This is a genomic window from Bacillus sp. TE9106W, assembly GCF_054062215.1.
The window spans coordinates 1-57,671 of the sequence record NZ_JBSSFA010000006.1 but is presented as its reverse complement, the minus strand read 5'-3'; the positions used below and the strand labels follow the sequence as shown (position 1 = coordinate 57,671).

The following is a 57,671-nucleotide window of genomic DNA, read 5'->3' as shown; positions in this document are numbered from 1 at the left end:
TGCACCTATCATATTTTTACCTAACGGATGATTGATTGCTACTTTCCCACCTACCGCGCTATCGTGAGCTAATAAAGTCGTCGGAACTTGAACAAAGCGAATTCCACGCATAAACGACGCAGCAACAAAACCAGCTAAATCTCCAATCATCCCACCTCCAAGTGCAACAATTAAAGAATTTCTATCTAATTTATTTTCAAGAGCTGACGTATGAGCCGCATAGAAATTTTCAAAGGACTTCTCTTTTTCACCACTCGGTACAACGAATGAAAATACTTTTTGATCTATTTGCAACGCGTCTACAGCTGTCTGTAAATGTAAAGATGCAACAGCTTCATCTGAAATGATCATAATATTTGATACAGATGGCTGCATGTTTTGAACGATTGTTGTCAAATGTGACAACGATTCTCTTCCTACATATACATCATATTCTTTTGATTTCGTTTGAATATGTATGTTTCCCATTAAAATCCCCTCGCATATTCATTATGTTTCTCAATATTTTCACGAATAAGGTCCATACGATCTAATCCGAATTGTTCTATTAAAGCTGTCGCTAACTCCCAAGCTACAACCGCTTCTGCAACGACACTAGCTGCTGGAACAGCACAACTATCTGAACGTTCAATACTTGCTGTAAAAGGCTCTTTCGTATCAATATCGACACTTTGAAGAGGTTTATATAGTGTAGGTATCGGTTTCATCACTCCGCGCACAACAATTGGCATTCCAGTCGTCATACCGCCTTCTAAACCACCCGCGTTATTTGTTCTTCGTGTATATCCATGCTCTTCATCCCACAAAATTTCATCATGAACTTCGCTACCCGGTCTATGTGCTGCTTCAAAACCAATTCCAATCTCGACCCCTTTAAAGGCATTAATGCTCATTATTGCGGCTGCTAATTTTGCATCTAGTTTTCGATCATAATGCACATAGCTGCCTACTCCAATTGGCATTCCTTCCACAATTACTTCCACGATGCCACCGATTGAATCACCATTTGATTTCGCATCATCAATTGCTTTTATCATTTGATTACCAGCTTCTTCATCTAAACAGCGCACAGGTGATGCTTCTGTAATACTTTTTAATTCTTCAATTGAACGATACGTAGTCTCTTTAGCCTGTACACCGCCAATTTCAATTACATGGCCCGCTACTGTAATACCAAGTTCCGCTAACACTTTTTTAGCAACCGCACCAGCAGCAACACGCACTGTCGTTTCGCGAGCTGAAGAACGTTCCAGTACATTTCTCATATCTCTATGACCATATTTAATCGCACCATTTAAATCAGCATGTCCAGGTCTTGGTTTTGTTACTTTCCTTTTCATTTCTTTTTCTTCTTTTTCCGTTAACGGCTCCGCACCCATAATTTTTATCCAATGTGCAAAATCACGGTTTTCAACAACAAGTGCAATTGGAGAACCTAATGTCTCTCCATGCCTAACACCACTTACAATTTGCACTTGATCTACTTCAATTTGCATGCGTCTACCACGCCCATATCCCTTTTGCCTTCTAGCTAACTCTTCATTTATATCATCCGCTACTAATGGTAGTCCGGCTGGAACACCTTCTATAATCGTTGTAAGTTGTGGACCATGAGATTCACCAGCTGTAATATATCGCATACGTTATTCCTCTTTTCGCATATGTATTTATCTCGCTATATTAAGCAATAATTTTATCTTTCATTACTCTAAAAATATGAAAGAGTTATTCATACATCAGCCATTCGCTTATTCTCCGATAGGCCTTTACTTTACATATCAATATATCATAACAGCTCTAACTTCGTAACTAATAGAAATAAAAAAAGTGCAAGAAGAATACCCCTATTCTCCTTGCACTTTCTACTATTATCACAGTGATTAAAGCGTTTACAAATTATTTCAAAATAATTAGTAAATCCATTCATTCATTAATTTTGAATAGTCAACTAATTCTTCTTCCTTAAAGAAAATACCAATCTCGCGCTCTGCACTTTCTAACGAATCAGAACCATGGATAATGTTTTTCGCAACAGTTACACCGAAATCTCCACGAATTGTTCCAGGAGCGGCTTCATGTGGTCTTGTTTTACCCATCATGTTACGAGCTGTATCTACTACACCTTCACCTTGCCATACCATTGCGAATACAGGACCAGATGTAATAAAGTCTACTAATTCACCAAAGAAAGGTTTTTCTGTGTGCTCAGCATAGTGTTGTCCAGCGATTTCTGGAGTGACTTGCATTAATTTTGCACCAACTAATTGAAAGCCCTTCTTCTCAAAACGAGCTACAATTTCCCCAATGAAGGCACGTTGTACACCGTCTGGTTTAACCATTAGAAATGTTTTTTCCATAAAAAATCTCTCCACTTCTGAATTATGTATGTAATTGTATATCCCCACACACATATTAACACCCTTATCACAATTGTGCAATAGTTTTGAAATAGAGAGATTATTTTATTTTTTAGAAAAAACACTAAAATTTTCGTTTTCCAATATACTTTGCTACATTTTGTAATGCATACTTCGCTTGTCCACGTGGGAGTGGTTTTATCATTTCTAATGCTTTATGTAAATAACGTTCACTAAACGCAAATGCTTTATCAATAGCAGCACTATTCTTTACAGCTTCAATAATTTCTTTCATTTCGTCCGCTGTTGTATTTTCATGTACAGATCTGATTTTCTTACAAAGGATTGGATCTTCCATAGCATATAGGGCAGGAAGCGTAATGTTTCCTTGCAATAAATCACCACCAGCAGGTTTTCCAAGTTTCTCTTCTGTAGAAACGAAGTCTAAAATGTCATCAATAATTTGATACGACATCCCTACGAAATAGCCATACCAAAACAGACGACTTACCGTATCACGATTAGCGCCAGCAGCAATCGCTCCTAGTTGGCAACTTGCAGCAATTAATAAAGCGGTTTTTCGCTTTATTCTTCTTAAATATGTTCTTAAATTTTGGTCATAGTTATACTTATCTTTAATTTGTTCGATTTCACCTTTACAAACTTCTAAAATGGTATGCGATAGCGCCTGATGCGCCTCTGGAATTTCAATATTCGTTATACATTCAAGAGACTTAGCGAATAAATAGTCCCCTGTATACATTGCAATACGATCTCCCCATTTCGCATTCACAGTTGCACTACCACGTCGTAAAAACGCAGCATCAATAACATCATCGTGAACAAGAGAAGCCATATGAATAAGTTCTAACGCAACAGCTACATGCTTAATTGCATCTAACTTATAATCTCCAAATTTCCCCGCAAGCAACACAAATACAGGACGAATTCGCTTCCCACCAGCTTCAATAAGTTGTAATGCCGCCTCTTCTACTAATGGCTGTTCAGAAGCAACTGTCTTTTTTAATTCTTTTTCTATCACATTAATATCCGATCGTAAAAAAGAGTACATAAGTTGTAACTTCATATTGTTCACCTTAACCTAAAACTTCTTTTTTCTATTTTGATTCTGGTTTCATGCCTAAATGCATCGCTGCTACCCCAAAAGTAAATGGCTTCACTTGCACACGTTCAAGTCCAGCTTTTTCGAACATATTAGCCAATTCTTTCATACCTGGGAATGTACTAGCAGATTCTTGTAGCCATGAATATTCTTTATAACTTTTCGCAAATAACTTTCCAAATAACGGCATGATATATTTAAAGTATAAAATATAACCTTGTCGAAAACCAATCATTGTTGGTTGAGATGTTTCTAAACAAATTACTTTTCCACCTGGTTTTACTACACGCGTCATTTCTTTTAATACGTGCATATAATCCGGTACATTACGTAAACCAAATCCAATCGTTACATAATCAAACGTGTTATCTTCAAATGGAAGTTCCATTGCATTCCCGTGCAGAAGTTCTACTTGTTTTAATTGTAACGCCTCTACCTTTTGCTTACCAACAGATAACATATTTTCACTGAAGTCTAAACCAACAACCTTGCCCTGTTCACCCACCGCTCCAGCTAGCGCAATTGTCCAGTCCGCTGTCCCGCAGCATACATCAAGCGCTTTACTACCTGGTTTTACATCCATAATGCGCATCGTCTCTTTGCGCCACGCTTTATGTCTTTGAAAACTAATTACAGAATTCATCACATCGTATTTATCAGAGATTTTCTCAAATACATCATGTACTCTTTCTTCTTTTGATTGTTGCATGCTCGTACCTTCTTCCAATGTAAAATTGCTTATGTCTTCGATTTATCTCTTAACACAGAGTTTATTTCGCTTATATCTGTGTGATTTTCTAAAAATTGATTTTCTTTCTTTCCAAGTTTCATCATCCATCCATTCATAACTGTTTCTGCATCTGCTTTATCGTTCACAATCCCTTGAACAGCTTGAAAAACAGGTGAATGTTGTTTATTAACATGTAGTTCACATTCTTTTTGGAGACGATTTTTTCCTAGTACATACGTTATAAACGGCTTCCAATGCGATAAATGAAAATGATCACATGTTTTTTGCAACAGTGCAGACTCAATCATTACTACACTTTCCATTATGTCATCCACCGTTTTATGCGCTTTTTGATATAACATTATTTTGTGTTCATTAATTTCTTTAATTCCTTCAGCAAGCGCACGAATTAAAACAATATCACGATTCATAGACAATAAGTAATAATATAACCCGCTATAGTAATCACCAGCAAGCACTGTTAACTGGCGACGCTTATGCGATTCATTTGCTTCTTCCCCTGCTTTATTTGATACTCTTTCATGTGTATCAAGCGCAATTTGCACAAGCATAATCGTCACTACATAATGCTCAATTTGTTCTATATGTAAATTTGCACCTTTTAAAGCACCATATAACAATGCGATTTTCTCTTCATCAATAAATGGTTCTTCAATATAGTTTATAAAATAAGGATGGCGTAATTTCACCATCAATTTCTCTCTTATACCCGCATACCCTCCGTAGATGTCACACACAAAAATCACCCTTGTTTTCTAATTCATAAAACTTATTATAACACATACACTCTATTTTCTATAACCAAAACTTGGCTACTCTTTCCAAACTTCTACCGAACTATATAACCTCTTCTATTCTTTTAAGTAATCTTTCTATTCTCACTGCGCCTCGCTAAAACTATATCATTTATTTACAAAAAAAAAAAAAGAAAAGCAGTTTCCCACTTTTCTTTACTTCGTTTTAATAAAAGATAAAATTTCACTACGTGCTGCAGCATCATTTTCTAGCACACCACGTACTGCTGTTGTTACTGTTTTTGCACCTGGCTTTTTCACACCGCGCATCGTCATACACATATGTTCCGCTTCTACTACTACCATTACACCATGCGGCTCTAGTACTTCCATAATAGAGTTCGCTACTGTTGATGTAATACGTTCTTGCAGTTGTGGACGACGTGCAATTGTATCTACAGTACGAGCTAATTTACTTAACCCTGTCACTTTTCCGCCTTGCGGAATATATGCAACGTGAGCAACTCCATAGAATGGAACTAAATGATGCTCACACATCGAATAAAACGGTATATCTTTTACTAGTACAAGCTCCTCATGATCTTCTCCGAACACTTTTTGTAAATGTTCTTTCGGATCTTCATGCATACCTGAGAACACTTCTGCGTACATTTTCGCAACACGCTTTGGTGTATCAAATACTCCCTCTCGATTAGGGTCATCTCCAATTGCCTCTAAAATAAGGCGTACTGCATGTTCAATTTGTTCTAAATTAACTTTTGCCATCCGCTAGCCCTCCCGAAAACCTAAAAGTGATACGAACACATTCTAGCATATTTATGTTTTTAAAAGCAAAAAGAAGAGTTTCCAAAAAGGAAACTCTTCTTCCCTGTTAATATGTAAGGATTATTTAACCGCATCTTTTAATGCTTTACCAGGTTTGAATGCAGGTACTTTACTTGCAGCGATTTCAATCTCCTCACCTGTTTGTGGGTTACGACCTTTACGAGCCGCACGCTCACGAACTTCGAAGTTACCGAATCCGATCAGTTGTACTTTATCACCTTGTTTTAAAGCTTCTAAGATAGAATCAAAAACAGCGTCTACTGCTTTTGTTGCGTCCTTTTTAGAAAGGGAACTTGCTTCTGCAACAGCATTGATTAAATCTGTCTTGTTCATGCCATTCACCTCCTCCCAAAGATAAGACTGTATAATGATCATAAAATGAGTCTTACTTTCATTTGTAGGCAATTTTTGCAAATTCTATACTACAAAGATGTAGATAAATCATTATCAACGCCTATATTATACGATTCTCCTTTATAATTCAATATTTTTAAGGAAATTGTTACTCTTAAAATGTGAAAATCTGATGAAACTTGACAATTTACAACAATATATTAGATAATGACTGTTTATTTTCCTATTCTATATGTGAAAATTAAAAAAATCCCTCTACGATGAGAGGGATTTTTTCTTATAATATAATCGCAATTAATCCGCCAGATCCTTCATTAATAATTCTTTCTAGCGTTTCTTTTAATTTATATCTCGCATTTTCTGGCATTAAAGATAGTTTCGCTTGAATGCCTTCCCGAACAATAGAGCTCAGCGAACGTCCAAATATATCTGAATTCCAAATTGATAATGGGTCATCTTCAAAATCTTGCATTAAGTAACGAACTAGTTCTTCACTTTGTTTTTCCGTACCAATGATTGGCTCAAACGTGGACTCCACATCAACTTTAATCATATGAATAGATGGGGCTACAGCTTTTAATTTCACACCAAATCTTGAACCGTGACGAATAATTTCTGGCTCATCTAAGCTCATGTCAGCTAACGCAGGCGCCGCTACACCATATCCTGTTTGTTTGACCATACGCAGGGCATCCGCCACTTGATCATATTCTATTTTCGCATGAGATAAATCGAGCATAAGCTTCAATAAATGATCTTTCCCTCGAATTTCTACCCCTACTACTTCTTTTAAAATTTGATCATACAATTCATCTGGTGCATATAAATCAATCTCTGCTACACCTTGCCCCATATCAATGCCAGCTAAGCTCGCTCGATCAATAAATTCATACTGACTAAACTGCCATACGACACGGTCTACATCACGAAGACGTTTTATATCCTTGACAGTCTCTTGAACGGCTTCTTGATAACTTTGACGTAACCAATGTCCTTCATTTAGCACCATTACCCAGCTCGGAAGGTTCACATTTACTTCTAAAACAGGGAACTCAAATAACGCCTCTCGAAGCACATTGTACACATCTGTCTCTCTTAAACTTTCAACACTCATCGCAATGACTGGGATATCATATTCTTCAGATAAACTTTGGCGCAATTGCTCTGTATCTGGATGATACGGCTGTACAGTGTTGATGATCATAATGAAAGGTTTTCCGACTTCTTTTAACTCATTTACTACGCGTTCCTCTGCCTCTATATAATCTCTTCTTGGGATTTCACCAATCGTTCCATCTGTTGTAATTACAACACCAATTGTTGAATGTTCTTGAATTACTTTACGTGTTCCGATTTCTGCAGCTTCATGGAATGGAATAGGTTCTTCATACCAAGGAGTATTAATCATGCGCGGGCCATTCTCATCTTCATAGCCTTTTGCTCCTGGAACTGTATATCCGACACAATCTACTAATCGAATATTCACTTCAAGACCTTCATCTACTTCGATAGAAACCGCTTGGTTTGGAACAAATTTCGGTTCCGTCGTCATAATTGTACGGCCAGCAGCACTTTGAGGTAGTTCATCCTGCGCCCTTTGACGGTCAGACTCATTTTCAATATTAGGAATAACTACAAGTTCCATAAATTTTTTAATGAATGTTGATTTCCCTGTTCGAACAGCTCCTACAACTCCAAAATAAATATCACCGCCTGTGCGTTCCGCAATATCTTTAAAAATATCTACCTTTTCCAAGTGATTCCCTCCCTCAATATTTTTGGGAATAATTCCACGTTTATAGTCAACTAATACCTTCTCTAACGTTGCCTATAATATCTGATATAATATAATGGTATTCTAGAAGTTCGGACAATATATCATATAATTTTGTCCAATTTCATATGACTATTAAAAAATACCTTTTGTTTGCATCGCAAGTTGTGTAACATAAAAAACCTTTCTTCTAGAACTTATTCACTAAAAGAAAGGTTCATGACTTATGATTTTAAAAAAATTGGTTCTCCATTCTTTACCGTATACGGTAAAGAATACGCAGGTACAAACGGAGAATCTTTCGAAAGTATATTTCGAATATCTTCCCCCTCCTTAAATTGCCCTTCATTTTTTTTCAACGCTTCATATAAGTCGATTCTATAATCAACATAAATTTCTCCCTTCTCATTAATTACAAAAGGAAGACCTTTACCAGAATACGGACTTGTCACTTGCGGTACATCTTTATATCCAAGTTTTTTGAAATCTAATTCATACACACCATCTGAAATTACCTTTTTAAAAGGTGGATATTGATGTTCATCTCGATACATCCTAAGCTTTAATGATAATTCCTGAATTTGTTCAGCCATCCTAACATCAATTAGCTTTACTGTCGGGTTTGTTTCAACGTCTATTAATACGTATTGATATACTCCCCCGCTTTCATAGGCATTCCCTGGTGCTTCTTGTATGTAACGCGGAGAAACCTTTTGAAAATCGATTGGATATTTCTGGTAAATAGGCGTATTCATATCCCGCGTCTTAATTGGCAATATCCCATCATTTTGCTCCTGAAATGTCACAACAGCTTTTTGAACGACTTGTAGCTGATCTTCATAAGGAACAGCATTTTGTTTCATATTTTCTTTCGGATACAGACACCCTGTTAAAATGCTCATACAACAAAATATTAAAATAATATGGACTTTTTTCACTAGTAATCACCTTTTCATACTAATATAACTTACTCCGTATGTAACATTTCCAAGACCATCCTCTTTACTGCTGTACAGGTCCACTAAATACAACAAGAAAAATAACAATTCCTGACACAACCATAAGGGTGTAGGCTACCAATGCTGTAATCCCTTTCAAAAATTTATTCTTTATTTTATATCTGCTTAGCAAAATAAAACTTACTGCAAAAAACATAAATCCAATTGCCCCTAAAGCAAACCACATTTTTATAAGCCCTTCCGACATATACACACCCCTTTTTATTAATCTATTTTTATACTATTTTAACAAATTAAAATCTTTAAACAAATACAAAAAGAACATTTTACTACAAATTGCGAATATGTAACTTTAATTAATAGGTTTTTCAGCATTTTCCACCAATCTAGATACAAATAAAACCGAAGCGAGTGTATCTCTCGCTTCGGTTGACCAAATATGCCCAAAACAGCTCTATTCCCATACTTTCATGGCTATCATATGCAATCTACAAACTCTTTGTTTCTCATATTTTATTTTTTAAACATTTTGCTTAACGAGCCAAAATCTGCTGGCATATTATTGTTAATAATCGCTTTAACAATTTGATCCTCTTGTTCTTTCGGCACTTCACGTCCTGCCATAAGAGCCACTTGATGAATCAATTGACGAAGCACAGTCTCATCACGTAAATTCGCATTTTGTACCGATGATGCTAATTTAAAAATATCTTCTTTATTCACTTTCACTTCTTTTTCAATGTTATTAAAAATGTTGTTATCCATTCTTTTCACCCTCTCCTCAAGTTACTCTTCATCCTATGCAAAAATAAAAAAATGGTGAAAAGACCCAAAAAAATAAAAAGCGACAGAAGTACAAATGTACTTCTGTCGCTTTTCTTTAAAGTAAGTCAGGTATAGCTTCCACTTCGTGTTTTCGAACACGCCCCATTAATGAGCCTACTGCATCTTTTACATTATTCCCATTGAATAGCACATCATATAAAGCAGCTGTAATCGGCATTTCTACTTCCATTTTTTCTGCCAATTCATGAGCAGCTTTCGTTGTTCTTACACCTTCGACAACCATACCCATACTTTCTAACACTTCTTCTAAAGAGTGTCCTTTTCCAAGCATATTTCCAGCGCGCCAATTTCGGCTATGAACACTTGTACAAGTTACAATTAAGTCACCCATACCAGTTAGTCCAGCAAACGTTAACGGATTTCCGCCCATTTTTCTTCCTAAACGAGCAATTTCCGTTAAACCACGTGTCATCAATGCCGCTTTTGCATTATCACCTAATCCAAGACCATCAGTTATTCCAGCAGCTAATGCGATAATATTTTTTAACGCACCACCAAGTTCAACTCCAACGATATCCGGATTTGTGTATACACGGAAGTAACTATTCATAAACAAATCTTGTACTTCCTCAGCCGCTTCCATACGCTTTGCTGCAGACGTAACAGTTGTCGCTTGACGCAACCCTACTTCTTCAGCATGACTCGGTCCAGACAGTACAACAACATCTTTAATCAAGTCCTCTGGAATTTCTTCCTCAATCACTTCCGAAATACGTTTTGACGTACCAGGTTCAATTCCTTTACTTGCATGAATCCAAGTAGTCGGGCCTGCTACATATTTCTTCATATCTTGCAGTACTTCTCTATACGCTTTCGTTGGTACTACAAGCAGTACTATATTTACATCTACTAATGCTTCTTCTAAAGAAGAGTAGGCTACGATTGTGCTTGGCAATGTAATTCCTGGGAGATATCGACTATTCTCATGTTTTGTATTAATCTCATCCATAAGTTCAGAACGATTTCCCCAAATACGTACATCATGCCCATTGTCAGCTAATACCATCGCTAACGCTGTTCCCCAGCTACCTGCTCCAACTACTGTGATTTTTGTCATAAAATCACATCCTCTCCATTAGTCTCTTGCTCTAGCGATAATGTGAATCGGTGTTCCTACAAAGCCGAATGATTCACGTAAACGATTTTTTAAGAAGCGCTCATATGAGAAGTGCAATAGTTCTGGATCGTTTACAAACACAACAAATGTTGGTGGTTTTACCGCAACTTGTGTTGCATAGAAAATCTTCAGACGACTACCGTTATGCGTTGGCGTTGGATTCATCGCTACCGCATCCATAATTACATCATTTAATACATTCGTTTGAATACGGATACTATGGCTTTCATTTACCTCATCGATAACCGGTATTAACGTTTGTGTACGTTTTCTCGTTTTTGCAGATAAGAATACAATCGGTGCGTACTCTAAAAATTGGAAATGAGCACGGATGTTTTCTTCAAATGCTTTCATTGTTTTCTCATCTTTTTTCACTGCGTCCCATTTGTTTACAACAATCACGACAGCTCGTCCTGAATCATGAGCGTATCCAGCGATTTTTTTATCTTGTTCAATAATTCCTTCTTCACCGTCTAAAACGACTAAAACAACGTCAGAACGTTCAATCGCTCTTAGTGCACGAAGTACACTATACTTTTCTGTACTTTCATACACTTTCCCTTTTTTACGCATACCAGCTGTATCGATAATTACATAATCTTTTCCATCTTTACTATATGGTGTATCGACAGCATCACGAGTTGTTCCTGCTACATTACTAACAATTACACGCTCTTGACCAAGAAGAGCATTTACAAGTGATGATTTCCCTACATTTGGACGGCCAATTAAAGAGAAACGAATTGTATCTTCATCATATCCGTCTTCTTCAATCTTTGGAAAATGCTGTGCAGCTTCGTCTAATAAGTCACCTAATCCTAATCCGTGTGTACCTGAAATTGGGAATGGCTCGCCAAATCCTAATGCATAGAAATCATAAATGTCACTGCGCATTTCCGGATTGTCCACTTTATTTACTGCCAGTACAACTGGTTTATTTGAACGATATAATATTTTTGCAACTTCTTCATCCGCTGCTGTTACACCGTCACGACCATTTGTCATAAAAATGATAACATCCGCTTCATCAATTGCTACTTCAGCTTGTTGACGAATTTGTGTCAAAAATGGCTCGTCTCCAATATCAATTCCACCTGTATCAATAATGTTAAATTCATGATTTAACCATTCTCCAGCGCTATAAATACGATCGCGCGTTACACCTGGAATATCTTCTACGATTGAAACTCTCTCTCCAACAATTCTATTGAAAATAGTAGATTTCCCTACGTTCGGGCGGCCTACTATTGCTATTACTGGTTTCGGCATATACTTTCATCCTTTCAACTTGCTTCTGTTTATTATGTAAAAAACCCTTCTTTGTGCAAGAAGGGATTTGCATTCCAGAATATTTCTCAGCGTATCAAAACACCTCACATTATAACACACGTTGCTAATGTTTCACAATAATATATACATTCTCTTGTAAGCGATGCGCAATGCCATCTAGAATTGCCTCTAAATTATTTGCAACAAATTCTAATTCCTCTGTCGATTCACAAGTAAATAGAGGGGCACCACCAGCAAACTTCTCCGGGGTCGTTGTAATAACTGCAAGAATTACACTTTCTAACATCATCTCTTATCTCCCCTTCCTTTCGGGGCTTCTGATGACATATGAACAGCACTTTCTAACGTCGGCACGTTCCCTATGACACCTATCGCTTTCTCCGCATCTTGATCTTGTGGCAAGACAAAGATTCCAACCCTACCATCCTCTAAATCACGCTTTGCTAACGGTACAAGTGCCGGCGTACCAGAATCTCTATAAATCCCTAAAGCAACAGAAACATCATGTAAAATAGCCTGTCGTTGTCCTAAGTTGGAGATTGTCACCATCGCATCAATTGATTTTGGCCTTAAAATAAAACCCATTCCATACTTCATAATTTCCTCTTGTCTTGCTGGCAATCCAATATTCATAATGTAAATATTATCAATATATAGCCCCGCTCCTTCAAAACGAAGTGGAACATGCTCGATATCAACAAGATCATGTAACCTCTTACCAGACATTAATGTTTTCGCGATAAAAAATGCGATTATGGCCATAATTACTCCGGCAATCCATGAACGAAATCCTATATACGCAAACGTCGTTGCAAACGACGTTAACATCGCCAAATAGTTGCGACTTTCAAAAACTAATGCAATTCCTTCAATATATGTATTCCCACGCGGTACAAGCTCATATCCATCTAATTGTTGAAGTGTATTCCTTTCCATGTTACGCACATCACGAAACTGTGTCGCTGCTAGCGTAAGAAACGTAATGGCAGAAAAATCTTTTTTCAAAATGGATGGAATCGCGATTGCTCCTAAAGCCGCTGCAATTAATCCCATCGCAATGTGAATAATTTTCCCATGGAGCCTCGTCGGATATTGCCGCGTATCTGTCCGGAGCATTAACACTCTCGTTACTGTCCCCGCTATTACGCCACATAAAATGGCCGGTGTATATTCAATCATGTATTACCCTCGCCTTTCTTTTACGTGTTTTTCTCTTGAACTGTTCCGTATATACTGATGCTTTCGCAATCCAAAACAAAATTGCCATAAAAAATGTAGAAACGGCGACGCTATCAAAAAATGCTAAACTTCCGTAATCATAAGGAAAATGCAGTTTCCGAAAAATAATTGTCACAAACAATTCTCCCTGTAACATTCCTATATAAAGAGAACATAATCGTAGTATGCGATCCTCATGTAATAAAACGGCGGCATACACAAGAGCACTACTTAACAAAAATAACCTGTCCACCACAATCCAAATTGGATCATATACTTCTAACAAATGAAAACTTGTATATAACATTGCAATAATAAGTGCCGAAAGTAAGCTATATAATTTTTTCCAAATAGAATATAGTGTGATTCCTACAAAAGCAACAACAGAAAGTAAAAGTGCATTTATTGATACCGTGAATGAAGCAATCGTTACATGTAACGGAGAGCAAATAATAAAAATCAATATACAAGCGCTTATCTTCCACCGAATAGAGTCCTTTTTCATAAAAAAAGTTACGACAATCCACCCTATCCAAGCTACAAAATAAAAAGTACTCCCTTCCATCATTTCACCTCCTATGTTTTCCATTATGGGAACTTTTTATGAAAGTTAATCCACTTTCTTCACGCATAGTTTTTTCCGATAACAGCAACACTTTTAATAAGGAGGTGCTATTCATTATGGGTAAAGATCGTCAAGAAAGAAAACTAAGAGAATCACGCCGCGTTGAATCTGACCGCGACCAATCACTACAATATCCGGGTGCAACTGGACTGGATACACCAGAGCAAGCTCGTAAGCAGAATCAGCACTAATGGATACAAAAAGACGGTTTCGATATTGTACGAAACCGTCTTTTACATATTCCTCATAATTTTTACTTATATCAAAATAATATTTCACATAAGAATCTTTCTACAAATTATTTTTATTCCTCTCTCTTTTCCTTTGGCAAAATTAAACCTTCTTCAATAACTCAGTAGTAAACTATCCACATTCTCAGTCGCAACTTTTACAATATAATATTTTTATATACAAATAATAAAATTTTTATAGAATATCAACTTCATCCCTAACCTTATATTACTAAAACGAATAGAATACAAAAAAACCAACCAAACGGTTGATTTTTTATCTTCTACTATAATGCGTCGTATCAATGCCACGCTGCGTTAACCAATGATACGTTTCGCCCTTTATAACAAGAGGTACGGACTGTAACTCTTCTATCGTCTTCGCACCGAGAGCTGTCATAATAAATTTCAAGTCTGCATGTAATAGATCAATTTCATCCACTAACTTCTCGATACCATCTTGCATTAAAATTCGTAAAAAATAGCCAGCGAATGCAGTTGTATTCGCCCCTAATGCGATTGCTTTCGCTACGTCAAGCGCTGTTTGTATACCCCCAGATGCAATAAAAGAGAGGTTATTATTTGTAGAGGTTGCTTCAATAATCGAGGTAGCTGTTTGTATGCCCCAGTTATTAAAATAAGAAAGCATTCGCTGTCTTCTTTCATTTTCAACAGCAGCAAAATTCGTACCACCTTGTCCGCCAATATCAATTGCCGTTACACCCACGCTCGCTAACTGTTGCATTGTTTCCTTACTCATCCCAAATCCAACTTCTTTTACAATGACAGGAACTTTACTATTTAAAACAATTTTCTCAATACGCTGAAGTACACCAGTAAAGTCACGGTCTCCTTCTGGCATCGTTAACTCTTGTATGACATTTAAATGAATTTGTAGCGCATTCGCTTCAACCATATCAACAGCACGCTCTGCCTGTTCAACAGTTGCCTCACTACCTAAATTAGCAAAGAAAATACCATTTGGATTTACCTTTCTAATAATCTTATAAGAAGCAGCCTCACTTTCATCTTTTAACGCTGCCATTTGCGAACCTACAGCCATAGCAAGGTTATGTTGTTTTGCTACATATGCTAATTGCTCATTAATATGTAATGTTTTCTCTCCTCCACCACCAGTCATCGCATTGATAAAAATCGGCGAACTTAGTGAAAGTTCGCCGATTTTTGTTTCACATGTTATTGTTTCATAACTTGAATTTGGCAAGCTTTGATGCACAAAATCAATATCATGAAAGCCATGCGTACGAGACTGACCAGTAGAAAGAGCGTATTCAATATGATCTAATTTACGTTTTGCCCTTACCACTTGTACCCCTCTTTATTTCTTTAATTTTTTCAGTTGTTCACCAATAATATCACTTAATTGGAAAGTAGCAGAATCAGCATTTGGTTCATACTGACTGTAATCTTCAGTTACATTATTTTCCTCAAGCGCTTCTTTTATACTTAAAGAAATACGTTTTTCTGCTACATGCACTTCAAGCACTTTCACTTTTACTTCTTGTCCCATTTCCAATACTTCATTTGGATTCTTCACATGACGATTTGCAATTTGAGATACATGCACAAGACCTTCAACGCCCGGTAAAATTTCAACGAATGCACCGAATGTAACAAGACGCTTTACTACTCCTTCACGAATATCTCCAGCTTTTACTTCGCCACCAATATTTTCCCAAGGTCCCGGTTGAGCTGCTTTAATTGATAAAGAAATACGTTGTGTGTCAGCATCAACAGATAATACCTTTACTTTTACCTTTTGACCTTGCTCTAATACTTCAGAAGGTTGCTCTACACGTTCGTGCGAAATTTGTGAAATATGAACTAAACCGTCCACGCCCCCAACGTTAACGAAAGCGCCGAAGTCAGTTAGTCGTTGCACTGTTCCTTCAACAACGTCTCCTTCTTTTAATGAAGAAATCGCTTCTTTCTTCTTAGAATCTAGTTCTAATTCTACTACCGCTTTATGCGAAAGGATTACACGATTTTTTTCGCGGTCTAATTCAACAATTTTCACGGCTAACGTTTTGCCTTTATAGTCAGTAAAATCTTCTACATAATGTACTTCTACAAGTGAAGCCGGGATAAAACCACGAACACCAAGGTCCACAACTAATCCACCATTCACGATATCTTTTACAGTAACATCAAATACATGACCAGAATTAAATTTCTCTTGTAATTCTACCCATGCTTTTTCTGCATCAACAGCACGTTTAGATAATACAAGATCATTCTCTTCTAATTTAATAACCTTTAATTCTAGTGTTTGATCTAATTCTACAACATCGCTTGCTTTTTCAATATGAACGTTAGCTAACTCACTAATTGGAATTACGCCATCTGTTTTGTATCCAACGTTTACAAGCACTTGTTTCTCTTCAACTTTCGTTACAGAACCTGTAACAACGTCACCAACTTGTAATTCTTTTGAATCCATAACTTCTTCATTCATTTTCTCTACCATGGAAATACCTCCCTACAGAATTGACAAAGCATTTTTTATGTATATACGAAATGAAAACAATTGTTTTCATTTGCATGTTTAAGAATTTATCATCACATACTTAAGCTTCATACATTTCACTAGAAAATATATTAAACCTATATAAATAGTATACAGCAAAATCATGTTGAAGAAAGTATGTTTTGAAATATAATAGCTAATATATTCTGACAGTTTTATTCCTCTTTAACTAACTTCTTATAAATCCGGTCATTTGTCAAGGAAAGAGACTCACAATTCACGTATCCTTTACATTTTTATATAAACAAAAAAGAAAGAGGCTACCCCCTTTCTTTATTTCGCAAACACTCCCGAAACAATACCCATAATTTTTTGGACAACTTCTTCAATTGATAAAGAAGTTGTATCTAATTCCAATGCATCATCAGCTTTTTTTAGAGGAGAAACTTCGCGTTCTGAATCTAATTTATCACGCTGAGCAATTTCTTCTTTTAACTGCTCTAAATTAGAATCGAAACCTTTATTCATATTTTCTAAATGTCTTCTTTCTGCTCTTTCTTCAACAGAAGCAAGCATAAAGATCTTCACTTCAGCATCCGGTAACACATGTGTACCAATATCACGACCATCCATTACAACGCCGCCTTTTTCCGCTAACTCTTGTTGACGGCGTACCATTTCTTCACGAACAAGGCGATGTTTCGCCACAATAGATACTCGATTCGTTACCTCAGGTGTACGAATTACTTCAGAAACATCTTGTCCATTTAAAAATACAAGTTGTGTATTTTCTCCTTGCTGAAACTCGATTTTCACATTCTTTACAACTTCCATTAGCTGCTCTTCATTTTCAATATCCACTTTTTGCTCAAGGGCTGCGTATGTAATCGTACGATACATTGCGCCTGTATCAATATAAACGTAAGAAAGCTTCTTCGCTACAACTTTCGCAACTGTACTTTTTCCAGCAGCTGCTGGACCATCTATAGCAATTGAAATTCTTTTATCCATCGTAACACCTCATTTTTTCACTTATAAAACAAAACGAAAAGCAGGTATTCTCCTGCTTCTTCTCATTTGCTTCACGCCATTAAATCCTCAATTATTGTAGCATAATCCTTCATAGAAGAAAATGAAAACTACCTATTCACCTGTAAGATTTTCGTTTTGTTTTTTACCATAACACCTTCATAATAAACAATTTTAGATAAATATTTCACCGATGATTTATGTATAAATAATAATTGTACAACACAAAGACAAATAAATTGTATTATTAATATACGAATAAAAATTCTCTCCATCTTTTTCACCGTAATTGCTCCCTCTTATACTATATTTTTACATTTCATTTTGTTATTTTATACATCGTACATATAGCAGTTCATTTTATTGTCATTTTCGAGGCATACTTTTATACATTTCCATTGTCGAATTTACTCAAAACATGTTATGTTCTAAATGTATTTTTTACTTGAAAGGGGTATAAGCATTGAAAAGAATCCTAGTTTTACACACAGGTGGAACAATTGCAATGGAGGAAGATAAAGAAACTGGGGTCGTACAACCAGGTGAAAAAAATCCTCTTTTAAAATTCATTCCTGATTTAGAAGGCGATGTTGATTTAATCGTTGAAGATGTGTTCCATCTACCATCTCCTCATATGACACCAAGCGAAATGTTACAATTACAAGTCATCATTGATGAAAGAGTAAAACAAGACAACATTCATGGCGTAGTCATTACGCATGGTACGGATACATTAGAAGAAACAGCCTATTTCTTAGATTTAACAGTACAAGCAACTATTCCGATCGTTGTAACAGGTGCAATGCGATCTAGTAATGAATTAGGTGCTGATGGTCTATATAACTTCTTATCAGCTGTAAAAGTCGCTAGCAGTAGTGAAGCCGCAGAAAAAGGTGTTTTAGTCGTATTAAACGACGAAATTCATTGCGCTACAAACGTAACGAAAACACATACAAGCAATGTAGCAACATTCCAAAGTCCACAGTATGGACCAATTGGTATGGTAACAAAGCGCGGCGTTGTATTCCACCATGCTTTAGTACATCATGAAACATATTCAGTAAATAAAATTTCTAAAAATGTAGTCGTTCTAAAAGCGTACGCTGGTATGGACGATACATTGTTAGCAGCAATTGAAAATCTTCCAGTAGACGGGATTGTTATTGAAGCACTTGGACAAGGTAATTTACCTCCAAGAACACTTCCTAGTCTAGAACGATTAATAAACAAAGGAATTCCTGTCGTATTAGTTTCTCGCTGTTTCAACGGCATCGTTCAAGATGTATATTCATATGAAGGTGGCGGCAAACAATTAAAAGATATGGGTATCGTATTCACATACGGTTTAAACGCTCAAAAAGCACGTATTAAATTATTAGTTGCATTAGAGAATACAACTTCTCATGAATCAATCCAAAACATGTTTATGCATGATTAAAAAAGAAGCTGTCGAAGTTTATTTCGACAGCTTCTTTTTACATTTCTCTTGTTGCGATGGTTTGCGCAATTGCATCTCCATGAAATCGACCGTTCTCAATAAATATTTCATTTGCATTATTTCCAGCAGCAATTACACCTGCAATGAAAATATTTGCAGCGTTCGTTTCCATCGTATCCTCTGCATAAATTGGACGTCCTGTCGCTTCATCAATCCGAACACCCATCTTTGTTAAGAAGCTATGATCAGGATGGTAACCAGTCATCGCAAATACAAAATCATTTTGGATTGTATTTACCTCGCCATCAACTGTATACGTTAATGTATGTTCAGTAATTTCTTTCACATGGGCCCCGAAATGCATGTGAATTGTACCATTTCGGACTAACGCCTCAAACTCTGGCAAAATCCACGGCTTTATGCTTGGTGAATACTCACTTCCGCGATATAGTACCGTTACACGCGCACCAGCTTTAACAAGCTCTAACGCGGCATCTACACTCGAGTTTTTCCCACCTATAACCACTACATCTCGATCAAAATAAGGATGTCCTTCTTTAAAATAGTGAGCTACCTTCTTCAATTCCTCACCTGGAACGTTCATATAATTTGGATTGTCATAATATCCAGTTGCTACAACAATATATTTCGCTATATATATTTCTTTACTTCCGTCACGCTTTGTCGTTTCAACCTGAAAAACTTCTCCATCTTTTTGAACTTTCTCCACTCGTTCAAAAGCATTTACACGTACAGATTTACGCTTTACTACTTCACGATAATACGCAAGCGCTTGATTTCGAACAGGCTTACGATTTTCTGTAATAAAAGCTACATCACCAATTTCTAATTTTTCACTAGAAGAGAAAAATGTTTGATGAGTTGGATAATTATAAATCGCATTTACAATGTTTCCTTTTTCAATTACTAACGGATTTATCCCTACCTTTTGCAACGAAATTGCTGCTGCTAATCCGCACGGACCGCCTCCAATTATGATAGCTGTTTCTTTCTGCATACTCGGTTCACTCCTAGTCTTCTACCAATACACTATTTATAAAAACAAGAAAAAACCTACTTACAGCAGTAGGCACCTATCTTTATTGTATTCATTTTTCATATATTTGTCATCTAAACGAAACGTACATCCGATAGACATCTGCTAAAAACTGCTGAAATTTAATACCTTGTTTCCCTAAAACATTTTCAGGATCAATCTTTCTGGCTGGATCAAGTGTTTTATGTGATACGATATCTTTTTTCGGATTCAAGCCGAAGTTTTGACATAAATACGCATGATACCACGTAAAACGGGTATATGCTTCCCAAAAATTAACATCACCGCCATAACAAAGCTCCACTCCAATGGCAGCCTTATTGGCATCATACCCATATAAGTCATTATCTGTCGACACACCATATCGAACATGATAGGCAACTTCACTTATAGGAATAATTTCTAGTATTGTTTTGTCATCTATAAATGTATGTGCCGAAGCTTTCGGTTGTATCTCATTAAAATAATCCCGATTCCCAATCGCATTGCTACCAGGATTCCCCGTATCATGGCTTACAATAAACCTTACTTTAGAAAGAGGAATTCCCGGCCGTGAACTTCCATATCCAATATAGTTACGCTCTATAGGAAACATCGCCATTACTACCAACTCCCGCTTCAGAAGATTACCTTACTTCTTTATATATGTATTCGGTAGCAATGTCCTTATAGCATATTTCTTACGCGAAGAGAAAATCGAAAATATTTGATGTGAACACCATAAATAATAAAATACTTACAGCAACTCCATAAAAACCGTAAAACCAAACACAATCTTCTTTCGTATCTAAACCGAAAAATTTATTTACTGATTGTAATAATGTGCCGCGCTTACTTTGTTTGTTTCTTAACACTTCCACTCGTTCTACAACATCCGCTGGCATCATAAATCTTTGGTCTACTGTCATTTTCATCATTTATCTCTCCTTAAAATCATTTCCGTTTTGTTTATCTAAGGAGATTATAGCACGTCTGTTCGCATAGAACAAGCGTTCTTTTTGTTTTTATTTTATTTTTCGGCAAATCCAGTAAGAATCGTGATTACAAAGGCGATAATCGGTCCTACTACAACCGCACCAAATATTAAAAACAGTAGCCCTTCCCCGAACACCCGAACAATACTTGTCTTTTTGGCTTTCGTCGCTCTTGCAAGTTCTCCCTCTAACCTCTTAACCTTTTCTTCTAATTGTTCTACTCGTTCCATCATTTTATTTTCCATACACAACACCTCACTCTAATACTTCAACAAAAAAACGTGATCCCCTCGAAAGGAATCACGTTTTCTCACAATATAATATTATACCCAACCTCTGAAGCGACTTGCTTCAGCCATTTTACGAACACCGACCATATACGCCGCTAAACGCATGTTCACTTTACGAACTTGTGCTGTTTCATAAATAGAATCAAACGATCTTACCATTACTTTTTCTAAACGTTGTTCTACTTCTTCTTCAGTCCAGTAGTAACCTTGGTTATTTTGTACCCACTCAAAGTAAGATACTGTTACCCCACCAGCACTTGCTAATACGTCTGGAACAAGTAAAATTCCGCGATCTGTTAAAATTTTAGTTGCTTCTAATGTTGTTGGACCATTTGCAGCTTCAACAACGATTTTTGCTTTAATATCATTAGCATTTTCTTCTGTAATTTGGTTCTCAATTGCAGCTGGAACTAAAATGTCGCAATCAAGTTCTAACAATTCTTTGTTTGAAATTGTATTATTAAATAGTTTTGTTACTGTACCGAAGCTATCACGACGGTCTAATAAATAATCAATATCTAATCCGTTTGGATCATGTAATGCGCCGTAAGCATCTGAGATTGCAATAACTTTCGCACCTGCATCATGCATAAATTTAGCTAAGAAGCTACCAGCATTACCGAATCCTTGAACAACAACGCGTGCACCTTTAATATCAATGTCGCGTTTTTTTGCAGCTTCGCGAATACAGATTGTAACACCTTTCGCTGTTGCTGTTTCACGTCCATGTGATCCACCTAATACAAGTGGCTTACCTGTAATAAATCCTGGTGAATTAAATTCGTCAATACGGCTATACTCATCCATCATCCATGCCATAATTTGAGAGTTTGTGAATACATCTGGAGCTGGAATATCTTTCGTCGGTCCTACGATTTGGCTAATTGCTCGTACATAACCGCGGCTTAATCTTTCTAACTCACGGAATGACATTTCACGCGGGTCACAGATAATTCCACCTTTACCTCCGCCATATGGTAAATCAACAATACCACATTTTAAACTCATCCAAATTGAAAGTGCTTTCACTTCATTTTCTGTTACATTCGGATGGAAGCGAATTCCACCTTTCGTTGGACCAACAGCATCATTATGTTGTGCACGATATCCTGTAAATATTTTAACAGTCCCGTCATCCATACGAACTGGTATTTTCACTGTCATCATACGAATTGGCTCTTTTAATAATTCATATACTTCGTTTGGATAACCCAATTTTTCTAACGCTTCACTAATAACAATTTGTGTTGAATTCAATAGTTCAAAATGTTGTTCCCTTTGTTGTTGTGTTTTTGTTTGAGTTCCCTTTTCGGCTACCATAGTAAGTAAACCCCCTGTAATTTCACTTGTTTAGTAAACCTTCATTGCCTAGTATACACCGTTAAATTTGGAATGCAATAGAAAACGCTAACAAATATATACAAAGTATTTTCTTTTGCAAGCGTTTTCACTATCATTATAGTCCTTTTATTGCTTTTAGAAAAGTAAAATACTTAAATATTTAAATATTTTTTATTTCACTTAAATACAGCACTTTAAAAAGATACATTTAAGTAAAATAAAAAACAAAACCTTAGCTATGTTATATTAGCTAAGGTTTTGTTTTTTCACAAAGTAATTGTGTATTTGTTCAATTGCTTGAGAAGCCATTAATTCTTTACCATACTCCATTAGACGATAAATAGTTGCTGTAGACGGATTACCATATTCCGCTAAAATAGCTATAAAATCTGCCTTCAGTAATTGTATTTGCTCCTCTTCTTCCATCCAAAGATAGAAACGCCCATCCCACGTATATAATTTTCCGCCAGTTACATCAAGGTTATATAAACGATTCGACAGGTTAATTACGTCATCTAGTGTAGCAAACTCATAAAGGATATGCTCGCTTTCATCTAGAGTCACTTGCATTTCAATAAACTCGTCACGGAACTCATCATCTGTATCCGCTTCTTGATGTTCTTTCGTTACAATTACGACCATTCCTTGCGCTTGTAGAGAAAATACTTCAACTGCAATCGGGCCATCCGCTTCAAATCCCAATTCTTTATTTGCTTCTTGCATCATATCACGAAATAATTGCTGTACTTTCGGTGCATTTCTCCACAAATCTTCTTTCGTTAATCCTCGTTCAGATAAATCATCAAATGTTAAGAAAATTTTTATCTTATTGTAATTTAATCGTTCCAGCCTCATCTCATACCCTCCCTACGCAACCAATGAATATAATTTTTATTATATGAAATAGAAAATAGATGGTTCTTTTCGAACAACTATTCTAAAATTTTTAACCAATCATCCCATTCTTCTTTCGTATCACCAATTAGGCTTGTTTGAATGTTCAACTGATCTCCAGCACCTATTTCTCCTATAACCCCAACAGAAAGGTTTTCACTTTTTTCTTGCAACAAATTCAAGTAGCTCATTGCGTTCTTCAGTTCTCGTCCGTCATCAAAAGAGATTACTACATATTTAGGTCTTATTTGCTCAACAGCTAACGTAATACTATCTTCCGCTAAGCTTGCCCTAATATATATCACCTCATATCCTTTTAATCGTAAATACGTTGAGAAAATAAACCCTTTCAACATATTACTTTCTAACACAACAACTTTTTGTATAGAAGAAAACGATGATGCATTATGATATACCATCCCTAGACGCGTTTGTAAAAATGATAAGACATATTGGAATTGCACCATTGTAACTTCATTATTATTTTTTAACGTTAACAATTTATTTGACACTTGAAGAACAATACTTGTGATAACTTTTTCTGTTGCATAAATACTAAAAGCCTCGTTTAACAATGCAGAAGTTGTAATTTCATCAAATTTTAACAAAGCTTGTAGTAAATCGTCCACTAAAACAACTTCTCTATCGTAATGTATTTCATTTCGAACACTATTCTGCAAACGATTCCCTTCTAATAATTGAACTGCTTGTCCAATCATCATGCCGGAAGAAACCTTGTCCATTAACCATTTCAAAATTTGAATATGCTCTTCTGTATATAATCGATGCCCCGCATGATTCCGCTTTGGGGCAATCATTTGATATCTTCTTTCCCATGCACGAAGCGTACTTGGTTGAACTCCAATTATTTTCGAAACAGCTTTTATGTTATATTTTCCGTTTAGAGTTGGCATCATTTCCCTCCGCATAACGTAATAATATGTGTTTGAGCAGGTGCTCGGAAGCGAAGTGGAATCAACGTTGTTCCATACCCATTACTAACAAAAAGAGTTATATTTGAATGCTTATATACGCCACCTTTTAAATATTTTTTAGATGGGAATAATCGAATCTGCCCTCCATGTGTATGTCCACTTAGCACAAGTGAAATTTGTTCTTTTCCAGACATTTTATTTATTATATCAGGGTTGTGGCTAATTAATATGCGAAAACCATCTTCTTTACAATCAGCCAACGCTAAATCTAAACGATCACGTTCCAAACCAACATCATCTACACCGAGTAAACAAATTTTCTCTCCTAATTCAGACTCAAATACAACTCTTGTATTATCTAAAACTTTAACATTATTTTCCAAAAACAAAGCATCTAATTCATGATATTCAATTTCATAATCATTATTTCCCCATACGAAATATACAGGAGCTATCGCTCTTAGCTTTTGTATATTTGCAGAGATTTTCGAGAAAGGGACACCTTTTTCCGCTAAATCACCACCAATAATTACAAGATCAACTCTTCCTTTTACTTGTTCAATTAACGAATTCGAAATGACCCTTCTATGAATATCAGATATAAAAAATACATTTACTTTTTGAAAACTTTTCGGAAATTCTTCAAATATTAAAGTATGTTCTAGCACCGTATCACGCATTGCTTCTGTATACATTACAAGAAGCATTATAATACCAATACAAACGAGAGTACTTAATAAGATAATCCATATCATATATTTTTACTCCCCTCCTCATAAAGATAATCCTCAGTTTTTATAGTAAGTATTTTACTAACTTTCTCGCTTTGTGGACTTATCTTTTATCGGAATTTTTAATTCTTGACCTACATTCACTTCATCTTTTTGTAAATCATTATACTTTTTAATCACTTCGATCCCAGTTTCATCTGAAAAATATTGCTTCGCTATACTTTCTAAAGTTTCTCCCTCTTTCACCGTATGCGTGACGACTTTCTCAGATGATGCCTCGGACTCAGATTTAGCTGAATCAAAAAAAATGACCTCAAATGCACTTTTTCCATCGTTATTACTATCACTTTTCACCTGAATATATTTATCTGTATACCATAAGATACTAATTGGTAGTAATATGAATAAAAATGTTAAAACTCGAACGAAAATATGATTCATTTTAAACTTTTGTTTTTTTTCTTTATTTCTATGAATTTCACTACGCGGCGGTAAACCTTCTTTTTCTTCCACTCGCTCAACTTCTAATTCCTCTTCAAAATCAGGAATTCGTTTCCTCATGTTGTTCACCACCACCTTCCATTTATTTTCTTAATTGGAGTCCCATTATAAAATCAACAAGAAAGTGTGCAAAGATTGTTATAAACAAATTTCCTGTCCATTCAAATACGTAACCAAAGACAAAACTAATGAAACAGACGAAACAAAACAAAAATGGCTTTTTTATATACCGAATATGTAATACTGCAAATACAAAACTCGCTATTACAATTCCAAAGTGCGTCTGCACTACACCTCTAAATAAAAATTCTTCTGCAAAGCCGATAATGAACGTAATAACGAGTAGATGCATAACTGACATCCCTTGAAACATCCTATCGTTAATACCACCATCATCAAACCAAGACTCTGGAAACACCCGCATTGCAACATAATCTAATAACACAATACCAATTGCTAACAAGCCACCTATTATAAGTATAGACACCGGTTCCCATTTCCACAGACTATACACCGATTTTATATCTCGGAATAGTATATATGCTAGTAAACAACCGATACCAATAATAATGAACTGTGTGATATACAGATTCAGCCTTATTTCTTTCGGACTCATATCTTCAATATTATGCCTTTGAATGTTCATCATTCCCCCATCTTTTCTAGACCGAAAAGCTTTTGTAACTCTGTTTCCCAATTATAGTCGAAATCCGATTGTTGCGCTTGTCTTTTTTTATAATCTGTTTTTGTAATATGACAATAGTCGCAGCAATTCTTTAACTCGCCCTCTTTTCTGTAACCGAACTGTTGCAATAAATATTCACGTCTACATCCTTTCACTTGTATCCATGATTTCATGTTTTCTAGCTCACTATATTTATTACGTAGCCTTATTTCTACTTCAGCTATTAATCTGTTCATAATTTCATCTGACAAGCTCTCTAATTTTAATTTTCTCTGTTGTATGATTCCAAGCTGTTCAAGATGATAGCGGATGAAACGCCAATATTGTTCATTAAATCTTGCTGCATTATAACAAATTTCTTCTACCTCTTCTATTGGTAATTCTTTCGTTTGAAACATTCTTTCCTGTAGTAAAGAAAATAAAAATTGTATTTGTGACTGGCTTGGCAATTCATCTTCAATTATTGAAATTGGTAAATCGTGATCTAACGGACTACATAGTAAAATAGCTATACTTGGTTCACCATCTCTTCCAGCTCTTCCGATTTCTTGTAAATAAGAAGCTATATTAGTCGGATAGTGAAAATGAATAATATATCTCGTGTTCGATTTATTTACTCCCATACCAAAAGCACTTGTACATATTACAAGCTGCAATTGGTCATTCATAAACTGCTGTTGAATTAACATACGCTCTTCATGTTCCATACCACCATGATAGAAAGCGACACCAGTCACGCCTTTTCCTCTTAAATATTCCGTTAAACGTTCTGTCCACGCTCTGCTTGAACAATATACAATCCCCGGCCCTTGTAAATACATCACCTGGTCCAAAAGCGCCTCTTTCTTCTCTTCTATCGTCTCTACAAATTGTACTTCCATTGCTATATTTGGACGATCAATAGAATATACATGCTGCGTCACATTCTCCAAATTCAAACTCTCTGCTATATCTCGGAGTACATCTTTCGTCGCTGTTGCAGTTAATGCTAGCACCGTAGGAGACCCGATATTCTTAATAACTACATTTAGTTTTTTATAATCTGGTCTAAAATCATAACCCCATTGCGAAATACAATGAGCTTCATCCACAACAAATAATGAAATATGAACTTTCTTCAATTCTCTTATTAACAATTCCGACTGCAACATCTCTGGTGAAACAAAAATAAATTTATAAGAAGCTAATCTTTTCATCGCTTCTCTTTTTTCCTGTAATGTCCGAAAACTATTAAATGCTATCACTCGGTTTTTCACAACATATTTTAATTGTGTAACCTGATCTTCCATCAAAGATAATAATGGTGATACAACAAGTACTGTCCCTTCTTGCATAAGCCCTGGAAGTTGATAGCACATAGACTTCCCTCTTCCGGTCGGAAGCATCGCTATAACATCTTTTCCTTCCAATAAATCTGTAATGACTCCTTTTTGACCTGGACGAAATTCAGAATATCCAAACCACCTATATAAATATTCCTCAAGTTTCATTTATACCCTCCATCCGCGCCAATACAAGACGAACTTCAAAATAAGAGATATCCTCTCCAACCGCTTGTTTCAACTCACGCAGCTTACGTGTTTGTAATGCATCAATTACTTCTGTTACTTTATCTATTTTGTCTTTTTCCATAAACATTTCAATTGAAAAATCTCTTTCTCGCAAAGCAATTTCAACAAAATGATCTTCTATCGTTGCAACCTTTAGATTTCTAATTGTCGCTATTTCTTCTAATGAGCGCCCTTGCCTCCAAAAATTATATGTTTTTTTCGTTGATAAACTAAATAATTCAGCTCTCTCATTTGGGTAAGAGATAATCTCAGATAATAACGGAAATTCATTTTCATAATCGCGAACTTCTTGTATAAGGAAATGAATTGTACCCCAAAATAAAAAGTACACCCTGAAAACATCTCGTTTCGTAATTTCTGCTAACTGCTGCAAAGTACAACCGATACGTTCATATCCTGTTAATCTATATGTTACAATCGTTGCTTCTACCACATCACATTTCCTTAAAAGAGTATATATTTCTTTCCATAATCTTTTTGCCAATTCACTACGCCTATACGGCATACCTGTTAAAAAGCGTTTCACCCAAACCATTATTTCTGTATCTTGTTGAATAGGAATAAACTTCGTATTATTCTGTTGTAAATTAGATATAGTTTGAATAATTAAGGATAATCTTTTCCAAAATGTTTCACCTAATTCACCATAGTGCAAACCATGTAAATGCGCTGGAAAAGCATACCCTTCCTCCCATGTATGTAACTGCATTTTACCTTTAGGTGTTAACAAATATGTATTTTCATGTATCTCTTGAATCAAATCTGCTTGCAACAACTTTGCAACTTCACGATCATATTCAGCTCTATTTAGCAATTTATATATTCCAAACAAAAAAGAAATTCGGAACATATTTCCATCTTGTAACGTTTGCGAAGAACGTTTTCCCTTTAATAAATAATAAATAGAAGAAACGGTCCTTTCACCATTCAATTGTTTTAAACAATACAATACAGTATATTGTAGTTGCATTACCGCTTCCACCTTTCAATCTAACTTAGTTACTCATTAAACTTATCATATTGGTAATATGTACTTGTATATATTCTATTGTACCAAACGAAATAACATTTACGTATTTTGAAAATCTTATGACATAATGCAGAAATTAGTTGACACTCTAATTGATAAGGATTATCATTATAATTTTATGTTGAAAAGTTTTAAAAACCGTTTTACAATAAGGTTATAATTTTTATGGCGAGCTTTTCACATACATATTATCAGGAGGGAAAAAAGATGGCAAAATATACAATCGTTGATAAAGATACTTGTATCGCATGTGGTGCTTGTGGCGCTGCTGCACCAGACATTTATGACTATGATGATGAAGGTATTGCATTCGTAACTTTAGACGATAACCAAGGTATCGTTGAAATTCCAGATGTATTACTTGAAGATATGATGGATGCATTCGAAGGTTGTCCAACTGACTCAATTAAAGTTGCTGACGAATCATTCGACGGCGATGCTTTAAAATTCGAATAGTCTTTTATTAACTTCAAAAAATACCCCTCATTCCTTTGAGGGGTATTTTTTGTTTTCTATTTTCATTCTCCTTATAAAAAACCATTAGTAGTTACATACTACTAATGGTTTTATTTTATATTTTATGCATTTTTCATTTTTGCAAACACCCATACTTTCAGGCGTGAGAATAACGCTACAAATACAATTGTCACAACAATTCCTTTAATCAAATTAAATGGTAAGATTGCCGTTACAACCGTTGTTTTTATCGCTTCGCTAGACATAGCTGGTGAATTTAAAAACCAAGTGTAAGCTGGGAATATGATGATGTAATTTAATACGCTCATAATAAGAGCCATTGTAATTGTCCCTAGCATTAATCCTGTCGTTAAACTCTTAACAGTACGATACTTCCTAAATAAGAAAGCTGCTGGTCCAATAAATAAACATCCTGCAATAAAGTTAGCAATTTCTCCAACTGGTACTCCCGTTAAACTCCCTTGAATCCCGTAATGTAAAATATTCTTTATCGCTTCTACAATTATCCCTGCAGCTGGTCCGAAAATAATTGCAGCAATTAGAGCTGGTACATCACTAAAATCAATTTTTAAAAATGGCGGAAGCCCTGGGAATGGGAAATCCAACATCATCAGTAAATATGCAATACTACTTAGCATCGCTACACTCACCATCTGCACTACACTGTTTTTTTGTTTCATCTTTCTCTCTCCTTTTCCATCGATCATCTCATGGAAAGTGGAAAGGTTCTGCTATGCCTACTTTTTCATAGAACGAAAAAACCCTTTGTGTTTTACACAAAGGGAGAATTTAAGGCACATCAAACAGACGTTCAAATACTTATCTTTTTTGAACGCTTGAACCTCCATCTTCTCCCATCCAGACTGTACTGTCGGCTTTGGAATCACACCAAATCCTGCCTTAACGGCTCGCGGGCTTAGAACAAAATCACATATAGTTCATCACCGCCGGTCGGGATTTTCACCCTGCCCCGAAGATAGACCGATATTCTATTTTCCACTTCATTATACAACAACATGATCGTATTGTGAACAAAAAAAGTGTAACTTATTAAAAATAAGTTATTAATTTTACATAACCAAAATCATACATTATATTTTACAATACACCCCATATTTTTTAGTATTCGGCATTTCTCCTATGAATCCCCTAGTCATATATAATTAAAAGTGATAAGATGTTGAATTGTTAAGATAAGAACATTTTCTGGATTATGGAGGAAATGTCATGAAGAAAGAAAAGAGACACTCTATTCGAGAAACAATGAAAAAAAACTTAAGGAAAGAATACTTTTACTTAAAAAAAGAATTACTTTTCTACTGTCCAATTGATTTAGGCACATTTTCAAGTGAGACATACTATGCTGCTTTCGATGAAGATGGCATCAGTATTTATCAGTATGATAAAAAGACAGAAAGTAAATTAAAATTATGTGAGCGCCATCCATGGAAGAATTGGAATAAAGTGAAGGTTGATCATTATTTGACAACTTCACAATTTATTTTTCAAGGTGAGCGAAACTGGATATTATCCCTTTTCCAAAAAGGAAAAGAAGCTCAAAAAATAATCGAAGAGCATACATCTTTACAAACTGAAGTTGTTTCCCGCTCTTTCTTAAAAAAACTTCCAGGCTTCCGTTCTAATACACCGTTGAATAAATACATCGGCAGCATTTGCTACACTGCACTCATTGCATTTTTATTAAAATGGATGATTCCATTTCAAGCACCACAAATCGCCCTGTACTCTATTTCAATCGGTTGTATGCTTCTTGGTTTACTTTGTTTGACAATTGGTTTAATTGAACCGACTATTGTACTATTTCGAACAAACGAAAAAACAAGAACGAAAGTATTTTACTTATATAGCTACTTAGCTATTTCTGGATTTATATGTGTCTTTATTTTTTGGTAAAAAAGAGCTAGTGTTAAACTAGCTCTTTTTTTACTTTACATATAATTGTTGATTTGGATAAATCAACTCTTGTTGCAACCCATTTTTTTCTTGAATTTCCTTAACGGACATTCTAAATTTCCGTGCAATGCTAACTAGAGTATCACCTTTTTGGACAACGTATAACGATGAAGAAACTGTTTCATTTCTTTGTTCATGTAAAACAAGCAATGGATTCATCGCATTCTTTTTTGCCATCGTCCATTTTCCTTGATGAACTTCTAAATGTAAGTGTGCACCTCGGGATTCTCCTGTATTCCCTACTTCTCCAATTATTTCTCCCTTTGAAATATAATCCCCTTGAACTACATATCTCTTATTTAAATGTGCATACACAGCCTCATATTCTCCATGTTTAATAAATATAACGTTTCCATAACTACTTGAATAATAAGACTTTGTTACCTTCCCTTCTTGAATAGCTGACACAGGCGTGCCGATCGGTGCTGCTATATCTATACCGTAGTGTTTTCCGTGCCTTGTCCCAAAATAATCACTTATCTGTCCTTCAACAGGCCATGCCCATTGATTTCCCTCTGCGTACACATGTAATTGAGATAAAAACAGTACTGTCAATAACATGACGCCGTATTTTAAAGCTTTCATATACATCCTCCGTTTTCTAATTACCACCATACCTTCTCTATTTTGGTATATTACAGAAAAAAGTATACAAAAAAAGAAAGTGAATCACTCCACTTCCTTCTCTTTCTTATCACGAAAAACGATTGCACTGCGATTATACTCTACATCTTTTACTTGTAATCGAGCGTTTATTACTCTAGCTACTGCAAATAAATAATCAGATAATCTATTTACATACTTTAGAACAACTTCATTTATTTCTCCTTCTTTTTGCAAGGACACGATACATCGTTCTGCTCGCCTTACAACTGTACGTGCAATATGAATAGCAGCTGCCGGCTCGCTTCCACCTGGTAAAATAAAGCGCTCTAGCGGCGGTGCTTCTTCTATATACGAATCAATTCTACTTTCTATTTTTTCGACCATTTCAATTTTTACTTTATAAGGAATTTTCTCGCCTACTATCGCCAAGTCTCCCCCGCAATCAAATAGTTCATGTTGAATCGTTTCAAGTTCATTGTAAACATCTCCGAAAGACCTGCCTTGTAGTTTCGTCATCGCATATCCAATATGAGAATTCGCCTCATCTATCGTGCCATATGCTTCCACTCGGATATTATCTTTATCCACTCTGCCACCTATTACACTTGTTGTTCCTTTATCTCCTGTTTTTGTATATAATTTCATCGCTTTACGACACCCCTCTCATTATTCTTCATTCGACTAAGTTAGAAAAAAAGTTCTACTATTATTTATTTAATTGATTTTACAAAAAAATAAAAAACAGTAGAACTTTATTCATTATCAACTTTAAAAACGCATATCTAAATTATACGATTCGGTAAATAGACAGAGAATGTAGTTCCCTCTCCAACAACACTTGAAACAGCAATTTTCCCATCATGGCCTTGCACAATATTTTTTGCAATCGCAAGCCCGAGTCCTGTTCCACCTTTTTTTCCACGTGTTCTTGCTTTATCAGCTTTATAGAAACGATCAAATAAAAATGGAATATCTTCTTCTGGAATACCGACGCCTGAATCTTGCACTTCAAAAATAAGACCATTATTTTTCGTATCAATTACAAGCGTTACATGTCCGCCTGCGTTCGTATGACGTATTGCGTTATCAATTAAATTCGTCAATACTTGTTCCATACGATCTGCATCAAACGGGTACTGCTCAATTGAATCTTTGAAATCAACTGTTAACGCGACTTCTTTATCCTTCGCAATCCCTTGGAATTTACGACCTATTTTTTCAACAAAAGGATGAATATCAACTTCACCTATATGTAACTCTACATTACCACTTTCCATGCGCGCTAAATCTAATAATTCATTTACAAGTTTACCTAAACGAACGGATTCATCATAAATGATTTGAACAAACTCATTAATTTCTTCTTTCGTTTGCACAATATCATCTAAAATTGCTTCACTATACCCTTGAAGCATGACCATCGGTGTACGAAGTTCATGTGATACGTTCGCAATAAAGTCTTGACGCATCTTCTCAAGACGGCGTTCTTCCGTCATATCACGCAATACAGCTACAGCCCCGCGAATTTTCGTTTGATTGTAAAGCGGTGTCATAAGGACCACATAGTTACCTTTTTGTAAATTAATTTCAACCACTTGTTGTTGTTCGCTTTCTACAACGAGATGGAATAGTTCAACAAGTTCAGAAGGCAGTTTTTTACTGAGCTCTATCTCTTTTTCTTCTTGCCAAACTTGTAAGAAATGTTCAGCCGGCGGATTGATTACAACGACTTCACCTTCTTGATTTAATGTAATAACCCCATCTGCCATACTACTTAATATACTAGCTAACTGTTCTTTCTCTTGCTGCAGGGCATTCATATTAAACTTCAACTGTTTCCCCATTTGATTTAAGGCCGTTGCAAGCTCACCAATCTCGTCCTGAGATACCATAGGAGCTTTCGCATCAAACTTCCCACGCGACACCTCAAAAGCAACCTCACGCATTTTACGAAGTGGTGCTGTAATTCGAGTAGATAAGAAGAATGCAAAGAAAGTTGTTAATATAATCGCAATCCCTGCTGATAAGAATATAAAATCAGTCGTTCTTTCCATACCTTGTATCGGCACTTGTAAAGATTCGTATACAAACACTGCACTTTCATTTTTTGACTGTACTGGTTTTCCGACAATCATAATATCATTTTCAGTATTTTTATTCTTTCTACTATTAGAAGCTTTTCTAATGTTATTCTTAATTTCTTTTTTGTCTGTAAACACAGCCGCTAATTCTTTATCTTCTTTTAAGTCATCCATTGTAAGAGTGACTAATCCTTCTTGTTTCGGTGAAGAAGAGATTTCTTTACCATCTTCTACAATAATGATCCTTGAAAGTGGGTCAGAGAATTTGTACGCGATATTCTCAATCGTTTTGACATCGGCACCTTCTTCAATTAACTCTGAAACACTTGTTGCGACTTTTTGAAGCCTAGTTTCACTCATATCCACATAATACGTTCTAAAAAACTGCGAAAGTAAAATCGCAACAAATCCAAGCACGAACGAAACGAGAAGTAATATGGTCATCCATAACTTCCCTACTACACTTCTCCAAAGCATCAGTCGTTCACAACCTCAAACTTATAACCTACGCCCCAAACGGTAACAATCATCTTCGCAGCATCTGGTGATTTTTTGCTTAACTTCTCACGTAAACGCTTTACATGCGTATCAACTGTGCGTAAATCTCCGAAGAATTCATATTGCCATACTTCTTTTAACAATTGCTCACGATCGAATACTTTATCAGGCGCTTTCGCTAAGAATAATAGTAATTCGTACTCTTTCGGTGTTAAATTCACTTCATTACCATCTGCTGTAACACGGTGTGCGTCATTATCAATTGTTAAATGAGGGAACACAGTAACATCTTTTGTCGTTGTATCTTGTGTAAAGAATGTTGTTGGTACAGAACGGCGTAAGACCGCTTTCACACGAAGCACTACTTCACGTGGGCTAAATGGTTTCACAATATAATCATCAGTTCCTACCTCAAACCCTTGTACTCGATTTACTTCTTCACCTTTTGCTGTCAACATAATAATTGGCGTTGCTTTCTTCTCACGAACCCCTTTACATACTTCAATACCATCTTTACCAGGCATCATAAGATCTAATAGGATTAAATCATAATCATTTTGCAGTGCCATTTCTAAAGCTGTATCACCATTGTCTGCTTCTTCAATTGTGTATTGTTCTCTTTCTAAATACATTTTCAACAAACGACGAATACGATCCTCATCGTCTACAATTAAAATTCTTGATTCATTTTCCATTTCTACCCGTTGCGTACTTTTACCACAACGGTTCACACCTACCCTTCTATACTATTATGTTGCGCTATTCTCGTTTATTTAAGCAATCCTCTAAATGTTTCACTTTCCATACTATGCTTCACAAGAATAATAAAGTTTGTTCAATTTTTTTCCAAAACTATGTATTTTTTTTGAACAGTATATAATGTCCTCGACATCATTTTACAAAATCAACGGCTACTTTGTCATGTTTTTCTCAAAAAAGAAGAAAAGTTGACAAAAATAAAATAGGAAAGTGACATACACTCTCCTATTTTATTTCTCTATGCGTATGAATGTAAACCCGCGATAATTAAGTTTACTACAATAAAGTTAAACATAATGATTGCAAAACCAATTACCGCTAACCACGCTGACTTCTCTCCGTGCCATCCTTTTGATAAACGTAAATGTAATACCGCAGCATAAAAGAGCCAAGTAATAAGCGCCCAAACCTCTTTCGGATCCCATCCCCAAAAGCGTGTCCATGCTATTTGAGCCCAAATCATGGCGAAAATTAATGCACCTAACGTGAAAACTGGGAATCCAATTGCAATAGAACGATATCCTATTTCATCTAACAAATCACTATTCGTATTCTTTACTAACGGCTGAAGCGCCGCGGATACTCGTTTACGTAAAATTAGCCTTAATACGATATAGAGTAACGTTCCAACTAACACTGACCAAATTACAGTATTTAATTTTTTCGCATTTACAATCGCTGGAACTTCAACTGTCGGTTCTAATTTATTTTCTGTCAGCAACTTCCCTTCATGCGGTCCAACTAAAGCCGGAAGATTGTATTTCATTTCCACTTGTTGTTCATTTTTATCAATCCATTGAAACTTTGCTTCATATTTCATACTAGAAAATACCGTTGTCACTCCAATAAATCCAACTGTACAAACAAGCGTGAACACGACCGTTTCTAACCAAAATGTACGTTTGCTTCTCGTTGATTGATCTACATTTTTCAATAAATACATAACGCCCGTAATAAAACTAATCGCTAAGATCGCTTGTCCTGCTGCTGCAGTCGTCACGTGAATGTGTAACCAATTACTTTTTAAAGATGGAATAAGCGGTGATATTTCCCTCGGAAACATACTCGCGTAGGCAATTAATAAAAGCGCAACTGGTAATGCAAAGAGCCCAATTATACTTACGCGGTACATAAAATACATGACAATAAATGCTCCGACAAGCATCATGCCGAAAAACGTACCGAACTCAAAAAAGTTACTAACCGGTGCATGTCCTGATGCAATCCATCTTGTAACAAAATATACTGTTTGTGCAATAAACCCTAAAATTGTAATCGTTATTCCTACATTTGCCCATTTATGACCCTTTTCTTTAATTGCTCCTCCGAAAAATAGAGTTGCAATTAAATATAAAATAAATGCGGTAAAGAGAAAGTTACTACTTATTTGCACCATATCGTTTCCCCACCTTAACTAATTTTTTTATCCACTACTTTATCGCTTGGTTGCGGAATTGCTGTACCTTCTAGTACTCTTTCAATATCTTTCTTTAAACCAAACCAATTTTTATTCGTATGTCCTGCAATCCACCATTCATCATTAACGCGTTGTATCCAAATACGGCGATGATTCCAATACATTCCTTGAATGACACCAACCATAAATATAAATCCTCCAATACCGAGAATCCAAAGCGTTAAATCTTTCCTTACAGTAAGCGCTGTTGCATTTTGCATTTCCACACCTGCAAAGGACATTTTATATTTGTTATTTCCATCAGGTTCTATATTTTGCTGAATACCAACAAAACTCACTTCACCATCTGGTGTTTCAGGTGTAAACATTTTAAATACAAATGCAGGGTTGTTTGGTAATTTCGTTTTTGTGTTTGGTCTTCCATTCTCATCAAAATAAAAATCAGGGAAGTAGCTTAATAGTTCTAAAGAATAACCATTTCCTAAATCATATTTTTCATTAGGATCCGTTAAATCAACTTTAATCGGTCCCCACTTTTGATTATTTTCTTTATTTTGCAAATTAAAGGACATACTTTTAAATTCATTTTCTTTATAATCCAATTGATAAACGGCGAACTGATCAAATTTCAGCGGTTCATTTACTCGAATTTCAGCTTCTTTTACTTTTTCCAATTTCGGTTTTTGTCCTGCTATATTTTCACCTACTGCTTTATACAATACAGCATTCGTTTGGAAGTTTTTCGCAATCATTTTATCGCCTACACGATCAATTGCTTCATCAAAAACTTCTTTATCCTTACTTTTATCATAAACTTCCTTTATAAACTTCTCGTTTTTTAAATAGTATTGCCCATCCGTTCCAGGTATTTCTTTCGTTTCACCGTCACGTAACCAAAGCGCTTCGTCTACGTACATACTTGGTAAAAAACGAAGCATCGCACCGAATAAAAAGATAATAAGACCGATATGATTCACATATGGACCCCAGCGTGAAAACCGTCCCTTTTCGGCTAAAATGTTTCTATCTTCCACTTTCACATTATAATTCGTTTTCTTTAAATTCATTTGGACTCGTTCCAAATCACCATCTTGCGGTGTACCAGTGCCGTATAACCTCTGTCTCTTTAAAAAGCTAGGGTGTCTTTTAACCCCTTGTTTTTTTAAAGCTTTATAAAGTGGAATGACACGATCTAAACTACATATCACAAGTGAAATACCGATAGAAGCAATCAAAATCATATACCACCATGAACCGTATAAATTATTAAATCCTAATTGATAGTATAATTGTCCTAAAAACCCATATTCTTGTTTATAATATTCAGCTGGTGCAATTCCTGGAGTTATGTACATTTCTTGCGGAAAAATAGTTCCTATCGCTGATGCCGCTAAAGTGATTACGATTAGCCATACACCCACTTTTACAGAAGAAAAAAAGCTCCAAATTTTATCGACTATCGTTTTTGTTTGCGTGAGAGATCTCCGAGCACTCCCCTCATAGCGCATATCCAATAGTTTTATATTTTCATTGCTTTCAAATGGTTTCCCACAAGCTTCACAAAAAACGGTTCCTATCGGATTCACATGTCCACATTCACATTTAATTTCTTTCAACACTCTCACCGCCCCTGTATCCATATGTACTATTGTATATTCTAGCCCCAAGTTACCGCAATACTCAGAATTTTTAAACCAGAGGCACTATAGACACGCACCTCTTATGTAAAGGCTTTCTTTATTACGGAGTAATTTTCTTTAAATATCCTTCTAACTGTTCTTTCGTTTGTTCACCTATAATTTGCTCCACTACTTTTCCATCTTTATCAATCAAGAAGCTTGTCGGTAATGGTCCTACTCCGTATGTCCCTATGATTTTTGTTCCTTTATCAATGGCAACTGGGAATTTCAAATCATATTGTTTCACAAAGTTCTTAACAGCAATTTCTGTTTCATCTGCATCTAATGCAATAATTTCAACGCCTTTTTCTTTATACTCTGGATATAGTTCATTCATATAAGGCATTTCTTTCTCACAAGGTTTACACCACGTACCCCAAAAGTTTAAAAATACACCTTTTCCCTTTAAATCTTTTAGTTCAATTTTCTTTCCTTCTAAATCCGTCACAACAAAGTTAGGCGCTTCTTTTCCAATTTGCATTTTCTCTTTATCAGCAAAGAATCCTTGATAAAGTGTAAATCCTACAGCACCGCTTAAAATGAGCAGAATGATAACGCGAAATAATAAGCGATTTTTCTTCATATTGTTTCCCCTCTCTTCGACGAGTGATGAATATATGTATTTTTAATAAATCACCAGCGGAACATTCCACTGGTGAAAGTTTCACAATATCGATTAACGAGGCTTTGTAGAAGCCAATGCACGTAATTGTTTCACCTCATGTGGTGTCAATTCTCTTGCATCACCAGGTCGCAAGCTACCCACTTCTAAAAAGGCGTAGCGTTCACGCTTTAGTTTCACTACTTTACAGTCTAAAGCTTCAAACATACGACGTACTTGACGGTTACGTCCTTCATGAATTGTTAGTTGTACAATCGCCATTTCTTTACGCTTGTCCCAAGAAATAATCTTCACACGCGCTGGTGCTGTTTTCCCGTCTTCTAACATCACACCACGTTCTAACATGCGGATTTTTTCACCTGTTAGAGGCCCTTTTATTTTTGCAACATATGTTTTTTCAACTTTATATCTAGGGTGCATTAATACGTTTGCGAAGTCCCCATCGTTTGTCATTAATAATACGCCAGACGTATCATAATCTAAACGTCCGATTGGGAATAAACGTTGTGTAATTTCTAGGAAAAAGTCTGTTACAACACTTCTTCCTTTATCATCTGATACACTTGAAATTACGCCAGTTGGTTTATATAGTAAAAAATAAACAGGTTCTTCTTTTTCAAGAGGGATGTTATTTACTTCTACTTTATCTTGAGGAGTTACTTTCGTTCCTAACTCCTTCACTATTTTTCCGTTAACTTTCACTTTTCCTTGCTGAATTAATTCCTCAGCCTTTCTTCTCGATGCAATACCTGCTTGCGCAATCACTTTTTGTAATCGTTCCATTTCTTTTTTTCACCTCGAATTTATCTTACCTTACATTAGAAAGACTTGGCAACCGCATACACTTGACGGCTTTTCGCTTCATCTTACTTAAACAACATAGCGATGATAATAAACATATAAAGGTCAAACCATGTTTTTACCTTTTATTATTGTCCATATTTTTCATATTGCTCACAATAAAAGTTCATTATTTTGTCAAAAATACCGCATAAAAAAACCACTATTAAGCAACACCTTAATAGTGGTCGTATACGTATTATAAGCGAAATAGCATAAAAAATGAATAGTATTACTTAAACATTAAAGAAACAAACACAATCGAACAAATAATTCCGATTAAATCGGCAAAAAGTCCTACTTTTAATGCATCTCCCATTTTTCTAATTCCAACAGCTCCGAAGTATACTGTTAAAATATAAAAAGTCGTATCTGTACTCCCTTGCATCGTAGAAGCCAATCGCCCAATGAACGAGTCTGGTCCATACGTGGCAATTAAATCAGTCGTAATACTTAAACCAGCAGAGCCCGAAATAGGACGTATAAGTGCTAATGGAACAATTTCTGCTGGGACATGAATTAGATCTAACACCGGCTTCATTACTGATATCATTGCATCTAATGCACCTGAAGCTCGAAATATAGAAATAGATACGAGCATTCCAACCATAAACGGTAAAATGGAGATTGCAATTTGAATCCCTTCTTTTCCTCCCTCAACGAACGATTCATACGTCGGAACTTTCTTTATCGTTCCATATAAAAGGATAAAACCAATGACACAAGGAATTACCCATAATGATATCGTATTGACAATGCTCATTTTTTCCGCCCCTTCCTACTCCTTCTTCGGTAAAAATAGCGGTCAATCCAAATCGCTCCGATCATAGAGAGTACTTGTGCAATGAATGTTACCCCAACGATTTCGGTGGGATTTGCTGATTCATACGTCATTCGAATCGAAATGACGGTCGTAGGAATTAAAGTAATCGCTGATGTATTTAATGCTAAAAACGTTACCATAGAACGGCTCGCCGAATCCTTCCCTCCATTTAATTCTTTCAATTGTTCCATCGCTTTAATGCCAAGAGGGGTCGCTGCATTACCTAAACCAAAAAAGTTTGCCATCATATTTGATAAAATAAATCCCATTGACGGATGATCCTTCGGTATTTCTGGAAACAACCTTTTTACTATCGGCATAAAAAGTGCCACTAACTTTTTTAGCAATCCGGCTTCCTCTGCAATTTTCATTAAGCCGAGCCAAAATACTAAAACACTAATCAGTCCTATACAAATCGTTACCGCATCTTTTGCTCCATCAAATACAGCTTTATTTATTTCTTCCATCGTTCCATTTATCATCGCATACACAATCCCAATGACAGCCATCGCTACCCATACGAGATTAACCATCGTTCCCAACACCTATCATGTAAGAAAAAATTTCTTTCACATTATTCCAGTACATTCCCGTTGTAGCTACTAACTTTCGTTTACTATAAAATAAATTCCGTTCTCCAACTTTCTCATTGCCAACATAAACGTCTGTCTTTCCAACCTTTACTCCATCCACAAGCTTTGCACTTTTATCTAGTTCAACTTTTAATACTACGCTCTTTTTTTCTTCTTCAGTTAAAGGTACTGAAAAACTATTTTTCGTATAAACATGATTGGCGTATTTCTTTTCGGTTATTTCAGCAAGTGCTCCTTGTCCTAAAACTTTTGTTTGTGCGAAACGGTCAAAACCTTTATCAAATAAATTCATATGATCATCCCAATCACTAGAAGCGCTCAAAGTTACGACAATTAAATCTAGTTCATCTTTTGATGCTGTTGTAACAAGCGTTCTTCCTGCTTTCTTCGTAAAACCTGTTTTTCCCCCTGTTGCAAATTCATAATAAGACGTCACAAGTTTATGTTTGTTTTTCCACGGATAATCCCACGAATCTGATTTATACGTTTTTGTTCCAAAAATTTTCTTAAAAGTCTCGTTCCCCATTGCATATCTCGTTAAAAGTGCCATATCATAGGCCGACGAATAATGAGATCCATCTCCATCCAAACCGTGTGGGTTTGAAAAGTGAGTATCTTTCATTCCAATCTGTTTCGCCTTTTCATTCATTAAATATACGAACCCTTCTATACTCCCTCCTACATTTTCAGCAATTACTTGTGCTGCGTCATTACCAGATCTAAGCATAAGTCCGTATACTAAATCCTCTAATTTCACTTTTTGTCCAGGCTTTAAATAAATTGCTGAGCCTTCCACTCTCACTGCTTCATTACTAACCGAGACCATTTCTTTCATTTTTCCTGATTCAGCAGCTAATAAGGCTGTCATAATTTTTGTTATACTAGCAATTTTTTGCGGCTCATGTTCTGCTTTTCCGTATAATACACGTCCAGAATGTTGTTCCATTAATACAGCATTACGAGCACTGACATTGCTGTTCATCTTTGCATATGTAGGAATTGGCATAACGCTTGCATAAATAATAAGAAGCGTTATGATTACACAAATTCGTCTCATATTTCCCCCCACGTCCTTTTGGCACTTTTTGTACAAGTGTATGCTTGGCCTTTTAAAATATGAACGAAATCTCCTTCTCCTTCCAATAAAAAAGACGCAGAAAACCTGCGCCTAATACGGTGTCCATTCAATTTGTTTTGCACTTTCAAATCTTTTTTCGACATCAGGCCAATTTACTACATTCCACCAATTTTTTATATATTCATCTTTACGATTTTGGTATTGTAAATAATACGCATGTTCCCACACGTCTAATACAAGGAGCGGTATCGTATCCCATTGTGTAAATAATTGATGAAGTGTACTCTGCAAAATTTCTAACCTTCCAGATCGTGGCACCCAAACGAGAATTGCCCAGCCTGATCCTTCCACTTTAGAAGCTGCTTCTGTAAAATGTTTTTGAAAACGTAAGAAACTTCCAAAATCTTGTTCAATCCGGTGTGAAAGAGCCCCTCTTGGACTTCCGCCTCCACCTTTTTTCATGTTATTCCAAAATATTGTGTGCAGGTAATGACCAGATCCATGAAAAGCAGCTTCTCTTTCCCAATGCTTAATTAAATCAAATTGATTTGTTTTTCTCGCTTCTTCCATCATCTTCTCCGCTTTATTTAATCCTTCTACGTAACTACGATGATGTTTATCATGGTGTAACATCATAATTTCTCTAGAAATATACGGTTCTAAGGCGTTATACGGATACGGTAATGGTGGGAGTGTATGTCCTCCAATTGGAACAGCTCGTTCACTATCCCCTCTTTCACATAGTTCATATTCCTCTTCTCCCTGTACAAATACTTCTTGCAAATGATGCTGAATATGTTCTACATCATCACTTATTTCATACATAAACTCTGCATCTGTGTCGTACTCATGTTCTTTCATACGATCTAATAACGTTTGAATTTTATAAGCAAGCATATGGACATCATACACTTCCATTGCACGGCTATCTAATACGTGAAGAACACTTTCACACCAGCTTTCTACTTCATGAAAGTAATCTGTAAATACACCTTGCTGACTCATGTTACACCTCCTTAATGCTATCCCCTTAAATATATTCAAAGGAAATCTCTTATATAACTGTACAAAAGGAAAAGAAGCTAAGTCCCCTCAGCTTCTTTTTCGCAGTTAATATTTGTGTAACATCTTTGTTTGATAATCCGTCTCATAATATTCTAATTCTTCACGCATCAATTGGAATTTACCCTCTAAGCTCTTCATTACTTCCTCTACAGATGCAGGTGGTGTTTGTTGAAAAACAATGGAGTTTTTCCCTGTATAAGCAGATCGACTATTTTCATACCAATAATCACTTTTTGGTGAGAAAAATTCTGCAATTACTTGATGGTAAATCTTATATAAGGTTTTTTCAGCTGCTGTCTTTCGAAATGGCTGGCTATTTAACAAAACAAAACATGCATCATGCCCTTCTTCACAAAAAACGAGAAGACGTCTCATTGATGCTAATAGTCCTTTATAATATTGCTCGTTTCCTGCTGGAGTTTCTTCTAGTAAAGAAGGTAACGTATGATAATTCACATAATTGGTTATCAAAGTAATAGCATCTTCTAAAAATATAGAAACTTGTTCTGTTTGATTCTCAACCATCAAATTAGACATTTTCCTCTCTCCTTTGCCATTTCACGATATTTCTACTCTTTTATTTTTATGTAATTCAGCCAATATTTCTTGTACTTTCAACAGCGTTTCTTTATCAAAATATTGTTGAAATTCTTCTATATTATTTAAATACAAACGTTTTTGCGTACAGAGCTCGTTCTCTTTTAGTAAACAGCATATCGCTACAATATCCCGTAAATGTATGTCTTGTTCTTCTACTTTACATACTGTATTTCCTTCAAAAAGAGTAATTTCTTGTAAAACTTCTTCAAAATATCGAACATATAAAACAGAAAAAGTTCTTTCTTTATTATTTAATATATATGTCACTTCAGATCTATTAAAAAAATCTTCTGATGTATTAGGTTTTGCTTTCTCTAACTCATATCCCGCATAACCTATTATAATCATTTACTTCCCCTCTCTTCCTTCTTTCAATTTATTTTAACTTAATTTTCTGACAAACGAAATACTCTTTCAAATATAATCCTTATAAAAAATAGCTTCCTTATACAGGAATTTACCTTTTTATTTTTCTTGAAGTTTGTCATAATAATATTATTGTCTCAGTTTTCTTATACAAGGAGAGTTGTATTTATGTCGTTTTCATGGAAACGTTTCTTACAAATCGGGAAAATTATCTTCCCATTTGTTGTATTAACAATTGTATTCTTTCAAGCAAAAAAAGAATTAGCAGGCATTTCTTTTTTAGAAGCAATCAATACAATTAAAAATATTCCAACCGGAGGAGTCTTTTTAGCAATTACACTTGGTGCATTTGCCGTATCCACAATGTTCTTTTATGACTATGTTATGCTTCGTTATTTAAAAGCTGATATACCAGTCCAAAAGATTTTTCGTATCTCATGGATTGCTAATACCTTAAATGGATTTATTGGATTTGGTGGTCTCGTTGGAGCAGGTGTACGCACAATGCTTTATCGTCCATACATAAAAGAAAATGGCAAACTTATTAAAAGTATCGCTTGGATGACAACCGCTTTTATTAACGGACTAGCTATTCTTTCGTTCCTCGGTCTTATCGGAATATTAGACACAAGTTTTATTTTGCATGAAAAACCGTGGCTATGGCCTGTTCTTATCTTCTTCGCTCTTTTCGTCCCTATATACATTGGCTTCTCTAAACTAAAAAATAGAAAAACGAAGCAAGCGGAAGGACAAGATGAAGGAGAAGAAGAAAAAAATCCAACTGTTTTATACTCATTAGTTTCATTAGTTGAGTGGGTATCTGCTGGTATTGTTATGTACGTCATATTAATATTATTTGGGATCGATATCGAATTTCAAAAGTTTTTAGGTGTGTATGTAATTGCTGCTTTAGCTGGTGTTGTTAGTCTTGTACCTGGTGGACTTGGTTCATTTGATCTTGTCTTCTTAACTGGGCTCGGACAGTATGGCATTGATACAGGCGTATTACTACCTGCTATGTTATTATATCGCCTTGTCTATTACATTTTACCGTTCTGCCTTGGTCTTATTTTTGCAGCTTTTGAAATGACAGGCGTGGCCATTAAAAAGTTTGAAGATAAGCCTTTTATTGCGCCTGCACTAGAAACAACTGGTGTTATATGGACTTTGCAGCGTGATTTTCTAGGAAAACTAGGTTCATGGGCCTCTGCAGCTTTAACAGTATTTGCTGGACTAATGGTTATTTTATCGACCATTCTACCGACAAGTATAAACAGAGCACACGCCTTACATATTCTAGCTCCAAAACATCTTATTCAATTTTCTTTTAGCTTATCACTAACATTTGGTATTCTCCTCCTGATCCTTTCACGAGGCATATATTATGGAACAAAGCGTTCTTACTATATGACGATTATTTCTTTAATCGGAGCAGCCATCTTTAATACGCTAAAAGGGATTGATATTGAAGAAACGTTTATTTTATTAATTGTACTCGCTGTATTATATATGCTTCGTAAAAGATTTGTACGCGAGAAAATGGAAGTCTCACTTTCTGATATCGTAAAAGTTTTTATATTCTTACTTATAACTTTATATTTATATAAAAACTTAGGTATTTTATTTGCAGGTGCAAAAGAAGCTTTTAAACCTGATTTTGTCGTTCGTAATATTACGCAAGTGAAACGAAGTGCATTAGCTGCTGCCTTTTTCGTTCCTACATTTTTACTGATTGGCTCACTCATTACTAATCGTTATCGAAATGAATTTCCCGGGCAACCAGCTAATGATAAGAGATTGCAAAACTTTTTAGATGAACATGGCGGAAATGTACTTAGTCATTTAGGATTTTTAGGTGATAAACAATTCTTCTTCAGTAGCGATGGGAAAGCGCTCCTTCTCTTCTCTATAACTGGAAAACGTCTTGTTGTGCTAGGTGATCCAATTGGAGATCCTTCCTCCTACCGTACTGTGTTACAGGAGTTTTTAGCTGAGGCTGATCGATTTGGATACATTTGTGTATTCTACCAAATCGAAAGTAAATGGATGAGTTTATATCATGATTTCGGTTACAACTTCTTTAAGCTTGGTGAAGAAGCTGTCGTTGATTTGAACACATTTACAATAACAGGAAAAAAACGCGCCGGTATGCGAGCAACTTTCAACCGTTTTGAACGAGAGGGCTATACATTCTCTATTCACCAGCCACCGTTCTCAAACGAATTATTTGAAGAATTACGAAAAGTTTCAGATGCGTGGCTCGGTGGAAAAAAAGAGAAAAGTTTCTCACTCGGATACTTTGATCATGAATATATTAGCCGAGCACCTATCGCTACATTATCTGATGCAGATGGAAAAATCATCGCATTTACAACTTTTATGCCAGTATATCAAGACGGATCATTGTCTGTTGATTTAATGCGGTATTATCCAGATGCACCTAGCGGCATTATGGATGCCATTTTCATCCACCTATTCCAGTGGGCAAAAGAAAATGAATACCACTCCTTTAATATTGGCATGGCGCCACTTTCAAATGTAGGTTTATCGACACAATCTTTCTGGTCTGAACGAGTTGCTGCTGCCATCTTTAATAATGTTCGTTATACATATAGTTTCAGCGGATTACGACATTTTAAAGAAAAATATAAACCAGCATGGAGCGGTAAATATTTAGCATTTAGAAAGAATCATTCTTTACCAATTACAATGCTCTCTGTAACAAAATTAATAGGAAAAAGGAAAAACAGCTAACTATTTAGCTGTTTTTTCTTTTTTGAACTTGTACAATGAATTCTTTTTCATATTTCTTTCCATTTATATAGAAATCTCCCCATATTTTATACGTTCCTTCAGCAGGAAATGTAATGCGATATTGTAATTGCTCATCTGTATCAACAGGGATTGCATATAAAAAGTTTTCTCTCGTTTCATCCACGATATAGAGCGCCTCCACTTCTCCTCTCTCTGCATGTAGTTTCAATTTCTCACCCTTTTTCGCTTGAAATTGAAATGTTAACGTCACTGGCTCATTCGGATGCAATGCACCAAATAAAAGAGAAACTTCATACTCCCCTATTTTTTTTGTAAGTACACTATCGATTGGAAATTTTACTTTTTTCTTATTTTTCTCGTCTATTTCTTTCCCAAAACCTTTCTTCGCAAATGATTGCACAGACTTATTTTTGTCTTCATATAAAAATATTGTATATCCTTCATCTTTCGATATTTTAGAAGATACTTTATATGATCCATTTCCTGCGAATGTAGGTTTCATTTGTTGTACATGTTTTAATTGTCCGTCTACAATAACTGCACGAATTTGATCATTCACACCACGAACTTCGTTATTTTTATTATTTAGTAATTGAAACGAAATATCTACTTTCTCATTTCCTTTTCCGTATGACACATCCCAGTTCACTTCCTGAATAGCACCTACAGTCTCTGTAGTTTCTTGATACTTTTTTATGTAAAATCCTCCTACTACAATAAATAACAAAGCAACAAATCCAATGACAAGATTTTTCAAGACATCACCTACTATTTTTATTGTCTCTGTTCATACAAAACTTCTTACTTATATATTCTAGATTGTGATTTATGAAATCCTCCTGTTTTGCACATATTACAAATAGTCAACTACCCCCACTGAGATAAAACATTTCAGTGAGGGCTTGAGTTAGAACACTAGGTCTTTTCATCTATCGCTAGACAGTTGACGCTCTAGCATCCATGCTACCTTATGGTAACACCCCAAGTATGTTTTTGGTTGGTACTGGCAACGAACGATCGTTTTCCCACTTGCACCACCCTTTCGAAAAAGAGCAGTTCTTCCTTATGAAAGAAGCCACCACTCAGATGAATCTGGCGTGTACTACAAGCCCCGACAAGTCGGGTACACATGGATGGTTGACACACCCACTAAGCTATGCGCGAAGCAACAGCCTTACGTTTTTGCACTTCTAATAGAATCGGCGTTTTTACTTTGAGATTGCCATCCAATTCTACAACTTGTGATTTTTGCAATGTATTCAGCGCACCATTAATATCCGCATGAATACATGTTCCTGCTTTACTTTGATACAGACCACGAGTAATTCGTTTGCCGCTAAAATAATATTGGGCTCTATTATCCTTAGACCAAACTGGAACCGGGTCTTTGTCTAGGAAACTGGCTTTTGAAGTATAGCTTTCTTCTTGTTTGAAAAATCGGATACCTTCTTTTATACATTTATTCTCAATTGCTGCAATCAGTTTATGGAACGGGATTTGAACAAACTTTTGATTATTCTTTTTCCCCATATGAGAGTTTTGTTTCCAACCAGCGTTATCCCCTACAACAATCGTATCTATATCGGATTCTTTCACTTTTTTGAACAATAGGCCTACCGTTTGTGCAATGTAACCGTTTATTTGTCTTTCTCGTTTATGCCAAAGTGCGGCCATTTTATTCGTTACAATACGTTTTGAAATTCCATTGTCCATATTTTTCTGCCCTAGATTACATATCATTTTGTTGAAGTATTGATTTATGGATTTTAGTTTTTTTCCATCAATTAAGAAGGCATCACCTGTATTGGTCACGCAACTTACTAATCTATCTACACCTAAATCGCAACTCAAAGCGTTACTCGTAGTCATGGATTGTTGCTTCATTTGAGAAACGTGCATTTCATATGTATAATGCACCTCAAAGAACCGACCTTTTTGCTTCGGTACAATCTCAATGTAGGAGATTTTTTTATTTCTTAAGTTTTTAGGCATACGTATTTTAATGGAACCTAATTTTTTTCTGAATGCAACACTCATCGGAATCATCCAAAACCCGTTCTCATCCACTTTTGGAACTTGATAGATTTCAATAATTCGTTTGTCGGTGGAATGAGAATAATTTGGAAACTTCGGACGACCTGTGAACTTCTCAGGATTTTTCTTCCACTGTTCCAATGCTTTAAAAAAGCTCTTCACTTCTGTAAACAAGGCTCTACGAATCGCTTGAACAGAGTTTGACTGAATACCCCAGTAGTTCATATCGGCTTGCATGGCAGTGTCCACTTCTTTTACAGTAGCCATTTTATTGTGGTTCAAATAACTTTGTTTCATCGTGTACAACCCAACATTTCGCAATGCCTTTGAACTATGTGACATGCGCTGAAGTAAACGAAATTCTTGTGCAGTCAGGTAAGCTCGTCCGATATTTTGCTTCTGCGTGAAACGTCGCAGCGTTTCCCTTTTCTTTTGCTTCCGTAATACTTTCACTGCTTTCTTTTTAGCCATTGTTTTCACCACCTTTCTTAAAGAATTAACTTATTCATTCCTTTTGGTGCAAGTAACAAAACGATTATAATTATCCAATTTCGTTATCTTAAGATATATTCCCTCCTTATTTCCGACATATTGTAAGACAAAAAGAAACAAATATTCCCCCTGGGAAAATTGTTATAAGCGAAACAAAAGAGTTCAGCCTTATTGACTGACGGCAATTCATCTCCACCTGAATTGTTGGGTTTCACCCGTAACACAAATCAGATGGAGTCTTCCTGCCGAAAAGGATAAAAAGATTTTAATTAAAAGGATTCGTAGTGTATAATGCAAATGATATTGATTTCTATCAATACATTATAAGGAGGACTTTTCATGAGTGTACATATTGAAGCAAAACAAGGCGAAATTGCTGAATCTATTCTATTACCTGGTGATCCATTACGTGCAAAATATATTGCTGAAACATTTTTAGAGGACGTTACTTGCTATAATAACGTTCGTGGAATGTTAGGATTCACTGGAACTTATAAAGGAAAACGTGTATCTGTTCAAGGTACAGGTATGGGTGTTCCTTCTATTTCTATTTATGTTAACGAGTTAATCCAAAGCTACGGAGTTAAAAATTTAATTCGCGTTGGAACTTGCGGTGCTATTCAAAAAGATGTAAAAGTACGTGACGTTATTATTGCAATGACAGCTTGTACGGATTCTAATATGAATCGTTTAACATTCCCAGGTTTTGATTTTGCACCAGCTGCAAACTTTGATCTTTTAAAGAAAGCTTACGATGCTGGAACTGAAAAAGGCTTACACGTTCGTGTTGGTAACGTTTTAACAGCAGATGTATTTTACCGTGAAAGCATGGACATGGTTAAAAAACTTGCAGATTACGGTGTACTAGCAGTAGAAATGGAAACAACTGCTCTTTACACATTAGCAGCGAAATACGGTGTAAATGCGTTATCTGTATTAACAGTAAGCGATCACATTTTCACTGGTGAAGAAACAACATCTGAAGAGCGTCAAACTACATTTAACGAAATGATTGAAATCGCTTTAGATGCAGCAATTCAACAATAATACATTAAAGAACTCGTCATACGTCTGTCGAGTTCTTTTTATGTGACTTTTTATGAAAAACTACTTTCGGAAGAGACAGATTTTCTCCTCTACTTTTTTGTAACGTTTGTTATAATAAAGTAATCATTTACAGTATTTCTCACAAGAGGTGACGCAGTGAAAAACAGAAGTATCGTCTTTAAACTATTTCTATTAACATCAACATTATTTACAATCATATTCCTCCTTTTTTTCCTAGGGCAATCTCTATTTTTAGAAAAATTTTATATCAATAAAAAAGTAAAAACCGTTCAAACTGCTTTTGAAAAATTCGTAGCTAATTATGAAAAAAGCGAAAAAGATCCTGAGGAAGTTAGAAAACTAAAACAAGAATTCCATGATAAAACAAATGCTGACATGCAATTTTTAAATACGAATGGCATTATTAAAAGCGACAACAATTACTACATTGAAGTATTTAATCCTAAAAATCATGAAACATATTCCATTCCGCTTAATAATCTTTTAACACCCGAAGAATATAAGAAATTCGAAAACTTAGGATTGAAAAAAGACGATGTGATAAACGTCGTCGGTTTGCTACAAAACAACACAATAACACCAATAAAATTGACAACAAATTATAATCGTTGGCAAAACGAATATACCAATTCAGATTTTTCATCTATTAGTGGTAATCCTTCTAAAAATAGACTTACAAACCGATACAAAACTGTTACTCAAATTGAGTTTACTGGTACTATATCTAAGCTACAGCTTCCATCGAAAGCCGAGGTTCGTCTTGCAAATGATATTGAAACATTACAAGCCGTTCAATATTTTGCAGAGCTTATTAGAAATGGCACTGCTAACTCGCAGCAATTAAACACTTATATCATAGATAGCGGGGAGAATATAAAGAATAGTATCTTTGTAAAACCTATTATAGAAAATGGAGAGATTACAGAATATGCTTTTGCGATAGCATCCTTACAACCTGTTAATGAAGCGATGCTCGTTTTGAAAGATTATTATGTTTATGCCTTAATCATCGTATTTCTCGTAATTATTTTGTTATCCTTCTACTACTCAAAAATCATTGTGAAACCATTAATTAAAATGAATCGCGTTACAAAGAAAATGGCCAATTTTGATTTTAGCGAGAAATTACCTGTAACAGCAGACGATGAAATTGGCGGACTTTCCGGTAGTATTAATACGTTATCTGTAAACTTAAAAGACCGAATCGATCGGTTAAATGTTGCAAACACAAAACTACAACAAGATATTGAACGTGAACGTCAATTAGAGAAAACGCGAAAAGAATTCATTTCTGGTGTATCACACGAATTAAAAACACCACTCAGTGTAATTAGAAGTTTCGCAGAAGGAATTAAAGATGGTGTTAGTAAAGATACGACATATTACACAGATGTTATTTTAGAAGAAACAGAAAATATGAACAGACTTATTGTTGAAATGTTAGAATTAGCAAAATTAGAATCAGGTACGTACAAACTAGATATGACGACATTCTCCATCGGTGAATTAATTCAACAAGTCTATACAAAGTTATTATTTAGCATGGAAGAAAAGCATTTACAAGTGAACATAGATGTAAACTCGTCTATATTTGTGAAAGCAAATCGTAGTCGTATTGAGCAAGTGGTTGTGAACTTACTTAGCAATGCAATTCGCTATACGCCAGAAGGAGAAAAAATACAAGTCTCCGTTATAACAATGGAAGATACAGTAAAAATCGAAATCGAAAACACAGGAAATCCTATCCCAGAAGAAAGTCTTGAAAAAATTTGGGATCGCTTCTACCGTTTAGATGCATCTCGTAGCCGTCATACTGGTGGTACTGGTCTCGGTTTATCTATTGTTAAAAATATTTTAGACCTCCACCATGCCGAGTATGGTGTATATAATACGACTAATAGTGTTGTATTCTACTTTAATTTACAAAAAGTAAAAGAAGTCAAATAATTTGTCTTAATTTCACTAGGAGTTCACATGAAATTCACACTCTCCCTTTATAGTTAGAAACAAGTTAATCCTTTCCTTTACACATATAAAAGAGGAGAGTGCGTGAAATGAAACAAGCAGGACAACCTATTCAAAATGAAAAACAATTAGAAACTATCAAAAATATACTTTTACAATCTTCGAAACGTGATGGCTTATTATTCGTATTAGCTGTAAATTCTGGCTTAAAAGTAAGTGAAATCTTACAATTAAAAGTTAGTGATGTAATCGATGAAAACGAAAATGTTCGCCATTCCATTTTATTTTACAATGAAAAAGTAAAAAAACATAAATGGTTCGCTGTAAATGAAGACTTACAGCACGCAATCGAAGACTACATGAAAGAACGTAAAACTTGGAAACGCAATGAACCATTATTAAAGTCTCAAAAAGGAACAAAATCTATTACGAGACAACATGCGTGGTACATTTTAAACAAAGCTGCAAAAGAAGTTGGATTAGAAGGGATTAGCTCACATACACTTCGAAAAACTTGGGGATATTGCGCATACAAATCAGGTGTTGATATCGCATTTTTACAACACTTCTTTGATCATAGTACTCCATCAAAAACTTTAAAGTATATCGGTATTGCTTAATAATTCTTATACATAAAAAAGGTTACCATTTATAAATGGTAACCTTTTTTATGTTTCACATTCTCTTTTCTTGTCTCTCCTATACTGTAGTGGTACTCTAATAATAAGGGGGAGAAATTATGAACACTTTAACAATTGAATTACCAAAAGAAACGGCTGAAAAACTTGATTTATTAAAACAAGCTTATGAAAAGAAAACAGGTGCTTCTATTTCGGAGAGTACTCTTGTTCAAACACTTATCTCAAAAGAATTTATCCAAGCGATAACTCCTTTTGATTTACAACAATTCATCACTGAAAAAGAACAGCATTAATGCTGTTCTTTTTTTATACGTTATCAGGGGTTTGCCAGAAATTCACCTCTAAACAATTCATTACTCCAGCCAAACTTCTATTAGGAATCTCCCTATCGTTACTATCTCATAGAAAGTTTTTTATTTATTTTTAGGAAAACTATTGACAATGATAATGATAACCATTATCATTTATTACGAAGCCAACAATTGATGAATCAACCAAACGCTCAGTAACATTGTTACCCCTCTTTTTCATATAGAAAGGCACTGTACATTCCCCCTGTTTGTACAGTGCCTTTCTTGTTTATTATCACTCAAACAAATTTAATTGCTCAGGCTTTGGCTCACCATATGTAATGTTCATCATTTTCATAAGCTGTTTCGCATTATCAGCTGCATCTCCGCCTGAATTATTGTTAAATAGTACATATATGTCCTTTGTCTTCTTTTTTAATTGTTCTAGTCTTTCTACCCATTCTTCTAATTCTTTATTGTTATAGCGATATAAGCAACGAACCGCTCTCCAATTTTCTCCTTTATCAAGCCAGCCATGAACATTCCGGCCATGAAAGCGTATTAACACCATCTCTGCACTCGTTACTTCTAATACGAGCGGTACTGACCCCATCCCTGCCTGTGGCTCATCACAAATTGTATGAATCCATTTCTCCTGCTCTAGAAACTGTAACGTCTTATCTCTCATTTCTGGATAAAACCATGTTTGATTTCGAAATTCTATCGAACATGGCAAACCTTCCATTTTTTCTTTCGTATATCGGAGAAAATCTACATTTTTCTTTTTACAATCAAACCATGGTGGATATTGAAATAAAATTGTTTTTAATTTACTAGCTTCAATTAAAGGAAGAATAGATTGTTTATATACATCAAACATCTCATCGAACGTAGAAAAAGGAATCTCTCCTTTCATATGTCCTGTCATTCCTTGATATGCTTTTACGATAAAAGAAAAATCTTTCGGTGTTTCCATTGCCCATTTTGTATAATTTCGTTCAGGTTGCATCGCATAAAATGAACTGTCCACTTCTACTATAGGAAAATACTCACTATATGTTCGTAATTTATTTCTATTTTCATAGGGGTCTATATATAAAGAATCATGATCTCCCCACCCTGTTACTCCAATGAAAAGCAAATATATTCCTCCCTTTTTCACTTCACTTTCTATCCATTCTACCCACTTTCTGAACACTTTGACCAATCAATTTCATTAAGTAGTCCCATCTTTAAGAGTATTCGTATAAAAATATGATATACTAGATGGAAGAATTTTTAAATTGAGGGGTTATTTATTTATGCTTCCAAACGATGATATTATATCTCATGAAAAACGAATAGAAGAACTAGAGAATAAAGTACGTTTTTATGAAGAACTTGTAAATCAATTACCACATCATTTCACATATAAAAATCCACATATTGGTTTACAAATAAAGAAAACGAGATCGACTCATTCCATTCAAAACATACAAAAAGAGAATAAAGAGGCTGACTTTCAACTTACTTGCGATTCATTATTTTTATTTAAACAACTTGAAACATACTTTATTCATATTTTTGATGCTTTTTCACATCATGTAACCTTTGTTGATAATAAAGGAAATATAACTTTATGTAATCAGGCTGCAGCAGATGATTTTGGTGTAGTACGAAATGATATAATTGGAAAACCAATTCAACAATTACTAAAATTGCCTGAAGAAAAAATTAAAGCTCTAGAAACATTAAGAACAGGCACAGAAATATATAATGAAGAAGTTTTAGACAAAAACTATGGCATTTTAAATAACCGAATTATTCGTGATTATAACGGAGAGATTTTTAGGGTTATTAGTGTTTTTCATTATTTAAACACAGAACGTGATGCAGAAAAATTTTCGTTAGCAGGGCGAATCGCGGCTGGTATTGCGCATGAAGTACGTAATCCTCTTACAACCGTACGAGGATATTTACAATTTTTACAAGAAAATGTTTCTCCATCTAATAAAGAACTATTTAAAAACTTACTTATTCCTGAATTAGATCGCGCAAATAGTATCATTACAAAATTTTTATCTATTTCAAAAACACGTGAATTTACAAGAGAACCCTTTCCCATTAATACGTTTTTACGTGAGTATATTCAACAGTTACTAGCTAGCGAAGTCTTTTTACATAACATTTCAATTGATTATAATTTTTCTACCGAATTAGATGATATTTTAGTTCATATTGATCGTCATGAACTTGTGCAAGTTTTTTTAAACTTATTCCAGAACGCTGTCGATGCTCAAGGAGAAAAAAAACTTTCTATACAAATCACTAGTTACCGCCTTGATAATTTTGTTCGTATTACTTTCACTGATAATGGGACTGGTATTCCACCAGCGATTCAAGAATATATCTTTGATCCATTCTTCTCAACAAAAGATTCCGGCACAGGTTTGGGCTTGTCAGTAACGAAAAAAATTATTCAAAATCATAATGGTACATTAAAAATGACTAGTAATGAAGATGGTACTACTTTTACTATTTCAATTCCAATCTTACCTAAAACAGCCCTTGAAAGATTAAATTAATACATATAAAAAACTGCATGTCAATTGTTAATCCTTCAACAATTGACATGCAGTTTTTTATGTTGAACTTCTCTTCTTTACATTCTATACCTTACTTACTTTTTGCTAAGTGGGACAATTTCTTATTTTTTTAGAAATGGTAGTTTGTCCATTACGAATTCAGTATAAATTTCATTTTAATATATAGTAATGACTATTGATTCTATGAAAGAAAGGAATGAAAAGATGAACAATAAAAATAAAGGAAAAGTATTTTATGGTAATGATTGTTGCGAAGTAAGAGCTTGTAGTCATATTAACATCTCTAAGTCCGAACTTACAGAATTCGTTAGACTTCTTCAAGCTCTTGGCCAAGCTATTCAAGCTGTCTTTCAGAACCCTTCTCAAACTAATATCGATAACTTGATAGCTGCGCTCAATAACTTACAAAAGTTCCTCAATTGCTTAGATTTATCCCCAGCACAAAAACAAATTGGAAATTCTATCATTGCTAATTTATTAACTATTTTAAGAACAACACCTTTCTCATGCGGAGCATTATACGTTGAGCTACAAAGCTTGCTTAATTATTTATTGTATATCGCTAAGTTATTCAAAGTAGATTGTTGTACGATTGACAAACTAGTTAGACTCATAACAGAGATCCAAACTATTCTAGTTCAATACGGATCAGGTTGCCTTGGAGGCGGAGGCGCAACAGGTGCTACTGGTGCTACTGGCGCTACTGGGCCTCAAGGGCCGGCGGGTGCTACTGGTGCTACTGGGCCTCAAGGACCAGCGGGGGCTACTGGCGCTACTGGACCTCAAGGACCTCAAGGTGCTCAAGGACCAGCAGGTGTTCAAGGTGCTACTGGACCTCAAGGACCTCAAGGTATTCAAGGACCAGCGGGGGCTACTGGCGCTACGGGGGCTCAAGGACCGGCAGGGGCTACTGGCGCTACGGGGGCTCAAGGTGCTCAAGGACCAGCGGGGGCTACTGGCGCTACTGGTGCGCAAGGTGCTCAAGGACCTCAAGGTATTCAAGGACCAGCAGGGGCTACTGGACCTCAAGGGCCTCAAGGTGTTCAAGGACCAGCAGGTACTACTGGCGCTACTGGTGCGCAAGGTGCGCAAGGTGCTCAAGGGCCAGCGGGTGCTACTGGCGCTACTGGTGCGCAAGGTGCTCAAGGGCCAGCA

At 35.5% G+C, this 57,671-nt stretch carries 62 protein-coding genes and 1 riboswitch (1 of these 63 running past the window's edge); of the genes, 11 read left to right on the top strand and 51 right to left on the bottom strand.

Going from position 1 to position 57,671, the window contains the following annotated elements:
- The 17 genes from aroB to ACVWY7_RS13205 form a co-directional block, all read right to left on the bottom strand.
- A protein-coding gene (gene aroB / locus ACVWY7_RS13285) for a 3-dehydroquinate synthase (RefSeq protein ID WP_456523833.1) crosses the window boundary here: on the bottom strand, positions 1–468 show its 5' portion. 618 nt of this gene lie to the left of the window's left edge; the window shows 468 of its 1,086 coding nt (coding positions 1–468); the start codon lies at positions 466–468; the stop codon falls past the left edge of the window.
- Entirely contained in the window at positions 468–1,640 is a 1,173-nt protein-coding gene (gene aroC / locus ACVWY7_RS13280; protein ID WP_332280584.1) for a chorismate synthase, read from the bottom strand. Before aroC ends, aroB begins: the two co-directional genes overlap by 1 nt.
- Positions 1,641–1,910: 270 nt before the next feature.
- Entirely contained in the window at positions 1,911–2,357 is a 447-nt protein-coding gene (gene ndk, locus ACVWY7_RS13275) for a nucleoside-diphosphate kinase (RefSeq protein WP_000415887.1), read from the bottom strand.
- Between the two features lie 124 nt (positions 2,358–2,481).
- Entirely contained in the window at positions 2,482–3,444 is a 963-nt protein-coding gene (gene hepT / locus ACVWY7_RS13270; protein ID WP_000776082.1) for a heptaprenyl diphosphate synthase component II, read from the bottom strand.
- A gap of 31 nt (positions 3,445–3,475) precedes the next feature.
- On the bottom strand, positions 3,476–4,189 hold the full coding sequence (gene menG / locus ACVWY7_RS13265; RefSeq protein WP_001187667.1) for a 2-heptaprenyl-1,4-naphthoquinone methyltransferase: 714 nt from the start codon (positions 4,187–4,189) through the stop codon (positions 3,476–3,478).
- A gap of 29 nt (positions 4,190–4,218) precedes the next feature.
- A complete protein-coding gene (locus ACVWY7_RS13260; protein ID WP_033681776.1) occupies positions 4,219–4,968 on the bottom strand; it encodes a heptaprenyl diphosphate synthase component 1 in 750 nt (249 codons plus the stop codon).
- A 213-nt stretch (positions 4,969–5,181) separates the two neighbouring features.
- Complete coding sequence (folE, locus tag ACVWY7_RS13255; RefSeq protein WP_456523832.1) at positions 5,182–5,751, bottom strand: GTP cyclohydrolase I FolE; 570 nt, start codon at positions 5,749–5,751, stop codon at positions 5,182–5,184.
- 120 nt (positions 5,752–5,871) lie between these two features.
- Complete coding sequence (locus ACVWY7_RS13250; RefSeq protein ID WP_001043860.1) at positions 5,872–6,144, bottom strand: HU family DNA-binding protein; 273 nt, start codon at positions 6,142–6,144, stop codon at positions 5,872–5,874.
- 298 nt (positions 6,145–6,442) lie between these two features.
- The gene (spoIVA, locus tag ACVWY7_RS13245; protein WP_000416519.1) at positions 6,443–7,921 is read right to left on the bottom strand and encodes a stage IV sporulation protein A; all 1,479 of its coding nucleotides are present in this window, start codon (positions 7,919–7,921) and stop codon (positions 6,443–6,445) included.
- Between the two features lie 242 nt (positions 7,922–8,163).
- Positions 8,164–8,877 carry a hypothetical protein gene (locus tag ACVWY7_RS13240; RefSeq protein ID WP_001989813.1) on the bottom strand — a complete coding sequence of 238 codons (714 nt, stop codon included), beginning with the start codon at positions 8,875–8,877 and terminating at the stop codon, positions 8,164–8,166.
- 64 nt (positions 8,878–8,941) lie between these two features.
- A complete protein-coding gene (locus ACVWY7_RS13235; RefSeq protein WP_001288996.1) occupies positions 8,942–9,145 on the bottom strand; it encodes a DUF2768 domain-containing protein in 204 nt (67 codons plus the stop codon).
- A gap of 266 nt (positions 9,146–9,411) precedes the next feature.
- Positions 9,412–9,663 carry a stage VI sporulation protein F gene (locus ACVWY7_RS13230; RefSeq protein ID WP_000369756.1) on the bottom strand — a complete coding sequence of 84 codons (252 nt, stop codon included), beginning with the start codon at positions 9,661–9,663 and terminating at the stop codon, positions 9,412–9,414.
- 115 nt (positions 9,664–9,778) lie between these two features.
- Complete coding sequence (locus ACVWY7_RS13225) at positions 9,779–10,801, bottom strand: NAD(P)H-dependent glycerol-3-phosphate dehydrogenase (RefSeq protein ID WP_274310887.1); 1,023 nt, start codon at positions 10,799–10,801, stop codon at positions 9,779–9,781.
- A gap of 18 nt (positions 10,802–10,819) precedes the next feature.
- Positions 10,820–12,130 (bottom strand): ribosome biogenesis GTPase Der, encoded by a 1,311-nt coding sequence (der, locus tag ACVWY7_RS13220; protein WP_001125893.1) that lies wholly within the window; start codon positions 12,128–12,130, stop codon positions 10,820–10,822.
- A gap of 124 nt (positions 12,131–12,254) precedes the next feature.
- The gene (locus ACVWY7_RS13215) at positions 12,255–12,440 is read right to left on the bottom strand and encodes a capping complex subunit for YIEGIA (RefSeq protein WP_000979054.1); all 186 of its coding nucleotides are present in this window, start codon (positions 12,438–12,440) and stop codon (positions 12,255–12,257) included.
- A complete protein-coding gene (locus ACVWY7_RS13210; RefSeq protein ID WP_000575278.1) occupies positions 12,437–13,330 on the bottom strand; it encodes a YIEGIA family protein in 894 nt (297 codons plus the stop codon). The genes ACVWY7_RS13215 and ACVWY7_RS13210 overlap by 4 nt, the downstream gene beginning before the upstream one ends.
- A complete protein-coding gene (locus ACVWY7_RS13205) occupies positions 13,323–13,934 on the bottom strand; it encodes a YphA family membrane protein (RefSeq protein WP_073522553.1) in 612 nt (203 codons plus the stop codon). Before ACVWY7_RS13205 ends, ACVWY7_RS13210 begins: the two co-directional genes overlap by 8 nt.
- 116 nt (positions 13,935–14,050) lie before the next feature.
- Between ACVWY7_RS13205 and ACVWY7_RS13200 the strand changes: the two genes are divergently transcribed.
- Positions 14,051–14,185, top strand: a complete 135-nt coding sequence (locus ACVWY7_RS13200; RefSeq protein ID WP_000513900.1) for a YpzI family protein — start codon at positions 14,051–14,053, stop codon at positions 14,183–14,185.
- A gap of 316 nt (positions 14,186–14,501) precedes the next feature.
- Here the strand turns inward: ACVWY7_RS13200 and ACVWY7_RS13195 are convergent, their stop codons facing one another.
- From ACVWY7_RS13195 to ACVWY7_RS13180, 4 genes are all read right to left on the bottom strand, one after another.
- Positions 14,502–15,551, bottom strand: a complete 1,050-nt coding sequence (locus ACVWY7_RS13195; protein ID WP_000251059.1) for a type 2 isopentenyl-diphosphate Delta-isomerase — start codon at positions 15,549–15,551, stop codon at positions 14,502–14,504.
- A gap of 12 nt (positions 15,552–15,563) precedes the next feature.
- Entirely contained in the window at positions 15,564–16,712 is a 1,149-nt protein-coding gene (rpsA, locus tag ACVWY7_RS13190) for a 30S ribosomal protein S1 (RefSeq protein ID WP_000229572.1), read from the bottom strand.
- A 333-nt stretch (positions 16,713–17,045) separates the two neighbouring features.
- Positions 17,046–17,723: a (d)CMP kinase gene (gene cmk, locus ACVWY7_RS13185; protein WP_000361264.1), complete on the bottom strand. Its 678-nt coding sequence runs from the start codon at positions 17,721–17,723 to the stop codon at positions 17,046–17,048.
- 128 nt (positions 17,724–17,851) lie between these two features.
- The gene (locus tag ACVWY7_RS13180) at positions 17,852–18,025 is read right to left on the bottom strand and encodes a YpfB family protein (protein ID WP_000738053.1); all 174 of its coding nucleotides are present in this window, start codon (positions 18,023–18,025) and stop codon (positions 17,852–17,854) included.
- A 179-nt stretch (positions 18,026–18,204) separates the two neighbouring features.
- On the opposite strand from ACVWY7_RS13180, the gene ansA reads away from it, so the two are divergent.
- Positions 18,205–19,179 (top strand): asparaginase, encoded by a 975-nt coding sequence (gene ansA / locus ACVWY7_RS13175; RefSeq protein WP_000822017.1) that lies wholly within the window; start codon positions 18,205–18,207, stop codon positions 19,177–19,179.
- A 37-nt stretch (positions 19,180–19,216) separates the two neighbouring features.
- On the opposite strand, the gene ACVWY7_RS13170 is transcribed toward ansA, so the two are convergent.
- The 12 genes from ACVWY7_RS13170 to ACVWY7_RS13115 all read right to left on the bottom strand — a co-directional run bounded on the left by ACVWY7_RS13170 (position 19,217) and on the right by ACVWY7_RS13115 (position 29,128).
- Positions 19,217–20,197: a YpdA family putative bacillithiol disulfide reductase gene (locus ACVWY7_RS13170; protein WP_001168491.1), complete on the bottom strand. Its 981-nt coding sequence runs from the start codon at positions 20,195–20,197 to the stop codon at positions 19,217–19,219.
- Between the two features lie 109 nt (positions 20,198–20,306).
- On the bottom strand, positions 20,307–20,837 hold the full coding sequence (locus ACVWY7_RS13165) for a peptidoglycan recognition protein family protein (protein WP_001240647.1): 531 nt from the start codon (positions 20,835–20,837) through the stop codon (positions 20,307–20,309).
- A 79-nt stretch (positions 20,838–20,916) separates the two neighbouring features.
- A complete protein-coding gene (locus ACVWY7_RS13160) occupies positions 20,917–21,153 on the bottom strand; it encodes a DUF3961 domain-containing protein (protein ID WP_001983018.1) in 237 nt (78 codons plus the stop codon).
- A 92-nt stretch (positions 21,154–21,245) separates the two neighbouring features.
- Positions 21,246–21,455 (bottom strand): hypothetical protein, encoded by a 210-nt coding sequence (locus ACVWY7_RS13155; RefSeq protein ID WP_000428476.1) that lies wholly within the window; start codon positions 21,453–21,455, stop codon positions 21,246–21,248.
- A 78-nt stretch (positions 21,456–21,533) separates the two neighbouring features.
- On the bottom strand, positions 21,534–22,820 hold the full coding sequence (gene gudB / locus ACVWY7_RS13150) for an NAD-specific glutamate dehydrogenase (protein ID WP_000225170.1): 1,287 nt from the start codon (positions 22,818–22,820) through the stop codon (positions 21,534–21,536).
- 267 nt (positions 22,821–23,087) lie between these two features.
- On the bottom strand, positions 23,088–23,696 hold the full coding sequence (locus ACVWY7_RS13145) for a genetic competence negative regulator (protein WP_001235392.1): 609 nt from the start codon (positions 23,694–23,696) through the stop codon (positions 23,088–23,090).
- Between the two features lie 77 nt (positions 23,697–23,773).
- Positions 23,774–24,649, bottom strand: coding sequence for a MerR family transcriptional regulator (locus tag ACVWY7_RS13140; protein WP_001142638.1), 876 nt, complete (start codon positions 24,647–24,649; stop codon positions 23,774–23,776).
- Positions 24,649–25,425, bottom strand: a complete 777-nt coding sequence (locus ACVWY7_RS13135) for a metallophosphoesterase (RefSeq protein WP_000637815.1) — start codon at positions 25,423–25,425, stop codon at positions 24,649–24,651. The genes ACVWY7_RS13140 and ACVWY7_RS13135 overlap by 1 nt, the downstream gene beginning before the upstream one ends.
- Before the next feature lie 57 nt (positions 25,426–25,482).
- Entirely contained in the window at positions 25,483–25,962 is a 480-nt protein-coding gene (locus tag ACVWY7_RS13130; RefSeq protein WP_073522550.1) for a LysM peptidoglycan-binding domain-containing protein, read from the bottom strand.
- A gap of 22 nt (positions 25,963–25,984) precedes the next feature.
- Positions 25,985–26,548: a CPBP family intramembrane glutamic endopeptidase gene (locus ACVWY7_RS13125; protein ID WP_001025765.1), complete on the bottom strand. Its 564-nt coding sequence runs from the start codon at positions 26,546–26,548 to the stop codon at positions 25,985–25,987.
- Positions 26,548–28,077, bottom strand: a complete 1,530-nt coding sequence (locus tag ACVWY7_RS13120) for a RecQ family ATP-dependent DNA helicase (protein WP_000762999.1) — start codon at positions 28,075–28,077, stop codon at positions 26,548–26,550. Before ACVWY7_RS13120 ends, ACVWY7_RS13125 begins: the two co-directional genes overlap by 1 nt.
- Positions 28,067–29,128, bottom strand: a complete 1,062-nt coding sequence (locus tag ACVWY7_RS13115; RefSeq protein ID WP_073522547.1) for a helix-turn-helix domain-containing protein — start codon at positions 29,126–29,128, stop codon at positions 28,067–28,069. The genes ACVWY7_RS13120 and ACVWY7_RS13115 overlap by 11 nt, the downstream gene beginning before the upstream one ends.
- Before the next feature lie 267 nt (positions 29,129–29,395).
- Between ACVWY7_RS13115 and ACVWY7_RS13110 the strand changes: the two genes are divergently transcribed.
- A complete protein-coding gene (locus ACVWY7_RS13110) occupies positions 29,396–29,644 on the top strand; it encodes a ferredoxin (RefSeq protein ID WP_001151996.1) in 249 nt (82 codons plus the stop codon).
- Positions 29,645–29,766: 122 nt separating this feature from the next.
- Here ACVWY7_RS13110 and ACVWY7_RS13105 read toward each other — a convergent pair whose 3' ends face one another.
- Positions 29,767–30,345 carry an ECF transporter S component gene (locus ACVWY7_RS13105; protein WP_000810845.1) on the bottom strand — a complete coding sequence of 193 codons (579 nt, stop codon included), beginning with the start codon at positions 30,343–30,345 and terminating at the stop codon, positions 29,767–29,769.
- A 162-nt stretch (positions 30,346–30,507) separates the two neighbouring features.
- Positions 30,508–30,647: riboswitch (FMN riboswitch) on the bottom strand.
- Between the two features lie 245 nt (positions 30,648–30,892).
- Between ACVWY7_RS13105 and ACVWY7_RS13100 the strand changes: the two genes are divergently transcribed.
- The gene (locus ACVWY7_RS13100) at positions 30,893–31,579 is read left to right on the top strand and encodes a hypothetical protein (RefSeq protein WP_000711804.1); all 687 of its coding nucleotides are present in this window, start codon (positions 30,893–30,895) and stop codon (positions 31,577–31,579) included.
- Between the two features lie 30 nt (positions 31,580–31,609).
- Here the strand turns inward: ACVWY7_RS13100 and ACVWY7_RS13095 are convergent, their stop codons facing one another.
- From ACVWY7_RS13095 to ACVWY7_RS13030, 14 genes are all read right to left on the bottom strand, one after another.
- A complete protein-coding gene (locus tag ACVWY7_RS13095; protein WP_000645701.1) occupies positions 31,610–32,224 on the bottom strand; it encodes a peptidoglycan DD-metalloendopeptidase family protein in 615 nt (204 codons plus the stop codon).
- An 84-nt stretch (positions 32,225–32,308) separates the two neighbouring features.
- Positions 32,309–32,890 carry a cob(I)yrinic acid a,c-diamide adenosyltransferase gene (locus tag ACVWY7_RS13090; RefSeq protein WP_000781292.1) on the bottom strand — a complete coding sequence of 194 codons (582 nt, stop codon included), beginning with the start codon at positions 32,888–32,890 and terminating at the stop codon, positions 32,309–32,311.
- Positions 32,891–33,027: 137 nt separating this feature from the next.
- Complete coding sequence (gene resE, locus ACVWY7_RS13085) at positions 33,028–34,803, bottom strand: sensor histidine kinase ResE (RefSeq protein ID WP_000964698.1); 1,776 nt, start codon at positions 34,801–34,803, stop codon at positions 33,028–33,030.
- A complete protein-coding gene (resD, locus tag ACVWY7_RS13080) occupies positions 34,803–35,519 on the bottom strand; it encodes a DNA-binding response regulator ResD (protein ID WP_000426862.1) in 717 nt (238 codons plus the stop codon). Before resD ends, resE begins: the two co-directional genes overlap by 1 nt.
- 302 nt (positions 35,520–35,821) lie before the next feature.
- A complete protein-coding gene (resC, locus tag ACVWY7_RS13075) occupies positions 35,822–36,979 on the bottom strand; it encodes a cytochrome c biogenesis protein ResC (protein ID WP_000250084.1) in 1,158 nt (385 codons plus the stop codon).
- A 14-nt stretch (positions 36,980–36,993) separates the two neighbouring features.
- Positions 36,994–38,619 carry a cytochrome c biogenesis protein ResB gene (resB, locus tag ACVWY7_RS13070; protein ID WP_000910543.1) on the bottom strand — a complete coding sequence of 542 codons (1,626 nt, stop codon included), beginning with the start codon at positions 38,617–38,619 and terminating at the stop codon, positions 36,994–36,996.
- A gap of 121 nt (positions 38,620–38,740) precedes the next feature.
- Positions 38,741–39,262, bottom strand: a complete 522-nt coding sequence (gene resA, locus ACVWY7_RS13065; RefSeq protein WP_000742203.1) for a thiol-disulfide oxidoreductase ResA — start codon at positions 39,260–39,262, stop codon at positions 38,741–38,743.
- Positions 39,263–39,355: 93 nt separating this feature from the next.
- Complete coding sequence (gene rluB / locus ACVWY7_RS13060; RefSeq protein ID WP_456523831.1) at positions 39,356–40,084, bottom strand: 23S rRNA pseudouridine(2605) synthase RluB; 729 nt, start codon at positions 40,082–40,084, stop codon at positions 39,356–39,358.
- A 289-nt stretch (positions 40,085–40,373) separates the two neighbouring features.
- Positions 40,374–40,904, bottom strand: coding sequence for a spore maturation protein SpmB (gene spmB, locus ACVWY7_RS13055; RefSeq protein ID WP_000029513.1), 531 nt, complete (start codon positions 40,902–40,904; stop codon positions 40,374–40,376).
- The gene (spmA, locus tag ACVWY7_RS13050; RefSeq protein WP_000247808.1) at positions 40,901–41,497 is read right to left on the bottom strand and encodes a spore maturation protein SpmA; all 597 of its coding nucleotides are present in this window, start codon (positions 41,495–41,497) and stop codon (positions 40,901–40,903) included. Before spmA ends, spmB begins: the two co-directional genes overlap by 4 nt.
- Complete coding sequence (dacB, locus tag ACVWY7_RS13045; protein ID WP_001252612.1) at positions 41,490–42,614, bottom strand: D-alanyl-D-alanine carboxypeptidase DacB; 1,125 nt, start codon at positions 42,612–42,614, stop codon at positions 41,490–41,492. Before dacB ends, spmA begins: the two co-directional genes overlap by 8 nt.
- 111 nt (positions 42,615–42,725) lie before the next feature.
- A complete protein-coding gene (locus ACVWY7_RS13040) occupies positions 42,726–43,640 on the bottom strand; it encodes a superoxide dismutase (RefSeq protein WP_000082669.1) in 915 nt (304 codons plus the stop codon).
- A gap of 105 nt (positions 43,641–43,745) precedes the next feature.
- The gene (locus tag ACVWY7_RS13035) at positions 43,746–44,237 is read right to left on the bottom strand and encodes a YpuI family protein (RefSeq protein WP_000067563.1); all 492 of its coding nucleotides are present in this window, start codon (positions 44,235–44,237) and stop codon (positions 43,746–43,748) included.
- A gap of 21 nt (positions 44,238–44,258) precedes the next feature.
- Positions 44,259–44,648, bottom strand: a complete 390-nt coding sequence (locus ACVWY7_RS13030) for a hypothetical protein (RefSeq protein ID WP_000583788.1) — start codon at positions 44,646–44,648, stop codon at positions 44,259–44,261.
- 186 nt (positions 44,649–44,834) lie between these two features.
- Between ACVWY7_RS13030 and mprF the strand changes: the two genes are divergently transcribed.
- Positions 44,835–47,420 carry a bifunctional lysylphosphatidylglycerol flippase/synthetase MprF gene (gene mprF / locus ACVWY7_RS13025; RefSeq protein ID WP_000010872.1) on the top strand — a complete coding sequence of 862 codons (2,586 nt, stop codon included), beginning with the start codon at positions 44,835–44,837 and terminating at the stop codon, positions 47,418–47,420.
- 4 nt (positions 47,421–47,424) lie between these two features.
- Here the strand turns inward: mprF and ACVWY7_RS13020 are convergent, their stop codons facing one another.
- Together ACVWY7_RS13020 and ACVWY7_RS13015 are read right to left on the bottom strand one after the other, a co-directional pair.
- On the bottom strand, positions 47,425–48,213 hold the full coding sequence (locus ACVWY7_RS13020) for a hypothetical protein (protein WP_142395514.1): 789 nt from the start codon (positions 48,211–48,213) through the stop codon (positions 47,425–47,427).
- 377 nt (positions 48,214–48,590) lie between these two features.
- Positions 48,591–49,946: an RNA-guided endonuclease TnpB family protein gene (locus ACVWY7_RS13015; protein ID WP_456523830.1), complete on the bottom strand. Its 1,356-nt coding sequence runs from the start codon at positions 49,944–49,946 to the stop codon at positions 48,591–48,593.
- 360 nt (positions 49,947–50,306) lie between these two features.
- Here ACVWY7_RS13015 and deoD point away from each other — a divergent pair, with 360 nt between their 5' ends.
- From deoD to ACVWY7_RS12995, 4 genes are all read left to right on the top strand, one after another.
- On the top strand, positions 50,307–51,014 hold the full coding sequence (gene deoD, locus ACVWY7_RS13010; protein WP_000110704.1) for a purine-nucleoside phosphorylase: 708 nt from the start codon (positions 50,307–50,309) through the stop codon (positions 51,012–51,014).
- 156 nt (positions 51,015–51,170) lie between these two features.
- Positions 51,171–52,982 (top strand): sensor histidine kinase, encoded by a 1,812-nt coding sequence (locus ACVWY7_RS13005; RefSeq protein ID WP_144507431.1) that lies wholly within the window; start codon positions 51,171–51,173, stop codon positions 52,980–52,982.
- A 107-nt stretch (positions 52,983–53,089) separates the two neighbouring features.
- Positions 53,090–53,620, top strand: coding sequence for a tyrosine-type recombinase/integrase (locus ACVWY7_RS13000; protein WP_000806236.1), 531 nt, complete (start codon positions 53,090–53,092; stop codon positions 53,618–53,620).
- A gap of 119 nt (positions 53,621–53,739) precedes the next feature.
- Positions 53,740–53,934 carry a DUF3924 family protein gene (locus ACVWY7_RS12995; protein WP_001094857.1) on the top strand — a complete coding sequence of 65 codons (195 nt, stop codon included), beginning with the start codon at positions 53,740–53,742 and terminating at the stop codon, positions 53,932–53,934.
- Between the two features lie 292 nt (positions 53,935–54,226).
- Here the strand turns inward: ACVWY7_RS12995 and ACVWY7_RS12990 are convergent, their stop codons facing one another.
- The gene (locus ACVWY7_RS12990) at positions 54,227–55,072 is read right to left on the bottom strand and encodes a DUF72 domain-containing protein (RefSeq protein ID WP_000897347.1); all 846 of its coding nucleotides are present in this window, start codon (positions 55,070–55,072) and stop codon (positions 54,227–54,229) included.
- Positions 55,073–55,232: 160 nt separating this feature from the next.
- Between ACVWY7_RS12990 and ACVWY7_RS12985 the strand changes: the two genes are divergently transcribed.
- Together ACVWY7_RS12985 and ACVWY7_RS12980 are read left to right on the top strand one after the other, a co-directional pair.
- The gene (locus tag ACVWY7_RS12985) at positions 55,233–56,495 is read left to right on the top strand and encodes an ATP-binding protein (protein ID WP_000937254.1); all 1,263 of its coding nucleotides are present in this window, start codon (positions 55,233–55,235) and stop codon (positions 56,493–56,495) included.
- A gap of 225 nt (positions 56,496–56,720) precedes the next feature.
- Positions 56,721–57,671, top strand: a 951-nt coding sequence (locus ACVWY7_RS12980) for a collagen-like repeat preface domain-containing protein (protein ID WP_456523829.1), incomplete at its 3' end; no start/stop codon positions are given.

Bases quoted from the DNA above. Each gene is read 5' to 3' on its own strand.
- ACVWY7_RS13230 (WP_000369756.1), bottom strand. From the start codon at position 9,663: ATGGATAACAACATTTTTAATAACATTGAAAAAGAAGTGAAAGTGAAT.
- folE (WP_456523832.1), bottom strand. From the start codon at position 5,751: ATGGCAAAAGTTAATTTAGAACAAATTGAACATGCAGTACGCCTTATT.
- aroC (WP_332280584.1), bottom strand. From the start codon at position 1,640: ATGCGATATATTACAGCTGGTGAATCTCATGGTCCACAACTTACAACG.
- gudB (WP_000225170.1), bottom strand. From the start codon at position 22,820: ATGGTAGCCGAAAAGGGAACTCAAACAAAAACACAACAACAAAGGGAA.
- rluB (WP_456523831.1), bottom strand. From the start codon at position 40,084: ATGGAACGATTACAAAAAGTGATTGCGCAAGCAGGTATTGCATCGAGA.
- ACVWY7_RS13210 (WP_000575278.1), bottom strand. From the start codon at position 13,330: ATGATTGAATATACACCGGCCATTTTATGTGGCGTAATAGCGGGGACA.
- ACVWY7_RS13100 (WP_000711804.1), top strand. From the start codon at position 30,893: ATGAAGAAAGAAAAGAGACACTCTATTCGAGAAACAATGAAAAAAAAC.
- ACVWY7_RS13145 (WP_001235392.1), bottom strand. From the start codon at position 23,696: ATGAGGCTGGAACGATTAAATTACAATAAGATAAAAATTTTCTTAACA.
- resE (WP_000964698.1), bottom strand. From the start codon at position 34,803: ATGCTTTGGAGAAGTGTAGTAGGGAAGTTATGGATGACCATATTACTT.
- ACVWY7_RS13015 (WP_456523830.1), bottom strand. From the start codon at position 49,946: ATGGCTAAAAAGAAAGCAGTGAAAGTATTACGGAAGCAAAAGAAAAGG.
- mprF (WP_000010872.1), top strand. From the start codon at position 44,835: ATGTCGTTTTCATGGAAACGTTTCTTACAAATCGGGAAAATTATCTTC.
- ACVWY7_RS13135 (WP_000637815.1), bottom strand. From the start codon at position 25,425: ATGATATGGATTATCTTATTAAGTACTCTCGTTTGTATTGGTATTATA.
- ACVWY7_RS13000 (WP_000806236.1), top strand. From the start codon at position 53,090: ATGAAACAAGCAGGACAACCTATTCAAAATGAAAAACAATTAGAAACT.
- ACVWY7_RS12995 (WP_001094857.1), top strand. From the start codon at position 53,740: ATGAACACTTTAACAATTGAATTACCAAAAGAAACGGCTGAAAAACTT.
- deoD (WP_000110704.1), top strand. From the start codon at position 50,307: ATGAGTGTACATATTGAAGCAAAACAAGGCGAAATTGCTGAATCTATT.
- ACVWY7_RS13200 (WP_000513900.1), top strand. From the start codon at position 14,051: ATGGGTAAAGATCGTCAAGAAAGAAAACTAAGAGAATCACGCCGCGTT.
- ACVWY7_RS13205 (WP_073522553.1), bottom strand. From the start codon at position 13,934: ATGGAAGGGAGTACTTTTTATTTTGTAGCTTGGATAGGGTGGATTGTC.
- rpsA (WP_000229572.1), bottom strand. From the start codon at position 16,712: ATGGTAGAGAAAATGAATGAAGAAGTTATGGATTCAAAAGAATTACAA.
- ACVWY7_RS13250 (WP_001043860.1), bottom strand. From the start codon at position 6,144: ATGAACAAGACAGATTTAATCAATGCTGTTGCAGAAGCAAGTTCCCTT.
- ACVWY7_RS13035 (WP_000067563.1), bottom strand. From the start codon at position 44,237: ATGTCTAATTTGATGGTTGAGAATCAAACAGAACAAGTTTCTATATTT.
- ACVWY7_RS13095 (WP_000645701.1), bottom strand. From the start codon at position 32,224: ATGAAAGCTTTAAAATACGGCGTCATGTTATTGACAGTACTGTTTTTA.
- ACVWY7_RS13040 (WP_000082669.1), bottom strand. From the start codon at position 43,640: ATGAGTCAGCAAGGTGTATTTACAGATTACTTTCATGAAGTAGAAAGC.
- ACVWY7_RS13110 (WP_001151996.1), top strand. From the start codon at position 29,396: ATGGCAAAATATACAATCGTTGATAAAGATACTTGTATCGCATGTGGT.
- ACVWY7_RS13105 (WP_000810845.1), bottom strand. From the start codon at position 30,345: ATGAAACAAAAAAACAGTGTAGTGCAGATGGTGAGTGTAGCGATGCTA.
- resC (WP_000250084.1), bottom strand. From the start codon at position 36,979: ATGGTGCAAATAAGTAGTAACTTTCTCTTTACCGCATTTATTTTATAT.
- dacB (WP_001252612.1), bottom strand. From the start codon at position 42,614: ATGAGACGAATTTGTGTAATCATAACGCTTCTTATTATTTATGCAAGC.
- ACVWY7_RS13155 (WP_000428476.1), bottom strand. From the start codon at position 21,455: ATGGAAAATAAAATGATGGAACGAGTAGAACAATTAGAAGAAAAGGTT.
- ACVWY7_RS13115 (WP_073522547.1), bottom strand. From the start codon at position 29,128: ATGCAACTACAATATACTGTATTGTATTGTTTAAAACAATTGAATGGT.
- spmB (WP_000029513.1), bottom strand. From the start codon at position 40,904: ATGAGCATTGTCAATACGATATCATTATGGGTAATTCCTTGTGTCATT.
- ACVWY7_RS13160 (WP_001983018.1), bottom strand. From the start codon at position 21,153: ATGATGAAAATGACAGTAGACCAAAGATTTATGATGCCAGCGGATGTT.
- hepT (WP_000776082.1), bottom strand. From the start codon at position 3,444: ATGAAGTTACAACTTATGTACTCTTTTTTACGATCGGATATTAATGTG.
- ACVWY7_RS13215 (WP_000979054.1), bottom strand. From the start codon at position 12,440: ATGATGTTAGAAAGTGTAATTCTTGCAGTTATTACAACGACCCCGGAG.
- ACVWY7_RS13140 (WP_001142638.1), bottom strand. From the start codon at position 24,649: ATGCCAACTCTAAACGGAAAATATAACATAAAAGCTGTTTCGAAAATA.
- ACVWY7_RS13225 (WP_274310887.1), bottom strand. From the start codon at position 10,801: ATGACAAAAATCACAGTAGTTGGAGCAGGTAGCTGGGGAACAGCGTTA.
- ACVWY7_RS13170 (WP_001168491.1), bottom strand. From the start codon at position 20,197: ATGCAGAAAGAAACAGCTATCATAATTGGAGGCGGTCCGTGCGGATTA.
- ACVWY7_RS13030 (WP_000583788.1), bottom strand. From the start codon at position 44,648: ATGATTATAATAGGTTATGCGGGATATGAGTTAGAGAAAGCAAAACCT.
- ACVWY7_RS13120 (WP_000762999.1), bottom strand. From the start codon at position 28,077: ATGAAACTTGAGGAATATTTATATAGGTGGTTTGGATATTCTGAATTT.
- cmk (WP_000361264.1), bottom strand. From the start codon at position 17,723: ATGGATAAAAGAATTTCAATTGCTATAGATGGTCCAGCAGCTGCTGGA.
- der (WP_001125893.1), bottom strand. From the start codon at position 12,130: ATGCCGAAACCAGTAATAGCAATAGTAGGCCGCCCGAACGTAGGGAAA.
- ndk (WP_000415887.1), bottom strand. From the start codon at position 2,357: ATGGAAAAAACATTTCTAATGGTTAAACCAGACGGTGTACAACGTGCC.
- resD (WP_000426862.1), bottom strand. From the start codon at position 35,519: ATGGAAAATGAATCAAGAATTTTAATTGTAGACGATGAGGATCGTATT.
- ACVWY7_RS12985 (WP_000937254.1), top strand. From the start codon at position 55,233: ATGCTTCCAAACGATGATATTATATCTCATGAAAAACGAATAGAAGAA.
- ACVWY7_RS13125 (WP_001025765.1), bottom strand. From the start codon at position 26,548: ATGAACATTCAAAGGCATAATATTGAAGATATGAGTCCGAAAGAAATA.
- ACVWY7_RS13090 (WP_000781292.1), bottom strand. From the start codon at position 32,890: ATGAAATTATATACAAAAACAGGAGATAAAGGAACAACAAGTGTAATA.
- ACVWY7_RS13235 (WP_001288996.1), bottom strand. From the start codon at position 9,145: ATGTCGGAAGGGCTTATAAAAATGTGGTTTGCTTTAGGGGCAATTGGA.
- ACVWY7_RS13130 (WP_073522550.1), bottom strand. From the start codon at position 25,962: ATGAGGAAACGAATTCCTGATTTTGAAGAGGAATTAGAAGTTGAGCGA.
- spmA (WP_000247808.1), bottom strand. From the start codon at position 41,497: ATGGTTAATCTCGTATGGGTAGCGATGGCTGTCATTGGGATTGTGTAT.
- resA (WP_000742203.1), bottom strand. From the start codon at position 39,262: ATGAAGAAAAATCGCTTATTATTTCGCGTTATCATTCTGCTCATTTTA.
- menG (WP_001187667.1), bottom strand. From the start codon at position 4,189: ATGCAACAATCAAAAGAAGAAAGAGTACATGATGTATTTGAGAAAATC.
- ACVWY7_RS13165 (WP_001240647.1), bottom strand. From the start codon at position 20,837: ATGGCGATGTTTCCTATAGAGCGTAACTATATTGGATATGGAAGTTCA.